This window comes from Bifidobacterium sp. UBA744, assembly GCA_002298605.1.
In the GTDB taxonomy this organism is placed as follows: Bacteria; Actinomycetota; Actinomycetes; order Actinomycetales; family Bifidobacteriaceae; genus Bifidobacterium.
This window is the reverse complement of record DBKS01000055.1, coordinates 57,672-111,250: the sequence shown is the minus strand read 5'-3', so window position 1 is coordinate 111,250 and position 53,579 is coordinate 57,672. Positions and strand designations below refer to the sequence as shown.

The window sequence follows — 53,579 nt, the reverse complement described above, 5'->3', positions numbered from 1 at the left end:
GCTCCTTCATCAGCGGGTTGCTGCGAAGGTAGATCTGACCGATGGACAGGTAGTTGGCGGCGCGCCAGTACTTGTCAACGCCTTCGAGGGCCTCCTCGGAAACCGGGGCGTCCAGCTTCTTCCAGGGGGTGCCAATAACAGGATTCGTCATGTATACTCCTGTACTCCTGCACGTTACGTGCGCTTGATTATTTCCATGTGGCCGAAAGACCCCCGCGGCCTTGTAGAACTCGCGAGATGCCTACGTCCAAACAACTCGTATGGTACGAAAACGCTTCGACTTTTGGACGGTATTGTTCATTAGTGTTAGAAAATGTGTGATTAAAATGGATCAAAAGTTTGCCAAGGTTTGCCTTGACGACAGGTGCCCGTTGAGGATGGCGAGGTGGAAAACGGCGGAAAATCAAGGGTTTCGAAATGTTAGCGCTCTCATAGGCGACGTTGGGCCGTTGCCGGGATCGCACCTACCGTTCTTCGGCGTGTTGTGCGTTTTGCGGCTTGTCTGATTCAGCGGTCATAATCGGTTTGTCCGATCGCAATGCCCCTGATTGCTCCTGATTACCGGCGTTGCGGCTGCCGTTTTCCAATGAATGTAAGGGAGATCATGCCACAGGGACCCGTTCTCGTCGTTGATTTCGGCGCACAGTATGCGCAGCTGATCGCACGCAGGGTGCGAGAGGCACATGTCTATTCGGAACTCGTTCCGCATTCCATGCCCGTGGACGAGATGCTCGCCAAGGACCCCAAGGCGATCATCCTTTCGGGCGGTCCCGCTTCGGTGTTCGAGCCCGGTGCCCCGCGCATCGACAAGAAGCTGTTCGAGGCCGGCGTGCCGGTGCTCGGCATCTGCTACGGCTTCCAGACCATGGCCTATGAACTTGGCGGACAGGTGGACAAGGCGGCTCTCGGCGAATACGGCAAAACCGACACGGTTATTGACGACGCCTCGGGCCTGCTGGCCGGTTCCCCCGCGGAGCAGACCACGTGGATGAGTCACGGCGTGGCCGTCCAGAAGGCGCCCGAGGGGTTCGCCGTGCTGGCGCACACCGAAGGCGCCCCGGTGGCCGCCATGGCCGATCCGGCCCGCAAGCTCTACGGCGTGCAGTGGCATCCCGAGGTCAAGCACACCCCGCTGGGCCAGCGGCTGATCGAAACCTTCCTGCATGACTGCGCCGGATTGGGCGACGACTGGAACGCCTCCAACATCATCGAGGACCAGATCGCCAGGATCCGCGCCCAGGTCGGCGACGCCCAGGTGATCTGCGGCCTGTCCGGCGGCGTGGACTCCGCCGTGGCGGCGGCCCTGGTGCACAAGGCCATCGGCGACCAGCTCACCTGCGTGTTCGTGGACCACGGCCTGCTGCGCAAGGGCGAGGCCCAGCAGGTCAAGCATGATTTCGTCAAGGCCACGGGCATCAAGCTCATCGCCGTCGACGCCTCCGAAGATTTCCTCACCGCGCTCAAAGGCGTGTCCGAACCGGAGAGGAAGCGCAAGATCATCGGCGAGAAGTTCATACGCACCTTCGAAAAGGCGCAGCGACAGGTGATCGAGGAGGCCGGCGCCTCCGGCAAGGAGGTCAAGTTCCTCGTGCAGGGCACGCTGTATCCGGACGTCGTCGAGTCCGGCGGCGGCGACGGCGCTGCGAACATCAAGTCCCACCACAACGTGGGCGGCCTGCCGAAGGACATCAAGTTCCAGCTCATCGAGCCGCTGCGCACCCTGTTCAAGGACGAGGTGCGAGCCATCGGCACCGAACTGGGCCTGCCGGACGAAATCGTGTGGCGCCAGCCCTTCCCGGGACCGGGCCTCGGCATCCGCATCATCGGCGAGATCACCAAGGAACGCCTGGATGTGCTGCGCGAAGCCGACGCGATCGCCCGCGAGGAGCTCACCAAAGCCGGTCTCGACCGAGACATCTGGCAGTGCCCGGTGGTGCTGCTTGCCGACGTGCATTCCGTGGGCGTTCAGGGCGATGAGCGTACCTACGGTTCCCCGATCGTGCTGCGCCCGGTTTCCTCCGAAGACGCCATGACCGCCGACTGGTCCCGCATCCCGTACGACGTGCTCGCCACGATCTCCACCCGCATCACCAACGAATGCCGTCAGATCAACCGCGTCGTGCTCGACTGCACCTCCAAGCCGCCGGCAACCATCGAGTGGGAGTGACGGTGTGAGAGGAAGCGTTGCCGCCGCGTGAGCGGTTCATCTGCTGAGGCCCGGTAGCCGCGGGAAATCCGTGGCCACCGGGCCGTTGCGTTGTCCCATGGCGGCCGTCATCGTCGGCTGTTCAGCCAGGTGATGGCGAGTTGCGTGCGATTGGACATGTGAAGCTTTGCCAGTATGTCGCTGACGCGGTTACGCACCGTGCCCTCGCTGAGAAACAGTTTCGCGGCGATCTCCCGGTTGTCCAACCCCTCGGCCACCAGGGCGGTGATGCCGCGCTCGCGGTCCGACAATGCCCCGAATGCGTCCTCGTTATCTGCCGGCGATCCCGCGGAACCGTCCTGCGGTTGCGAGCCGCGTCGGGCGGCGGTTTTGTCGCCTCCGGTGAGCTTGCTGAGCACCTGGGCGCCCAGCACCACCTGACCCGCCATGACCGACTGCACCGCGGGGGCCACCGAAGCGACGTCCTGCTTGATGAGATACCCTCTCGCCCCCAGGGCCATCGCCTGATCGATATACGACTTGTCGGCAAACGTGGTGAGGAACAGAATGCGAGCCGCCCCGTCGAAGTCCAGGATGCGCCTGGCCGCCTCAAGCCCGTCCATGCCGGGCATCTGGATGTCTATCAGCAATACGTCGGGCCGGTTGGCGGGCCCGGAGCAATATCGCTCCACGGCCTCGTCTCCGCTGGTTGCGGTCCAAGCCACGCGAGCCGTACGGGTTGTCTCGAGAATGGTCGTCAGCGACGAGCACACAATCGCATCGTCGTCCGCAATCGCCACTTTCATGCCTGCGCTCCTTGGTCACCGGGGTGTTCCGGCTCTGGGTCCTTGGCTTGCTTCGGTTTGGGAATCGAAACGAACACGCGCCAACCGGTATCGTTCATGCCGGTCGAACAGGTGCCGTCCAGCGCTCGCACGCGTGTCTCGATATCCGCCAGGCCCATGCCGCGCACGTCGTGTTCGGCGGCGGTATTCGGTGACGGTGTCCCATCCCGGTCCACGATACGTCCGTTATCCTGGACAACCAACTGCCAGAACGCGGGAAAATCCTGCAGCGACACGGCGACGGAGTCGGCTGCGCTGTGCCGCGCCGTGTTGGCAAGCGATTCGCGGATGATCGCGGCCAGGCAGCGGGCCACCGGAGCGGGGGCGGAATCAATGGCGTTATGCAGCGTCACGCGCAGTCGGGCCGTGGAACGGGCCGCATCGGCCATCCAGGCGTGGAAATCCACTCCGGCGTCATCGAGATCATGCACGCTGCGACGCACCATGGTCATCGCTTCGCTGATGGTGGTGTTCACGTCGGCGAACTGCTGCGCCGCAACCGTGTCCCGCCGCGCCTCGGCCACTACCCGGTCGGCTTCGGATTGCATGATCGCACGCGTCAGCAAGTGTCCCACATTGTCGTGAATGTCCCGGGCAATGCGGGTACGTTCGTTTAGGGTGGCCATGCGAGTGGCCGTGGACCGTTCCTCCTGGGCATCCGCAAGCCGTGCGCGCAGCATGCGCGTGTCGCCGCGCAGAGCGTCTTGGGTTGCACGAAGCCGATTGGTCAGTTCCGTCCGTCTGCGCACCGACCGTCCCCACAGATACGCGATGCAGGACAGGGCGGTCGCGGTCGCGGTCGCCGAATGCCGATGAGGACTTTCGAGCAACAGCGCGGTCGCCAACGGCAGCGCCCAGACGAAGCGAAAAGCATGCCGCATGGTTGCGCCCCATGCGTCCGCACGTGGGGCGTCGGCGGGGACCCTGGCCGCGTCATAGGCGGCCACCGGCAGTGAGAACACGAATGTCGGCGAGCACAACGCGGCGATCGAGACGGCCGATATCGGCACCCATGTCTGTTCGGGTCCGGCCGACAGCAGCCATTCGCCGAGTCCCGCGCAGCAGATCGCGGTCAATATGACGGCGATGGACAACGGCGTCACGCCACCGGAATCACGGGCCAGCAGCAGCGCGCACAGCACAGCCAGCATCAGTTTGTCCGCAATCCTATTCACGCCCACGAGTCTACTCGTCGCCGGGAGATGACAAATGTCACCGCCCATGGCATGCGTCGTGATCGGGGTCACCGTGTCGGCCGACGCGCATCGGCGATGATGGAATCAGATGAAAGGAGGCGCGTGATGACCGCCAATACCACCGTAACGCCGGCGATTGAAGTCGCCGGGCTCATCAAACGATACGGAGACGTGCTCGCACTCGACTCGTTTGACCTCACTGTGCAACAGGGGGAGATCTTCGGATTGCTGGGACCCAACGGATCTGGCAAATCCACGGCCATCAACTGCATACTCGCGCTGCTGTCGTATGACGCCGGGCGGATTCGCGTGTTTGGCGAACCCATCCATTCCACCAGCTACGCCCTGAAGCGGCGCATCGGCATCGTGCCGCAGAACGTCGCGGTGTTCAATGAGCTCACCGTCGTCGAGAACGTCGACTACTGCTGCTCGCTGTATGAGCCGAACAAAGCCCGGCGCAGGGAACTGGTGCGTGACGCCATTGACTTTGTGGGATTGGGGGAGTTCCGCAAGTTTCGGCCGGGCAAACTGTCGGGAGGTCTGCTGCGGCGGCTCAATATCGCATGCGGCATCGCGCACAGGCCCGATCTCATCTTCTTCGACGAGCCGACCGTCGCCGTTGACCCCCAGAGCCGCAATGCGATTCTCGAAGGCATTCAGCGGCTGAACCGCGAGGGCGCAACCATCGTGTACACCAGCCATTACATGGAGGAGGTCGAACAGATTTGCAACCGCATCCTCATCATGGATCATGGCCGCCATCTGGCGCTCGGCACTTCGGACGAGCTGAAATCCATGATCGGCATGGGCGAACGCATCACCGTCGAGACCTTCGACCTGCCTGAATCCACGCTTAACCGGGTCCAGGCCCTGCCCTTTGTGATCGAAGCGACGTATGACGGCGGCACGCTGTCCGTCCGATGCCAGCGGGGCGACCGCAACCTTGTGGATCTGCTTGATCTGCTGGAATCGGCCGACGTGAACATCGGACATCTCACCAGTCGGCCCCCGACGCTCAACGATGTGTTCCTGGAACTCACCGGAACGGGCCTGAGGGATTGAGAGGCCGTCATGTGGAGTACATTCAAGGCGATGCTGCTGATCAACCTGCGTGAAAAGTCGGGGTTGTTCTGGCTGGTCTGCTTTCCGGTTCTTCTGGCGTCCCTAGTGCAGGGGGTCTTCGGCAGCATCGACACATACAATGCGATTGAGCCGGTGCCGGTGGCTGTGGTTCGCGACGACCAGTGGAATCGCGCCTACGGCGTGCAGCAATTCACGGATTCGCTCTCCGGGACGGCGTCCGCGAGCGACGATGCAGGCGACGAGTCGATGGACGGTCAGGGGGCGACCACGCTGATCAGGGTCACCGAGACGACCGACCGGCCGGCCGCCGATACGCTGCTTCAAAACGGCGACGTGAAAGCGATACTGTCGACCGACGGCGAGGGGCGCATCATGATGACCGTTTCCGACACGGTTGCCGGCGCCATGTCCTCGGCCAACGCCGGTGGCGGCGACGCCGAGGCGATCACGATCAGCGCGTTGGGCAACGTCATCGATACCTTTAACGTCCACGGCGCCATCATCGACGATGCGATCACGCGGAAGCTGGCCGCGCAACCACAGCTGGCCACGGACCCCTCGTTCTGGCAGCAGATCACGCAGAACGCCAATGCGGGAACCAAAGGCGGGCAAACATACGTCAAGGACGTCGCGCTCACCCATTTCACTCCCGAGTCGATGGCCCGGTACCATTTCGCGCTGCTGGGCATGGCGTCCATGCTCAGCATGCTGTTCACCTGCGTTTCGCTGACGCTGCTGCAGCCGAATCAGACGGCAAGCGGCATTCGCGTCGCCGTCAGTCCGTTGCCGCAATCCCGTAAGGTCCTCGGGGTGTTTCTCTCCGGCTGGCTGATGTCGTTCCTGTCGCTGATCGTGGCGTTCCTCTTCATCAGATTCGCGCTTGGCATATCGGTGGGTGGCCGGGAGCCGCTGGCGATCGTCGGACTATTGGTCGCCACCTTCGCCTCCAGTGCGATGGGTCTGGCGCTGGGCGCGATTCCCGGATTGTCGTTGGGCGCCAAGAATGGCGTCGCCATCGCCCTGTCCACCGGATTGTCCATGCTCGCGGGGCTGATGGGGACATTCTCCATGCATCTCAACGACACGATACAGGCCCATGCTCCCGTAGTGCATCTCATCAGTCCGGTCAAGCAGGTTTCCAACCTGTTCTACGACCTGCTCTACTACGATTCGCTCGCCCCGTTCCTGCAAACCGTCGCCATACTGCTCATCATGAGCGCCATGGGACTGGCAGCGGCGGTGGCCATGCTTAGGAGGCAACGGTATGAACACCTGTAAAACGACGTTCCGTATCATGTGGGCGCATCGTGGCGCGCTGCTTGGCTACCTCATCGGGTGCGGCGTCCTGATGGTCTTCCTGGGATTCGGCGTCATAAGCACGATGACGAGCGACAAGACCGACGTCACCTTCGATCGAACCACCACCAGCATCGCCATCGTCGATCGCGACGAGGAATCCGGCCATGTGTTCCAGCATGGCCTGGAGCAGGCGCTGGGCGACACGGCGCAGATCGTCCACGTCCCCGATACCAGGCGGGACCTGCAGGATGCGCTGGCAAGCGACCAGGCAAAACTGATCGTCATCATCCCCGACGGCTATGCTGCCGATGTTGTCCAATCGATTCGGCAAGGCGGGGACATGACCGCTGTGGAATGCGCAAGCAGCTACGGTTCCGGCAGCATCGCCATGGCGAAGATGCAGGTTACCGGTTTTCTTGACGAGGTGCGCACCGCGCTCGCGAGCAATCCCGACTTCACGGTGAATGCCGCGATCGACCAGGTGGTCGACCAGCGAGGTGACCTGCCCCAGGTGACCGTGCAGGCCACCGGTGACAACAACACCATGGACACTTCGTCGATAGTGGTTGCGGGATACGGCATGACGCTGTCGACGATGATCTATCCGGCGATGGCCGTGATGACGTTGGCCGTGGGGCTGGTCGTTTCCAAATTCAATGCGGATTATGTCCGGGAACGGCTGAGCGCATCGGCCTGCTCGTCGCTGCGCATCAACGGTCAGGTGATGCTCGCGTGTCTGGTGCTGGCCCTGACGACCTGGCTGTACTATTCCGCGCTGTCATTGGCGGTTGTCATTCCGCTGCGTGGCGGGTTGGCCGCGCTGGGAGCCGTCGGCATCACACTGTCTTTGACCGCGGCGTTGGCGTTGACCTTCATGGCATTGGCGTTTGGGTTTATGATCGGGCAGTTCGTCTCGTCCGTCAACGCCACCAATGGCATAGCCAACGCCGTAAGCATGGTCCTGCTCTTTTTGTCCGGCATATGGACTCCTGCCTCGATGATGCCTGAAGCCGTCGTGACCATCGCCAAATTCACACCGGGATGGTGGTACGTGCAGGCCGTGTATCAGTCATTCGGCGGGCGGGACATCAATGCCGTGAATCCGCCGGACTGGTCCGGCTGGGGGGCGTCCATGGCGATTCTCCTGCTGTTCGCCGCCGCCTTCGTCTGTATCGGGCTGGCGGTTGGCCGGATACGACAGAACAGCCCCGCGTTGCGTTCCGCGGTTGTTACCAATATGAAATAACGGAGGGGAGGAAACAAAGGAGGGTAGGTATGGCATCCCGCACCGGTTGGGATGCCATACCTACCCTCCTTTGGCTCGGTCTGCCCGCTACTGTTCCTTTGCCGCCGGCGTGCCCAGGAAATGCTCCTCACTCGGCAGAATGAGGTTGAGGACCAGGGCGACGACGAAGGCGACGGCGATGCAGTTCGAAGCGAAGATCTGCTGGAACAGGGCGGGGAAATTCACGAAGATGTCGCTCACCTGCGTGAACCCGATGCCAATGGTCAGCGACAGGGCCGCAATCGTGATGTTGCGCTGCGAGAAGCCCGCCTCGGAGATCATCTGGAAGCCGGAGAGAATGATGTTGCCGAACATCATGATCGTGCAGCCGCCGAGCACGGCCTGCGGTAGCGAATTGAACACTTCCGCGATGGCCGGCACGAACGACGCCAGAATCAGAATCACGCCGCCCGAGAGAATGACCTTGCGGTTGACGACCTTGGTGATGGCCACCAAGCCGATATTCTGCGCGAAGGACGTCAGTGGCAGGCAGCCGAACAGACCGGAAACCGAGGAGATCAGGCCGTCGCCGGCGATGGCGCCGGCGGTTTCCCGCTCGGTGGGGAGGCGGTCGAGACCGACCTTGGTCAACGCCGCGGTGTCGCCCAGCACCTCCACCGAGGACACCACGTACAGCAGACCGAGCGAAATGATCGCGCCCCAATCGAACTCGGGCTTGAAGGGCATGAGCTGCGGAACGGACACAATCGACAGATTCGCAAATCCTGAGAAGTCGACCTTGCCCATGCAGATGGCCGCCACATAGCCGACCACTAGGCCGAACAGCACCGACAGCTGCTTGGCGGTGCCTTTCATCAGCAGTTGGAAGGCAAGGCATGCGACCAGCGAAATCAGGCCGAGTATCAGATTCTGCCACGAGCCGAAATCCTTGGCGCCGGAGCCGCCACCGAATGACGTGGCGCCCACGTTCAGCAGCGAGAATCCGATCGACGTGACCACAATCGCCGAAACGATCGGAGGCACGAAGCGCCGCCAGTATTGCGCGGTGAGGCCCAGCACCAATTCCAGCAGGCCGCCCACCATCACGGCGCCGACGACGGCGCCATAGCCCTTGTCGGCGCAAATCGCCACGGCGGCCGCGACATAGGTGAACGAGATGCCCGTCACCATCGGCAGCTTGGAGCCGATGCGCCAAGCTCCGTACAGCTGCAGGCATGTGCCCAAACCGGCCACCAGCAGGCCGGCCTGAATGATCGTGGCCGATTGCTCGGGCGTCATCTTGGCTGCCGACGTCACGATGAAAATGGGGGCGAGGTTCGCCACGAACATGGCCATCACATGCTGCAGGCCGAAGGGGATGCCCCTCCAGAAGCTCACCGGGGCGTCAAGCGAACTGAGCGCCTCGAATGAAACGCCGCTGTTGGTGGCGTTGTTCGTCGGATTACTGTTCTTCTTTTCCATATATGATTCTCTCGATGTGATTGTTGCGGGTTTTCGGCTTCTGCCGTCTCCTCGCGGACCGAGCCCGTCGTCCTTTGCATGTGGCGGGTTCGGGGAGGTTCAGTGACGGAACGTAATGCTGCCGGTATCCGCGTCCATTGAATCGACGATGGCCAGGGAGTCGACGTCGTACCCCTCGGCTCTCAGCGTCTCGCCGCCGTCCTGAAAGCCTTTTTCCACGGCGATGCCAATGCCCTCGATAACTGCGCCCGCCGCCTTGCACAGGGCGATCAGACCCTGCATGGCCTTGCCGTTGGCGAGGAAGTCGTCGATCAGCAGCACGTGCTCGCCGGCGGAAAGATACTTCTTCGAGACGATGACGGGGAATTCCTTCTGCTTGGTGAAGGAATACACAATGGTGGAATACTGGTCGCCGTCGAGGTTGATGGACTGCGCCTTCTTCGCGAACACCACGGGAACATCGCCGAAATGACGCGCGGCCAGGCAAGCGATGCCGATGCCGGAGGCCTCGATGGTCAGGATCTTGTCGACCCGTTTGCCGGCGAAATGCTCGGCCCAGGCGGCTCCCATATGGTCGAAGAGTCCGACGTCGCATTGATGATTCAAAAAAGCATCGACTTTCAGGACATTGCCAGGTTTGACAGTGCCTTCGCGCACGATGCGTTCCTCGAGTTCCTGCATAGCACTTCCTTTGAGGATCGGTGAGGTTTTTATGTCAGAAACATATCACCGTGCCTACCTTGATGTAGTCTCGTAACGCCGCATTGCATCGCAATCTCGTCCAACGCGCCCATGCGCGCCTGACGATGAGCACCCGCACAGCAAAGGAGAGCCAAGTGAGCGATTACGCAGCCGCGCCGGAAGTGGTTATGCGCTCGGAACAGGAACTGATCGGGGACCTCAACCCCCAGCAGGCTCAGGCGGTGCAATACCAGGGGCCGGCGCTGCTCATCGGCGCGGGCGCCGGATCCGGCAAAACACGCGTGCTGACGCGTCGAATCGCATGGATCCTGAGCCAATTCGGCGCATGGCCCAGCCAGATCATGGCCATCACCTTCACCAACAAGGCCGCCGCGGAAATGCGCGAGCGTCTTGCCGGACTCATCGGCCCCGTCGCCGACCGCATGTGGGTGTCGACCTTCCATTCGGCCTGCGTGCGCATTCTGCGCCGCGACGGCAAGGCCATCGGTCTGAACTCGGGATTCTCCATCTACGACACGGCCGACTGCGAACGCCTGATCAAGCTCATAGGCGCCGACCTCAACATTGATCTCAAGCGATACACCCCGCGCGTGATCCTTGGGAAGATCTCCGACTGCAAAAACAACCTTCAGGACTGGCGAACCCAAGTCAACACGTATGCGGCCGGCTTCCAGCCCGGCCATAAGGGGTATCAGCTCGGTCGATTCGGCAACGCCGAGGAGATCTATGCGGTGATGTACGCCGAATACCAGCATCGGCTTGCGCTTGCCAATGCGGTGGATTTCGACGATCTGATCATGCGGACGGTGGAGTTGCTGAAAACGCAGCCGGCGGTGGCCGATTATTACCATCACAAATTCCACTACATTCTGGTCGACGAGTATCAGGACACGAACCATGCCCAGTATGTGCTGGTGCGCGAGCTCGCCGGGGTGGACAGCGTGGAGCGTCCGGCCTGGGTGACCGTGGTGGGTGATTCCGATCAGTCGATTTATGCGTTCCGTGGCGCGGACATCCGCAATATTCAGGACTTTGAAAAGGATTTTCCGCATGCGCGCACCATTATGCTTGAGCAGAACTACCGGTCGACGCAAACCATTCTTGACGCGGCCAATGCGGTGATCGCGAAGAACGAGGGGCGCAAGCCCAAGAAACTGTGGACGGCGCTGGGCAAGGGCGCGCCGATTGTGGGGTATGCCGCGGACAACGCCCAACAGGAAGCGCAGTGGGTGGCCACCGAAATCGCCCGGCTGCGCGCCGAGGAGGGCGTCGCCTATTCCGATATGGCGGTGATGTACCGGGCCAACGCCCAATCGCGTGCTTTGGAGGAGGCCCTGATCAACGCCGGACTACCGTATCAGTTGGTCGGTGGCACCAAGTTCTACGAGCGCCGCGAGGTGAAGGACGCGATGGCGTATCTGCAGGCCATCGTGAATCCTCTTGACAGCGTGAATGTGCGCCGTATTCTCAATGTGCCCAAGCGCGGTCTCGGCCCTCGCGCCGAGGCGTTGGTCGCCGGCTACGCCGATGCGCACGGCACCGCCTTCTGGGACGGCCTCATGCACTTCGACCAGATCGAAGGCGTGCCGACGAGAACCGCCAGGCAGCTGGGCGTGTTCCGCGATTTGATGGTGTCGCTGACGTCCTTTGCCGCCGAGCATGCCGACAAGCCCAGCGAAATCGTGGCCGAGACGCTATCGAAATCCGGGCTTCTCGAGGAGTTGCAGCGCAGCGAGGATCCTCAGGACGCCTCTCGTCTGGAGAATCTGTCCCAGTTGCAGTCCGTGGCCGCGGAATTCGAGCAGAAAACGCCTGACGCCACATTGGCGAGCTTCCTCGAAACCACCGCCCTGGTTGCCGATTCCGATCAATTGCCCGATGAAGGCGAGGATTCCGGCAAGGTGACGCTGATGACCTTGCACACCGCCAAGGGACTGGAGTACCCGGTGGTGTTCCTCACCGGCATGGAGCAGGGCACGTTCCCGCATTCCCGCTCGCTTGAGGACACGTCAGAGCTGGCGGAGGAACGCCGTCTGGCCTATGTGGGCATCACGCGCGCCAAGCGGCGCCTGTACGTCACGCGGGCGGCCGTCAGGGCGCAATGGGGACAGGCGGCCGAAATGATGCCGAGCCAATTCCTCGACGAGATCCCCGACGAATTGATCGACTGGAAGCGCAGGGAAGCCGGCGTGGAGCGTATGCGCGGCGGCTGGGGCGCGGATTCACGCGATGAATTCGGCGGGTTCGAGGACGACGACAACGATTTCGGCGGCTTTTCTTTCGGTGGCGGTTCGTCTTGGGGCGGCCATGCCAGGTCGGGCCGGACGAGCGGTCGATCATCCCGCTCGTATGGTGGTTCGTCGTCCTCCCCGTATGGGGCGTCGCGGGGCTACGGGTCGTCCCGCAACGGCGGCGGCGCACGTGGCGGCAAAGTGACGACGCGTCGCGTCGCGCCCTCGTCGTCGGCCAAGCCTGCCTCCGCCCTGCATAACGACAATCAGCTGAATATCGCCGATTTTCATGTGGGGGACAAGGTGATCCACGATCAGTATGGCCTGGGCACGGTGCAGGACACGCAGGACAAGGGCCGCAACTCGGTGTTGACCGTGGATTTCGGTTCCAGCGGAGTCAAACGTCTGATGCTTCGCCTCGCGCCTATAGAAAAACTCTGATGGAAGCTGCCGGGACGCGACTGAGGGGCAAGGCATGGTTGCAGGACAAGCTTGTGGTTCACCGGCCGTTGACGGGCGGATACGGCGGGTTGATCGCGAGCTGGCCGCTCGTGGCAGACGCTCGGTCGCGGCCATCCTGGCTTTGCTTGCGTTCGGAAGCTTGGCGTTGCTGCAGGTGGCGAGGAACAGATTCGGATTTCCGGACGATCGGTTGTTCGTGTGTCTCTGCGCACTGCCCTTCGTGCTCCTGATCCTGTGGGCGGTCAGGGAGCATGGACGGGATGAGCGTTTCGCGGCAAGGTTCTACGGCGCGGAGCTGCCTGCCGTGCTGGAGGAGGCGTATGCGCGGTACGTTCCCCGAAGCGGAGGCCTTGATCCGGCGCTGTTCGGGCCAGAGGAGACCTGGCGTCTTTCGACCACCGTCACCTTCCTGGTGCTGTCCATGGGTGGGGACTCCTTCCGCGCGCAGGGAATCTATCGCCTTCAGCGGGAGTTCTTCAAGGCCGATGGCCATGGGGATCCGGACAATGACGAAACGGGCTCGTATCGCGTCTCCCAGCATCTGATTTGGAAGGCGCGCCTGATGGGATCCGTCCCGTTCCATATGTCCGTGCGATCCGAATCCGGCAACGTGCGCGACGCCGTGTCCGATCTGTCGGCGTCGATCCTCGACCGGCTGGCGAACAACGGCATGCGCACGGTGAAAACCGGCGATGCGGCATTCGATCGTGTTGTTCGCGTATGCGCGAACGATAAGGTGCTGGCGGGGCGGTTCCTGGAGACGCATTCGCGGAGGCTGGTGGAGCTGCGCGACGCCTTCGGGCCTTTCTTGATGGAATGCGGCAATGTGCTGACCCTTTCGTTTGCCGATTTTGCGCCGATCGACACGCATAACGTCCGCAGCACCGGGCTGCCGGACCGGCTGTCCGCCGATCGTGTCGCGGAGAGCGCACGGCGACTGGATTTTCTCCGCGACTGGCTGGAGGGTTTCTCCGCTTCGATCGTCCGCGGGTCGGGTGTACAATAAGCGATTGGTGTCTGCCAAAAGGCAGTACTATCTGGAGTCTTAGCCCATCAACGGGTCGGAGGTTTGGAATTTCAATGATTCCGGGCCGCTCGTGATTGTCACGATGAAGCGTTGGAGAGGCCGACTCAGCGTCGAAACCGTAAGGTTCACGACGTTCCGTTCAGATAACGACAGAAAAGAAAAGGTTCAAGAACATGACCAATGTTCAGCGTTCTCGCCGTCAGGTGCGTCTTTCTCGCGCCCTCGGCATCGCCCTGACCCCCAAGGCCCAGCGCATCTTCGAGAAGCGCCCGTACGCTCCTGGCGAGCATGGCCGCGACCGTCGCCGCACCGAATCCGATTACGCGGTGCGTCTGCGCGAGAAGCAGCGTCTGCGCGCCCAGTACGGCATTTCCGAGAAGCAGCTGCGCGCCGCCTACGAGAAGGGCACCCACGAGGCAGGCCAGACCGGCAACGCCATGCTGCAGGATCTTGAGGTCCGTCTCGACAACCTGGTGCTGCGCGCGGGTTTTGCCCGTACCACCGCCCAGGCTCGTCAGTTCGTGGTGCACCGCCACATTCTCGTTGATGGCAACATCGTGGATCGTCCGTCCTACCGCGTCAAGCCCGGCCAGACCATCCAGGTGAAGGCGAAGAGCCAGACCATGGTGCCGTTCCAGATCGCCGCCGAAGGCGTCCATCGCGACGTTCTTCCCGCGGTCCCCGGCTACCTTGACGTGAACCTGGCCTCGCTGAAGGCCACCCTCACCCGCAAGCCGGAACCCGAGCAGATTCCGGTGCAGGTCAACATCCAGTACGTCGTCGAGTTCTACGCTCGCTGATCTGGATCACTTTCTAGGACATACCGCTTGGACCCCGCTCCCCGCAAAGGGACGCGGGGTCCTCGCGTTCCCGGGCGGCGGGCGGCATGCGCCTGAACACGACGTCGGGCGAGGTGCGATAATCGAACCATGAGGCTTCATTTGCATTTGGTCCGCCATGGCCAGACATATTTCAACCGATACAACCGTTTGCAGGGCTGGTCGAACTCCCCGCTGACCGAAGCCGGTCTCGCCGATGCCGACAAGGCGGGGGAGAAGCTGAGGGGCATCTCCTTCGCGGCGGCCTACTGCTCCGATACCACCCGTGCGCAGCAGACCGCGGTGCGCATTCTCGACATCAACGAAGCCGCCGGCCATACCCGACCGCCGTTGGTGGATGATATGCATTTCCGCGAGCAGTTCTACGGCTATTTCGAAGGGCTTGACATGGGTGCCTCCTGGTATGCCGCGGGTGCTCCCCATGGCGTCAAAACCTACAACCAGATTGTGGAGCGGTTCGGATTGGCCGCCAGCCGCGATTTTCTCAAGGAGGCCGACCCCTTCCACGACGCCGAATCCGATGCGGAATACTGGAATCGCGTGGAGGGCGCGTTTGACCTGATCGCCTCCAACCCCGCGTTGCGGGACGGGGATGACATATTGCAAATCAGCCATGGCAACACCCTGCTGTCATTGGCGCACCGATTTGGCGGACCGGATCTCGACCTGAGCGAGCGTCCTGCGAACGGTTCCGTAACGGTTCTTGACTTCGACACCGACAAGCCGTTCGTCGATGCGATCACCATCGCCTCGTACAACCGGTAGCGGGCGACGACGAGCATAAAAATAGGGGCTCGGTGATAGCCTTGGGCAAGTTACTGTGTGAACAGGGAGGAAGTATGGATGTAGGACAGATTGCCGGCCTGATCGCGGCGATCGCGTTCGTGGTGCTCGCCGGGTTCATGATCTATCCGCTGATTCGCTTGGGCAAACTGTTCGATCAGATCGCCGAAACCGTCAAACAGACCGGCGATCATGCACTTCCCGCGCTCGACGAGTCGGTGACCACGGTCAGGCAGGTCAACAAGTCCCTCGACGACGTCAACAGGATTTCCGCCGCGGCATCCACCACCGCGAACAATGTCGGCGCCTTGACGGATTTGTACGGGTCATTCCTGGGCAAGCCGGTTATCAAGGCCCAGTCCGCCATCTACGCGGCGAAGACCACGGTCCAGGCGTTTTTCAACAAGCGTGCCCGGGGGAACGACCAGGATGCCGGACAGCCCCGCGACAACGGTTCAAACGCAAAGGAGGCCTGATGCTCAAACGACTCTTCTGGATCGGCGTCGGCATGGCCGCCGGCGTCGTGATGGTCGCCAAGGCACAGGCCTATGTCAGGGCGCACACGCCTGACGCCGCCCGCCAGTTTGTTCTTGGGCCCGATCAGGACAACGTGACCATTCGCACTCTGCAGGGGCTGTGGGAGGACTTCAACGCGGCTCGGATCCAGAGGGAGGAAGAACTGGCCGGGAAATACCTCACCAACAACCGCTGAACTTATATCAATCAACAATCAATCAAGGAGTTTCCACCTTGCGCACGTCCGAAATCGCCAAGCGCTACCTCGATTATTTTGCGAAGCACGGCCATCTCGTGGTTCCGTCTGCCTCGCTGATTTCGCCGAACCCCACCACGCTGTTCACCATCGCGGGCATGGTTCCGTTCATTCCGTATCTGATGGGCGAGCAGACCCCGCCCAAGCACCGCGTGACGTCCAATCAGAAGTGCGTGCGTACGCTCGACATCGACGAGGTCGGCAAAACCACCCGTCACGGCACCTTCTTCCAGATGCTCGGCAACTTCTCCTTCGGAGATTATTTCAAGGAGGAGGCCATCCATTTCGCCTGGGAGCTGCTGACGACCCCGCAGAGCAAAGGCGGCTACGGCTTCGACCCGGAGAAGCTGTGGATGACCACCTTCACCGATGACGAGGAAGCCCGCTCGATGTGGCGCAACGAAGGCGTCGACCCCGACCATATCCAGATCATGGGCATGGAGGACAACTTCTGGACAACCGGCGGCCCCGGCCCCGGCGGCCCGTGCTCCGAGATCTACGTGGACCGCGGCCCGGCCTATGGCGTTGAGGGCGGCCCGATCGCCGACGAGAACCGGTACATCGAGATCTGGGATCTCGTGTTCGAGAACTATGAAGTCGACAACGTCAAGTCGAAGACGGATCTGCATATCGTCGGCGAGCTGGAGAACAAGAACATCGATACGGGCGCCGGCCTTGAGCGTTTGGCCTATCTGATGCAGGGCAAGCAGAACATCTACGAAACCGACGAGGTGTTCCCGGTCATTGAGGCCGCCGAGAAGCTGTCGGGCCTCAAGTACGGCGACGACAACGCGATGGACGTCAAGTTCCGCGTCGTGGCTGACCATGTGCGTTCCGCCCTGATGATCATGTCCGACGGCGTGCGTCCGTCCAACAACGGCCGCGGATATGTGCTGCGCCGTCTGCTGCGTCGGACCATCGAGGCCATGCGCGTGCTCGGGGTCGAGGATGCCGTGCTGCCCACGCTGTTCCCGGTGTCCAAGACCGCCATGGAGGCCAGCTATCCGGAGCTGAACGACACCTTCCATGATGTGTCCGAATCCGCCTACGGCGAGGAGGACGCTTTCCGGCGCACGCTGAGCGCCGGCATCGACATTCTCGACGTCGCCGTGAAGAAGGCCAAGGATTCCGGTGCCGATGCCATCGTATCCGGTGCCGACGCCTTCAAGCTGCACGACACCTATGGCTTCCCGATCGAATTGACACTGGAAATGGCCGAGGAACAGGGTGTCAAGGTCGATGAGGCCAAGTTCCGCGAGCTGATGGCCGAGCAGAAGTCCCGTGCCCGCGCCGATGCGCTGAAGAAGCGCCACAATGTTGATCTGTCGGTGTATGACGACTTCAAGAAGACACTGGTCAGGCCGATCGACTTCCTCGGATACACCGACATGTCGGCCCGCGCCAAGGTTCTCGGCATCATGGTCGAAGGCAAGGGCTCGGTGCCGGCGGTTACCGGACCGGCGAATGTCGAGGTCATCCTCGATCGCACCCCGTTCTACGCCCAGGCCGGTGGTCAGCTCGCCGACCAGGGTGAGATCCTGTCCGATGACGGCGCCGTGCTCGAAGTCGACGATGTGCAGAAGCCGATCAAGGATCTCATTGTGCATCAGTGCCGGTTGACTGAGGGAACGCTGGTCGTGGGCGCTGAAGTGAACGCCAGCATCGACCTTGAGCGCCGTGGCGCCATCGCCCGCTCGCACACCGCAACCCATATGGTGCACAAGGCGCTGCGCGAGGAGCTTGGCCCGCAGGCCACCCAGCGTGGTTCCGAAGACGCCCCGAACCGTCTCCGCTTCGATTTCCAGTGGTCCTCCGCGCCGAGCAAGAGCGCGATGAACGCCGTCGAAGCCCGCGTGAACGAGAAGCTGCGCGACAACCTGGCCGTCACCACCCGGGAGATGAAGTTCGATGAAGCCATCGCCCTTGGCGCCATGCACCTGTTCGGCGAGAAGTACGGTGACATCGTGCGCGTGGTTTCCATCGGCGAAGACGGTTGGAGTCGTGAGCTGTGCGGCGGTACCCATGTGGACCACGTCGGCAAGATCGGTTCCATCAACATCATGTCGGAAGCCTCCATCGGCTCCGGCGTTCGCCGCGTTGACGCCGTGGTCGGCCAGGGGGCCTATGAGTTCAACGCTCGTGAACATGCCCTGGTGTCCCAGCTGTCCGACATGGTGAACGCCCGTCCCGATGAGCTCGCCGAACGCGTCACCACGCTGCTCGCCAAGCTCAAGGAATCGGATCAGAAGCTCAACGCCATGTACGCCGCCCAGCTCAATGCCGTGGTGCCGCAGCTGGTCGCCGAAGCCAAGACGTCGGCCGCCTCCGTGAAGGCGGTTGCGAAGAACGTGGGCAATTTCGGCTCCTTCGATGCGCTGAAGAAGGCCGTGACCGATGTGCGAGCACAGCTCGGCGAAGCTGATCCGGTGGTGGTCGCCATGGCTGGCGTGACCGAAGAGAACAAGCCGCTCGTGGTGGTGGCCACGAACGACGCGGCTCGCAAGCTTGGCATCAAGGCCGGCGATCTGGTGCGCGGCGCATCCAAGATGCTCGGCGGTGGCGGCGGCGGCAGGCCCGACTTCGCCCAGGGCGGCGGTCAGGACGCCGCCAAGATCAACCAGGCGCTCGACGCGCTGGTTGACGAGGCGCAGAAGGCCTGACACAGCTGTGACAGCAGTATGGCTCGGGGTGGACCTCGGTGATGCAAGGGTCGGACTTGCCTTGTCCGACCCCGAACTCACCCTTGCCCACCCCGCCGGTAATATTCAGGTCTTCGGTGATTCCTTTTATGCCATCGATGAGGTGATTGACCTTATCGAAGACGAGCGGGTGAGTCATGTAGTGATCGGGTTGCCATTGCAGCTTGACGGGACCGAGGGGAAAAGCGCCAAAAAAGCCCGCCGCTGGGCCTCCAATCTGGTCAAGCGCATGGAACGGGACGGGGCGGGACGGCAATTCGTCGGAAGGCGTCCACCGACGGTGTCGCTGGAGGACGAACGGTTGACCACGGTGAGCGCGCACCGTCAATTGTTCGAGGCCAACATTTCAAGTCGTGGGCATCGCCCGAAGGTCGATCAGCAGTCCGCGGTCAATATTCTGCAATCGGCTTTGGATCGACGGACCGCTGATAAAGGAGTGCTTGGTGGCTGACGATTTCCAAGATTTTTTTGCCGAGAACACCCAGTGGGTGGCTCGCGGCGAGGAACCGACGCCAAGCGCCATGCCGCCTATTCCGCCCAAGTCGCGCAAGGAAATGCGCCGTAAGCGGAAAAGGGCGCAATACCGGGGAGCGGTCAAAATCCTGCTGGTGGTTCTCGCACTTGCCCTGGTCGCCACCTGCGGATGGTTTGCGTATGGCGAGCTGAAGAGCATCCGGCATGCCAATGCGGCGCGAACCAGTCAAATCGTCGATTACGACAGCGACGAGGCGACCGGCAGCGTCGAATTCTCCATCGAAGAAGGTGAGGGCGTCGCCCAGATCGCCCAGAAGCTTGCCGAGGTGGATATCGTCAAGTCCTCGACGGCGTTCACCCAGGCGGTGGCGAACGCGGGCAATCCCGTTCTCTATCCGGGAACATTCCAGCTGCAGCAGAAGATGTCGGCGAGGAACGTACTGGCGATTCTTTCCGATTCGTCCAAAGCGGGTGGATTCGTCGAGGTCAAGGCCGGCGAACGTGTGTCCGACGTCATCGCGAATATCGTGCAGATGTCCGGCATCGACCAGAGCGAATTCGACTCGATCGTGAATTCTGGAGGCTCGGGAATCCTGCCGAGCGAGGCCAACGGCCATTTTGAGGGATGGCTGGAGCCTGGCTCCTATGGCGTTAAGAACAAGTCGGCCTCCGACATCCTCAAGGCGATGGTCGACAAGCGCGTCGCCAAGCTCGATGGACTGGGCGTCCCCTCCGGAGCCGATCGAGAACGCATCATGATCATCGCCTCCATCGCCGAAGCCGAGGTAAATCGTCCGGAATACTACGGCAAGGTGTCTCGGGTAATCGAGAACCGCCTGCAGGCCGGCATGCCGCTCGGCATGGATTCCACCGTCGCCTACGGCGCCAACACATCGCCGAGCAAGCTCACCGATGCGATGCTTAACGACGCGTCGAACGCATACAACACGCGTATCAACAAGGGGCTGCCGCCAAGCCCGATCAGCAATCCGGGCGATAATGCCATCCAGACGGCGATGAATCCGGAAGAAGGCAATTGGCTGTATTTCGTCACGACGAATCTGCAGACCGGCGAAACGAAATTCGTTGCCACCGAAGCCGAATTCTGGAAGATCCGAGACGAATATAAGAGCGCCAACGCCAACGCCAACTGATTGCCGTCGTCGGCTCGCGTGGGGACTTGCCGTGAAGGCCCCACGCCATCTGTTCGTGGTCAGGCGAATGAGGCCAGCAGCACCCCCAGCACGCTTGAGGCCACGATCACCGGGGCGAACGGGACGTCATGCCGTCCGCGCATCCGTGCATTGATCCCAATGGCCGCCAGTCCGATGACGCCCATGGCGATCCACCAGTACAGCACGGCGGTCCATCCCACCGCGCCGACCGCAAGCCCCATCACCAAAGTGATCGTCACGTCGCCAAACCCGAGGGATCCCGGCTTGATGAGCCCCAACAGCAGTTGCAGCACCGCCGCGGCGAGGGAGATCACCACGGCGAGCATAAGCGTGAACAGCTGGTTGCTTGAAACGCACCACAGGAGCAGCGCGAGGAACTGCGTCGCATATCCGAGCGCGATCCATCGCCTCGGCACGCGGCGTTCGCGGATGTCGGTGTACGACACGGCCGCTCCACATAGCAGACTCGGCAGCAAAACTAGGTAGGGCATGACGGTAGGATATACCGAAGTGTTCCAAGGATGACGAGAGGAGTTCGGATGTTGCGCTGGCAGACGGCAGGAGAGTCCCATGGCGAGGCGCTGGTCGCCATGATCGAGGGGCTGCCCGCGGGCCTGAACATCACCACGCAGGAAATCGTCGATGCACTGGCGCGACGCCGACTGGGTTATGGGCGCGGTGCCCGCATGAAGTTTGAACAGGACAAGGTTCGTCTGCTCACCGGTGTGCGTCACGGCGTCACGTTGGGCTCGCCGATCGCCATCGAAATAGCCAATACCGAATGGCCCAAGTGGACCGAGGTCATGAGCGCCGATCCGCTGGACCATGAGCTGCCGGCCGAGGGGCGCAATGCCCCGCTGAGCCGTCCCCGTCCCGGCCATGCCGACCTGACTGGCATGCGCAAGTACGGTTTTACCGATGCCCGTCCGATTCTCGAACGTTCGAGCGCCAGGGAAACCGCGTCGCGTGTGGCATTGGGTGCCGTGGCGAAGAATTTCCTCGAGCAGGCTCTGGGCGTTTGCACGGTTTCCCATGTGATTTCCATAGGGGGAGTAGGTGTGGACGAGGACGCCGCGCTGCCTACCCCGGATGACCTTGCAGCCCTGGACGCCTCGCCTGTGCGCACTTTGGACAAGGCCGCCGAGCGACGCATGATGGCTCGCATCGACGAGGCCAAGGCCGCCGGCGACACGTTGGGCGGCGTCATTGAGGTCATCGCCTACGGCGTGCCCGCTGGCCTCGGTACCTATGTGGAGTCTGACCGACGTCTTGACGCCGCCCTCGCCGCCGCGTTCATGTCGATCCAGGCCATCAAGGGCGTGGAGATCGGAGACGGATTCCAGGAGGCCATGCGCCCCGGCTCCCAGGCCCATGACGAGATCGTGGTGAATGCCGATGGCAGGATTTCCCGTTTGTCGAATCGCGCCGGCGGTCTCGAGGGATCCATGTCGAATGGGCAGCCGATTCGCGTGCGTGCGGCGATGAAGCCCATCTCGTCATTGCCCAAGGCGCTGAAGACCGTTGACGTGCTCACGGGCGAGGTGGCGACGGCCATCAACCAGCGTTCGGACGCCACAGCAGTTCCCGCGGCCGCCGTGGTGGGTGAGGCCATGATGCGCTTGGTGCTTGCGCAGTTTGCGCTGGAGAAGTTTGGTGGAGACTCCCTTCAGGAGACCCGTCGTAACTTCGAATCCTATGTGGCCTCGTGGCCGGAGCATCTGAGGTGAGCGGCATGGCATCGCCCATTCGGCCCAGGGCCGTGATTATCGGCATGATGGGTGCCGGCAAAACCCGCGTCGGCAAAGAGGCGGCCTCCCTACTCGACCTGCCGTTCGCCGATTCCGACGTCGAGATCGAGCATGAGTCCGGCATGAGGATCGCGCAGTATTTCGACGAATACGGCGAGCCGGCGTTCCGCAAGCTCGAGCACAGGGTGATCGCCGATATGCTGACGTCATTTACCGGCGTGCTGTCGCTCGGCGGAGGGGCCCCGATGAATCCGGCGACGCACAAGGCTCTCGAACGGTATATCGAACAGGGCGGCACGGTGATCTATCTCGAGGCCGATCCCCGGGAGGCCATGGAACGCGCACGCAAATCCGGTGGCCGTCCCATGCTGGCCGGCGATTCGGACGCCCGGTGGAGGGAGTTGTACGAGCTTCGGCACCCGGTGTACAGCAAATTGGCGAACGAACGTGTGCAAACACATGGATTCACGCCGATGGGCGCCGCACGAAAGTTGGTGGATATGATGAGAGAGCATCGGGTCCATGTAGGTGGCGTCGACCCGTATGATGTTGTAATCGGCGAGGGAAGCACGAATCATGTGGCCGAAATGCTGGGGGACAAGCCCGTGCGTGTGGCCCTGATCCACACGGCCAGCGTGCAGCGTCACTCGGATCGGGCGCGCACCCTGCTGCGCAAGGCCGGGTACGAGGTGCTCGACCTGCGGATTCCCGATGCCGAGCATGGCAAAACCATCGAAGTGGCCAATGGCATATGGCAGCGTCTGGGCGATGAGGGCTTCACCCGCTCCGATGCGGTGGTCGGTCTCGGAGGTGGCGCCGCTACGGACCTCGCGGGCTTTGTCGCCGCCACATGGATGCGCGGCGTGCGCTACGTCAACTGTCCGACGTCGTTGCTGGCCATGGTCGACGCCTCGACTGGCGGTAAAACCGGCATCAACACCCCGCAAGGCAAGAATCTCGTCGGATCGTTTTATACGCCGGCGGGCGTACTGGCCGATCTCACCACGCTTCGCACGCTGCCGAACGATATCTTCGTCGAGGGACTGGGCGAGGTGGCGAAGTCCGGCTTCATCAGGGACCAGGCGATTCTGTCGATTCTCGAGGCTCATGCGGGCGAGCTGAGATCCTTCGACGGGAACGCCTTCGACGGTGATCTCGAAGACATCGTCGCACAGCTGATCGAGCGCACGGTGTCCGTCAAGGCCTACCATGTCTCTTCGGATCTCAAAGAGTCCGGGTTGCGCGAATTCCTCAACTATGGCCACACCATGGGGCATGCCATAGAAAAGCTCGAGCATTTCCGTTGGCGTCACGGCAACGCCGTTGCGGTGGGTATGGTCTATGCCGCTGAATTGGCGCATCTGGTCGGACTGATCGATCAGAATCTGGTCGATTACCATCGTTCGCTGCTGACGTCACTGGGACTGCCGACTTCGTGGGCCAACGGATCCTTTGACGATGTGCTCGCCCTGATGCACCGCGACAAGAAGGCCCGCGGCAATACCCTCCGTTTTGTGGTGCTGGATCGCATCGGGCATCCGGTGCATCTTGACAATCCGCCGGCCGATGCCGTACGCGAGGCTTTCGAAAGGATTCAGAAATGACCAAGGTCATCGTGGTGAACGGACCGAATCTGGGGCGTCTTGGTGTACGCCAGCCCGACGTGTACGGCAAGCAGGATCTCGAGACCCTGCGCCGGGAATGCGTCGCATGGGGTCAGGAACTCGGTCTGGAGGTCGAGGTGCGTCAGACCGACGACGAGGCCGAAATGGTCCGCTGGATGCATCAGGCTGCCGACGAGAAGACCCCGGTGGTGATGAACCCCGCCGCGTTCACGCATTATTCATATGCGTTGGCGGATGCCGCCCATATGGTGATCGACGAGGGGCTGCCCCTCATGGAGGTGCATATCTCCAATCCTTCGGCGCGGGATGAATTCCGCAAGCGTTCGGTGATCAGCCCCGTCGCCACGGGCACCATCACCGGCATGGGCTTCTACGGGTACAGGCTTGCGCTCGACGCCGTGGCGCATCTGTTGGATATCCCAAGGTCGGGACGCTAATCTGCTTTTTGCGGCCCAAATCCGGGGGCGTAATCGCATTCTTCTCAATTTTGACCCGCTGAGGGGACGAGAAGCGTCCCAGGCTTGGGGAGAACGCCATCAGCCTCGCAGCTTCGGGACAGAAAACCAGATGCGCTAGTCGAATGGACGTCCTACCCAAGGCACTCCAGCTGATGTGAGCTTTTCAAACAATTGTGTGGATACTTCATCAATGAAGCAGTGCACAATCGTGGTTACTCCAGCTTGCCGCAGTTCGCGATCGCGTTGAATCTGCCGCTCGACAACCTGTCTGATTGTTCGTCCATTGGTCATGTCGGGATCCACATACTTGCGTGTGCCATCAAATTCCAGAACGATGATGCGCCCGTCATATAAGCGCCATAGGAAATCGACGCGGTATCGTTGGCGATGATTGCGCGGGCTGACGAATTCAACCTGTAATTCCGGCTTGGCGAATCCCATGGCAAGGATTTTCGCCCTGACCCATGATTCGCCTCCATTCTCGCTCGCCCCATCCGCATATCGCAGCAGTCGACTGAGGTGTTCGTTTCTTGGGGCGGTTGACGACAGACGCTCCGTCAATGATTCTTTGGACATTCCTTTACGCAACGCCGCATCCACTATGGGCAGCGATTGCTCGAAGGAAAGTCTCAGGCAGCAGTCGATGACTGTGCTTGTCATATCGGTGACTTGTATGCCGCCAACCGATTGCATGGTGACTGTCGCTTTGTATATGCGCTCGATGCGCTGATTCGAAATCTTTCCCGATCGTTTGGCGTCGACGATTTGCACGCTGCCGTCGTGCAGACGCCAGCTATGGTCCAGCCCATGAACGTCGGCCGCGGTAAGACCGGCGAACACCCAGCGTTCATGCAGTATCGAAAGTGTGCGTGCGATATAAAGCGTTTGCTCGCAGCGGCTCAACTGATTCCAGTGTTCATGTTCGATGAAGACGTTGCGAAATGGTGTCAGCAAGACGCCTTCTCGAACACGTCTGGAGAACGCTTTGCGCATCGTGGCGTTTGCGCCGTACGCGCATCGTTGCTGAAGACGGGCCATCGTGAGCGCTTCTGTGATCCCCGGATGCTCTCTCATGAGGCCACGCTAGACGACCGCTCCCCGCAGCGCAATCTCAATCGGACACTGTGGGGGAACGTTCTGGTCTTGGCATGAATTGTGGATAACGTGAAACCTGCATGTGCAGCAATTCGCCCCAAGGATTCAAGTGCCGGTGAACGCCGTCGCGCGTCGCGAGTCTTGTACGGATGATAGGCTGAAGTTCCATGGCAAGAACACATGGCAATTCGCAAGAACACGTCACCAAGCACATTTTCGTCACTGGCGGCGTCGTGTCGTCCCTCGGTAAGGGACTCACCGCATCATCCCTCGGACGCCTGCTGCGCAGCCGCGGTATCAGGGTGCTTCAGCAGAAACTCGATCCGTATATCAATGTCGATCCCGGTACTATGAACCCCTTCCAGCATGGTGAGGTGTATGTGACCGAGGACGGCGCCGAAACCGATCTCGACATCGGCCACTACGAGCGTTTCCTGGACGTTTTTCTGTCCCAGAAGGCCAATGTCACCACCGGTCAGATCTACCAGTCCGTGCTGCGCAAGGAGCGCGCGGGCGAATATCTCGGTCAGTGCGTGCAGGTGATCCCGCACATCACCAACGAGATCAAGTCCCGTATGCGTGCTCAGGCTTCCGACGACGTCGACGTGATCATCACCGAAATCGGCGGTACGGTGGGCGACATCGAATCGCAGCCCTTCCTTGAGGCCGCGCGTGAGGTCCGCCGTGATCTGGGCAGTGAGAACTGCATGTTCGTGCACGTCTCGCTGGTTCCGTATATCTCCGCGGCTCACGAGCTCAAGACGAAGCCCACCCAGCATTCCGTCATGATGCTGCGCCAGCTGGGCATCGCCCCCGACGCGCTGGTGCTGCGCTCTGACCGCCCGCTGAATCAGGCCATCAAGGACAAGATCTCCCTGATGTGCGACGTGGACGCCGAAGGCGTGGTCAACTGCGTGGACGCGCCCAGCATCTACGATGTGCCGAAGATCCTCTTCGAAGAGGGGCTTGACGCCTATGTGGTGCGCGAGCTTGGCCTGCCGTTCCACGACGTGGACTGGGATGAATGGGCTGATCTGTTGGAGCGCGTGCATCATCCGAAGCACGAGGTCAACATCGCCATCGTCGGCAAGTACATCGACCTGCCCGATGCATACCTGTCTGTGACCGAGGCCATCAAGGCCGGCGGCTTCGCCAACTGGGCCAAGGTGAATGTCAAGTGGGTTGCCGCCGACAAGTGTGAAACGGAGGAGGGTGCCGCCGCGGCGCTCGACCAGGTCGACGGCATCGTGGTGCCCGGTGGATTCGGCATCCGCGGCATTGAAGGCAAGATCGGCGCGCTGAAATTCGCTCGTGAGCACAAGCTTCCGGCTCTGGGCCTGTGCCTTGGCCTGCAGTCCATGGTGATCGAGTATTCCCGCCACGTACTCGGCCTGACCGACGCCAATTCCTCCGAATTCGAGCCGGATTGCGCCAATCCCGTGATCGCCACGATGGAGGAGCAGAAGGATATCGTGGCGGGCAAGGGCGATATGGGACACACCATGCGTCTCGGCTCCTACCCGGCCGAGTTGGAAGAGGACTCCCTCGTCGCGCAGCTCTACGGCACCACGCATGTCACCGAGCGTCATCGTCACCGCTACGAAGTCAACGTGGCCTACAAGGATCGTCTGCGTGAGGCCGGCCTGCGCATCTCCGGCCAGAGTCCTGACGGCGAACTGACCGAGTTCGTTGAGCTGCCGCAGGACGTCCACCCGTTCTATGTGGGTACTCAGGCACATCCGGAGTTCAAGTCCCGTCCCACCAAGCCGCATCCGCTGTTTGCCGGTCTGGTCAGGGCGGCGTTGGATCACCAGGCGCAGCGCTGAAGGGGCTGACGACCAATCCCACATATGGTTGAGCCGCCATTCGCATGTCGGGTGGCGGCTCGATCTGTGCCAACAGGCCTGCGCAACAGTGAGATACCTCACGCAATCCCACGGTCGGAGTGCGGGGTGGGTACTGGCGTGCCTGGATTGTATCTGTTAGGTTTACGTAGGATTGTTCTCAAGGAATAGGAGGCAGCGCACGGTGAGTGACGAGAAAGCGCCAAACGCCGCGGCCGACGTGGAGATGAGCCAGTACGTGGCTGATCGCACCCGTGTCAACGAGGAGAAGATCAAGCAGGACGATGAGATTATCTCGCAGTTCGGCGACTACACCTATGGCTGGCATGACGAGGACTTCGCCGGCGAGGCGGCCAAGAAGGGCATTGACGAGAACGTCGTACGAGCCATCAGCGCCGACAAGCACGAGCCTGAATGGATGCTGGAAAACCGTCTGAAGGGCTATCGCGACTTCATTTCCAAGCCGATGCCGGAATGGGGAGTGGACCTGCATGGTTTCGATGCCGATGACTTCAAATACTACGTCAAGCCGATCGACAAGCAGGCCGCCACGTGGGAGGAGCTGCCCGAGTCCATTCGCAGCACCTATGACAAGCTCGGCATTCCCGAGGCTGAAAAGAGCCGGCTGGTGTCGGGAGTTGCCGCGCAATATGAGTCCGAGGTGATTTACAATTCCATTCAGGAGGATCTCGCCAAGCAGGGCGTGATTTTCGTGGATACCGACACCGCGGTGCAGAAGTACCCGGACCTGGTGCGCAAGTACTTCGGCAAGTGCATTCCCTCTGAGGACAACAAGTTTTCGGCGCTGAACACCGCCGCATGGTCGGGCGGATCCTTCGTATACGTGCCGAAGGGCGTTCACGTCGACATTCCGCTGCAGGCGTATTTCCGCATCAATACGCCGAATATGGGTCAGTTCGAGCGCACGCTGATCATCGCCGACGAAGGCAGCTACGTGCATTACGTCGAAGGCTGCACGGCACCCATCTATTCCACGGATTCGCTGCATTCCGGCGTCGTGGAGATCTTCGTCGAAAAGCATGCGCGCGTACGCTACACCACGGTGCAGAATTGGTCGAACAACGTCTACAATCTGGTGACGCAGCGCGCCTACGTGCGCGAGGGCGGCACCATGGAATGGGTCGACGGCAACATCGGTTCCAAGGCCACCATGAAGTACCCGGCATGCATTCTGGCCGAGCCATACGCCAAGGCCAGTACCATGAGCCTCGGTTTCGCCTCCACCGGCCAGTATCAGGACACGGGCGCGAAGATGATCCATCTGGCGCCGCACACCAGCTCCACCATCGTCGCCAAATCCATTTCCCGCAATGGCGGACGTTCGGCGTACCGAGGCTTGGTCAAAATCGTCAAGGGCGCCTACGGGTCCAGCAACTCCACCGTTTGCGACGCGCTGCTGGTGGACGATTACAGCCGCTCCGACACCTACCCGCATGTGGATGTGCGTGAGGACGACGTGTCGATGGCCCATGAGGCCACGGTATCCAAGGTGAGCGAGGACCAGCTGTTCTACCTGATGAGCCGCGGGCTGTCGGAGGACGAAGCCATGGGCATGATCGTGCGCGGTTTCGTGGAACCCATCAGCCGCGAGCTGCCGATGGAATACGCGCTTGAGCTCAACAGACTTGTAGAACTGCAGATGGAAGGATCGGTGGGCTGATCCCATGGCAGATACCACGGCAATCAAAGAAGCGAACATTCCGGTGGCGGATCCGAACGATCCGTACGCCAATCCGGCGGCCATGCCGTCCAGCGTCGACAACGCCATCCGCTCATTCAATGCGGACGACTATGCGCAGCCGAACCGCAAGCAGGACGAATGGCGGTACACGCCGATCGAGCGTATTGAGGAATTTTTCAATGTATTCGTTCCGTCCGGTGACACCACGGTAACCGTCAGCGCGATCGACGGCACCGCGATCGACGACCTGCCCGGTGTGACCGTGCGGACGGTGACCATGGGGGAGACCCCCTCGGGCACCGTGTCGAAGCCGAACGATCGCGTGTCGGCCGTCGAATGGAACTCGAATAGTCGGGCGACGGTTATCGAGCTGAATGGCGAGATCGCACAGCCGGTGCTGGTGCGCGTTCACGGCAACAGCCATGATCTGGACGCATTGCATCTGGTGATTTCCGCCGCCGATCGGACGCATGCCGACGTGGTGGTGGAGCATGACGGCGACGTTCGACTGGCCGAAGGCGTGGAGATCGTCACCGGCAGGGATTCCCACGTATCCACCACGTTCATCCAGGAATGGGACAGAAGTGCCAAGCATGTGGGCAACCACCGCATCCACGTGGGCGAGGGCTCCAGCCTGAGGCATTCGATGGTCACACTCGGTGGCGACGTGGTCCGCATCCGCATGGATCAGGACTTCGGCGGCGAGCAGGGCGACCTCAATATGCTCGGCATCTATTTCGTGGATCCCGGTGAGCATATCGAGCACCGTACGATGGTGGTGCACAACCATCCCGACTGCAAGTCCCGCGTGGTCTACAAGGGTGCACTGGAAGGCAAGGGCGCGCATTCCACGTGGGTGGGCAACGCCCTCATCCAGCCGACCGCCCCCGGCACCGACTCCTACGAGCTCAACCGCAATCTGGTGCTCACTCCCGGCGCCATCGCCGATTCCGAACCGAATCTGGAAATCGAGAACGGCAACATCATCGGAGCCGGCCATGCGTCGTCCGTCGGCCGCTTCGACGACGAGGAGCTGTTCTACCTCGAATCCAGGGGCATTCCGGAGGTTGAGGCCCGCAAACTGGTGGTTCGCGGCTTCTTCGGCGAGCTGGTGGGGGAGATCGGCATCCAGGCCATTTCCGAGCATCTCATGGATGTGATCGATCGCAGGCTGGCGCGCGGCGAAACCGATGCCATGGCGCAGGTGCTGGAAGACAAGTAGAAAACCAAGAACGTAGCGCAGGCAGATGACAGGGCCTGCAATCAGGTTGAGGAGCAAGTAACACCATGTCAACTCTCGAAATCAAGGATCTTCGCGTCCATGTCGAAACCAAAGACGGCATCAAGCCGATTCTGAAGGGCGTCAACCTCACCGTGCATTCCGGCGAGACCCATGCCATCATGGGGCCCAACGGCTCCGGCAAATCCACTTTGGCCTATACGCTGGCCGGGCATCCCAAGTATGTGGTGGATTCCGGCGAGGCGTTGCTGGACGGTCGGGATATTCTCAAAATGACCCCGGATGAGCGCGCCAAGGCCGGTCTGTTTCTGGCCATGCAGTATCCGGTGGAGGTGCCCGGCGTGTCCATGACCAACTTCCTGCGCACCGCCAAAACCGAAGTCGACGGCAAGGCACCGGCGATCCGCACGTGGACCAGGGAACTCACCGATGCCATGAAGCGCCTGAAGATGGATCCGAAATTCGCCACCCGCTCGGTGAACGAAGGCTTCTCCGGCGGTGAGAAGAAGCGCGCGGAAGTGCTGCAGCTCGAACTGCTCAGGCCCAAGTTCGCCATTCTCGACGAAACCGACTCCGGTTTGGATGTCGACGCCTTGCGCATTGTGTCGGAGGGCGTCAACCGCGCCAAGGAAGCCAACAACTTCGGCATTCTGATGGTGACCCACTACACCCGCATCCTCAAGTACATCAAGCCGGATATCGTGCATGTGTTCGCCGACGGCCACTTTGTGAAGACCGGTGGCCCCGAACTGGCCGACGAGCTTGAGGAGAACGGTTATGATGCGTACCTGCCCGAAGGCTCCGACTCCGAGTCCGCTTTGGCCTGAATTTCGCAGCATCATCGAGACAGACAGGGAAGGCGATAGCAATGGTGGATTTTGCAACGATACGCGGTGAATTTCCCATTCTGGATCAGCAGATCCATGGGCATCCGTTGGTGTATCTCGATTCGGCGGCCACATCGCAAAAGCCCCGGTGCGTGATTGATGCGGAAGCCGACTTCTACCGCACCATCAACGCGGGCGTTCACCGCGGTGCCCACGAACTTGCGGCGCTCAGCACCGAAGCGTTCGAACAGGCCCGGGCCAAGGTGGCTCGGCTGGTCGGCGCCAACGCGGCCGAAGGTGAGGAGGAGATCGTCGTCACGGGCGGGGCGACCGCCGGATTGAATCTTCTCGCCACGGCCTTCGGCAATGCCAGCCTTGGGCGGGGAGGGGAGGCGGCTCGCCGTTTCAGCCTGAAGCCCGGTGACGAAATCGTCGTCTCCAAGGCCGAGCATCATTCGGTGCTTTTGCCGTTCCAGGAGCTTGCGATGCGTACGGGGGCGACCCTGAAGTGGCTCGACTTGGACGAGGAGGGCCGTATTCGCTCCGACACCGCCGATGAGGTGATCACCGAGCGCACCAAGGTGGTGGCGGTCTGCCATGTCGCCAATGTCACCGGTGCCATCACCGACATCGCCCCGATTGTTCGCTGCGCCCATGAGGTCGGCGCCGTGGTCGTGCTCGACGCCTGCCAGTCGGTGCCGCATCTCGCCGTGGATTTCCACGCCCTGGATGTGGATTTCGCCGCATGGAGCGGACACAAGATGTACGGTCCCACCGGCGTGGGATTCCTCTATGGCAAGCGTGAGCTGCTCGAGGCGCTGCCGCCCGCCAATTTCGGCGGTTCCATGGTGGAACTGGCGTGGATGGACCAGGAAGCTCAGTATATGGCGCCGCCGGCGCGCTTCGAGGCCGGCACGCAGCCGGTGGCCCAGGTGGTCGCCGCCGGAGCGGCCGCCGACTGGATGATGCGCATCGGCATGGCCAATGTCGAGGAGCATGAGAAAACCATTGCCGCCGAGTTGCTGAAGCTGGCGGATCTGGATGGGTTCCGCATTCTCGGGCCTCGTGAGAACGTGCGCCGCATTGGCACGGTGGCGTTTGACGTGGCCGGGGTGCATCCCCATGATGTCGGCCAGTATCTTGACGCGCAGGGCATCGCCGTTCGTGTCGGGCATCACTGCGCACAGCCCGTGCATCGTCATTTCGGCCTGTATGCCTCCAACCGTGCCTCCACGGGTGTGTATAACAGCGTCGATGACGCGCGTGCCCTGATTGAGGCATGCAAGGGCATTCGTCGTTTTTTCGGCGCTGAGTGATACGCTCTGGCGCGTTTTCCCTAGCATCACTACAAAGAGAGCTATGAACGATTTTGGTATGAGCGGCGACGGCCTCGAACAGATGTATCAAGAGGTCATCCTCGAGGCCGCACGCAATCCGCATGGCCGGGAGCATTTCGCTGCCGACGCGGCCGTGGAGGGGAGCAGTGCGGGCGACACGACGATTCGTGCTTCGCATGAGTATTGCACGCCTGGCGAATCCCATCAGTTCAATCCCACCTGCGGTGATGAGGCCACCGTGCATGTGGAGATTTCCGACGATGAGCCCCATGTCATCAAACGTCTGGTATGGGATGGCCACGGTTGTTCGATCTGCCAGGCCAGTCTGTCGATTATGGTGGATCTGGTTGAGGGGACCACTGTTGACGAGGCCATGGGCCTGGAACGCCTGTTCCACCGCCTTATGCAATCTCGTGGCGCCGGTCTGGACGACGAAGCGGCTGAGGATCGCCTTGGCGACGCAGTGGTGTTCCAGGGCGTGTCCAAATATCCCATGCGCATCAAGTGCGCGCTGTTGGGTTGGGAAGGCCTGAAGGATTCGGTCGCCAAAGCTTTGGCTGCGAAATAATGCGGAATTACCAGGAGGAAGAAACAATGAGCGACAATCTGGTCCCCGAACCCACCGCTTCCGTATTCGACGCCGTGAACGGTGTGTTGAAAGACGAGGAGGCTTCCCGGCGCGTCATGGCCAATCCGAATCTTGCCAAGGGCTTCCCGGAGGGCCATCCCCAGGAGTCGAAGCACGATGGCGCCTGCGGTCACGGCGAGCATCAGGGGTCGTGCGGATGCCAGGAGGAGAACGATCCGTCGGATCCCGACATTCCGATCAAGGCCGTGGATGATATCGGTCGCGCCACCGCGCAGGATGTCAAGGAGGCGTTGCATCAGGTCATTGATCCTGAACTTGGCATCGATGTGATTGATCTCGGCTTGGTGTACGGCATCGAGATTGACGAGCTTGGCCGCGCGATCATCACCATGACGCTTACCACACCGGCATGTCCGCTTACCGATCTGATCGAGGATGAATGCGCGAGCGTGCTGGCCGGACTGGTTGAGGAATTCCGCATCGACTGGACCTGGCAGCCCCGGTGGACTATGGAGAAGATCACGCCGGAAGGCCGCGAGCAGCTGGCCGCCATCGGATTCAACTTCGACAATATGCCACAATACTGATCGCCGTGGTCCACTGCGGCCGTTGACGTGTGCGGATACATTGCGGATATGCATACAATCGGCGCAGATATGAATTGAGGGACATCATCACGATGTCCCTCAATTCATATGCTCATATGCGATGCGACGGGTTTCAGTCGTCGACGATGGTGCCCTTCGGAACCACGGTGATGCCTTCGGGGGTGACCGTGAAGCCGCGTTCGATGTCATGCTCCGTATCGATGCCAACGGTGGAATTTTCCGTCAACACCACATTCTTGTCGAGAATCGCCTTGTAGACGCGTGCGCGACGGTTGATCGTCACATTGTCGAAGAGGATCGAATCGACGACCTGGCTCCAGGAGTGAATGCGGACATTCGGGGAGAGCACCGAATGATGCACCTCGCCGCCGGAGACGATGACGCCGGGGGAGACGATCGAATCGGTGGCGTGTCCCAGACGGTCACGGCCCGCATGCACGAACTTCGCCGGCGGCAGATTGCCCGACATGGTGTAGATCGGCCAGTCGGAGTTGTACAAATTGAATTCCGGCACATAGGCGATCAGGTCCATATGCGCATCGTAGAACTGCTTGATGGTGCCTACGTCGCGCCAATACGCATGGTCCTTGTCGGTGGCGCCGGGAATCTCGTTGGTGGTGAAATCGTAGACGCCGGCGGCGTTGCGCGCGGCGAAATACGGGGCGATGTCGCCTCCCATGTCGTGCTTGGTGTCCTGCGCCTTCTCATCCTTCGCCAACGCGTCGAACAGCGCATCGGTATTGGCCACATAGTTGCCCATGGAGGCCAGAATCTGATCGGGCGCATCGGGAAGGCCGGTGGTGTGCTCGGGCTTTTCGCGGAAGTTCCTGATCATGTTCGGATGGTTCGGATCCACCTCGATGACGCCGAAGGACTTCGACGCCTCGATCGGCTGGCGAATGCCCGCCACGGTGAACTCGGCGCCGGATTCGATGTGGGACTGGACCATCTGCTCGAAGTCCATACGGTAGACGTGGTCGGCGCCGACGATCACCACGATATCGGGCCGGACGTCCTCGATGATGTTGATGGTCTGGTAGATGGCGTCGGCGGATCCGAGATACCAGTGCTTGCCGAGACGCTGCTGCGCCGGCACGGGGGAGACGTAGTTGCCCAGCAACGGGGAGAATCGCCAAACCTGCGAGATGTGGCGGTCAAGCGAATGCGACTTGTATTGGGTGAGCACAATGATGTGCTGGTACCCGGAGTTCACCAGATTGCTCAGTGGGAAATCCACAAGGCGGAACACGCCGCCAAACGGCACGGCGGGCTTGGCTCGGTCGCGGGTCAACGGCATCAGACGAGTGCCTTCGCCACCCGCGAGTACGATGGACAGGACTTTCGGATTCTTAGCCATCTTTTCCTTCCTTCATCTGTAGTTATGCGTCGTTGTTCGCCACCTCCGCGCATCATTGCGCACTTCGGTGTTCCTGCCTCACATCATTGCATGGATTACAGACTCAGGGCATCGTTGTGTGTCGTACCGGTTCGACGCGTCGCCCAGAAAGCAACCGCGCTGGAGGCGGCCACGTTGAGGCTGTCGACGTCATGGCCCATGGGGATCTTGACCGTGAGGTCCGCCTGGGCGATGGTGCGGCGGGACAGGCCGTCGCCCTCGGTGCCGAAAATCAACGCCAACCTGTCCACGTGATTCGGGTCGCTGTTTCCGCTATTGAGGCGGCGTGCCAAATCGTCCATGGAAATCGAGTCGTCGGTCAGCGCCATGGCCACCGTGGTGAATCCGAGTGACGAGAGCTCCTCCAGTCCCCTCCGCGGCCAATAGTGGGTGTCGTCGCCGCCGATGCGGGTCCACGGGATCTGGAACACCGTGCCCATCGAAACGCGCGCGGCGCGACGATACAGGGGGTCTCCGCACGACGGGGTGACCAGTACGGCGTCAACGTCCAAGGCGGCCGCGGATCGCATCAGGGCGCCCACATTCGTGGGATCCACGATGTTCTCCATCACCGCAATCCGGCTGGCTTCCCGGCAGACCTCGGCGACTGACGGCAACGGCCACCGGCGCATGGCGGACAGGGCGCCGCGGTGCAGCCGGTACCCGGTCAGCTGCCTGAGCAACTCGGCGTTCGCCACATACACGGGAACGTCAGTCCCCCAATGGGCGTCGATGAATTCGAATTCATCGGCCATGCCCGTGATCCATTGCTCCTCGACCAGCAGGGACAGTGGCTCGCGCCCGGCGGCCAGCGCCCGATCAATCACTTTGGGGGATTCGGCGATGAAGATGCCCTTGGCGGGTTCCAGACGATTGCGCAGCTGCACCTCGGTGAGATTGACATAGGCGTCGACGCGGCTGTCTTCGAAGGAATCAATGGCGATGAATTGCACGGCGTGTCCTCTCGCTGCCCGGCAGCCATGCGCGCCGAATTGCCGACATGGCCGGTGATATGGAAAAACCCCTCGTTTCCGAGGGGTCTGTCTGGTGCCCGAGACGGGACTTGAACCCGTACGCCCGTTAAAAAATAGGCACTAGCACCTCAAGCTAGCGCGTCTACCATTCCGCCACCCGGGCAGGTGTCGTTGAGACAACGATTGAATAGTCTAGCATTGAATCACAATCATGCAATTTGCGGAGTGTCGCATGTAATAGCAAGGGTTTCGGGTAGCATGGCTGGATGTGACCGACGCATTGTTTCTTTTTGATCCCGCAGCCGAAGGCGTGCCAGTCAACGCCGATGAGCTGCATACTGGCTGGACCATCCAGCTTCCCGTCGCGGTGCGGCGGCATGCCCTGCAATCAATGCGCATTGGTGTGGGGGAGACGCTGCAGCTTTCCGATGGCCATGGTCTGCGTATCCGGGCTGTGGTGGATGACGTGGAGCAGGGTGTGGTTCACGTGCAGGCCGTGGGGCGCGAACCCCGGCCGGTTACCAGACTGGCGCTCATCCAGGCACTTGCCAAGCAGGGGCGTGACGAGGAGGCCATTGACGCGGCCACGCAGATAGGCGTGGACGAGGTGATCCCCTGGCAGGCCGATCGCTCCATTGTCAAATGGAAAGACGGCAAGACGAATCGCAAATGGGGAGCGGTGCTCGACGCCGCCACCGAGCAGTCCCGCAGGGCGTGGCGGCCGGAGCTCGCCGACCATGTGAGCTCCAAGGGGGTGCTGGCGATATGCCGGCGCGCCTGCGTGCATGGCGGCCTGGTCGTGGTGCTGCATCAGGACGCCGACAACGATTGGAACGGCGTCGAACAAGCGGTGTGCGAACTCGCCGACGCCAGCCTGACGGACGGCAGGTCCCGCACCGTGTACGTGGTCGTGGGGCCGGAAGGCGGCATCAGCGACAACGAGGCGGCTGCCTTCAAATCGACCGGAGCGCATGTCTGTGTGCTGGGACGCAACATTTTGCGTGCCGCGACCGCCGGTCCCGTGGCATTGTCGCTGCTGTCGCGGGTCCTGGGCAGGTTTTAGAGGAATTCTTCGAAACGTAACCTTGTCAAAGAACGATCATGGCCGGCGGAAGTCCTAGCATAGGAGAACGGAAACGATCTCGATTCGAAGGAGCGCTATGAGCGATACCGAAGACTGCCTGTTCTGCAAGATCATCGCGGGGGGCATCCCGAGCAGCAAGGTGTATGAGGACGACACCACCTATGCCTTCAAGGACATCAATCCCAAGGCCAAGGTTCATGTGCTGGTGGTGCCGAAGCGGCATTATGCGAATGTGGCCGAGCTGGCCAGGGAGGATGCCGGGCAGCTGGCCCATATGGTCGAGGTTGCGCAGTCCATTGCGGACAAGACCTATAACGGCGCGTTCCGACTGGTGTTCAACACAGGGCTTGACGCGGGCCAGACGGTGTTCCATGTGCATGCGCATGTGATGACCGGCGAAAAACTCGACGAGTAGTCATCGGAGGAATCGTTGGCGACGACGACACGCACCATCACGCTTCCGCCGGAGCTGAATCCGGTAACCGTCCTCGGGCCCGCGGATCAGGTGATCCGTGAGGTGGAACGGGCCTTTCCGGATCTGACGATCATCGTGCGGGGCAATCGGGTGGCCATTCTCAACCGTTCCAAATCTTCGGAGATGCAGGCCAGCCGGGCGGAGGACGTGATCAATACGATCATCCAGGCTGCATACAGCGCGCCCATGGACGCGGATACCGTCCGCAGATTCCTGGACAAGCAGGTGCTGCCCAACAGCCAGCACCATAAGGCGACCGGCAGGGCGCATGAGCGCGGTACGGAGCGTATGGGAGACCCCGGACGCCGCGCCCAGCATGTCCGGGACGCGGACGCGGGCCGCCGCGATCAGGGGCGCCGTCGCGTGCAGATCCCCGGAGTCGTTACGTATGCGCTTGGCGTGCCGGTCCGTGCGAAGACGGCGGGCCAGATCGCCTATCTCAATGCGATCGAAACGCACACCATCACCTTTGCCATCGGACCTGCGGGAACCGGAAAAACCTATCTGGCCGTGGCCAAGGCCGTGCAGGCCTTCCAGGATCGCCGGATCCGGCGCATCATCCTGACCCGTCCGGCCGTGGAGGCGGGCGAGAACCTGGGATTCCTCCCGGGCACGTTGAGCGACAAGGTCGACCCGTATCTGCGTCCGCTGTATGACGCCCTGTCCGATATGCTGGGAGCGGATCAGCTGCGGTACTACATGGACGACGGAACCATCGAGGTGGCCCCGCTGGCCTACATGCGTGGCCGCACGCTGAACGACGCCTTTGTGATCCTCGACGAGGCCCAGAACACCACCGAGCAGCAGATGAAAATGTTCCTCACGCGACTGGGATTCAACACCAAGATGGTGATCACCGGTGACGTGTCGCAAGTTGATTTGACGGTGCCGCGTTCCGGGCTCGCCACCATCGAGGGCATTCTGGGCGATATCGACGACATCGCCTTCGCCCATTTGGACGCAGACGACGTGGTGCGGCATCGGCTCGTCGGCAGGATCGTGGAGGCGTACGATAGACACGCGGCGATTGAGGGAGACCATAGTCGTCTGTCCCGTCATCGCGCCGGGCGCATGACGACTCGTGCACCGCGTACCGATACGAGTGGCGACCAGCAAGGACGGGATTCGGATGAGCGTTGAAGTGACCAATGAAACCTCGTGGAACATTGATCCCAAAATCTTCTCCGATTTGGGTGTATGGGTCATGGACCAGATGCGGGTGAGCACGCAATCCGATCTCTCCGTCATTTTCTCCGACCCCGAGCCGATTGCTCAGCTGCATATGCGCTGGATGAGTCTGGAGGGCCCCACCGACGTCATGAGCTTTCCGATGGACGAACTGCGCCCGGGCGACGGCAAGACCCCGGTCGAGGGTGTGCTCGGCGATATCGTGATCTGCCCGTACGTGGCGGCTCAGCAGGCCGCCGCCGCCGGGCATTCCACCATGGAGGAGATGCTGCTGCTCACCATTCACGGCATCCTGCACCTGCTGGGATACGACCATGTCAATGCCGAACAGGAGCGTCAGATGTTCGGTCTCCAGCGCCAGCTGCTGCTCACGTTCCTCGCATTGCGTCCGGGCGCCATGCCCATGGCGGTTCTGCCGGAGGGGTCGCCGGATCTGCTGGCTCAATATGACGCTTCGAACAAGTCTCGGCGGCATTGAAAGCGGCTTTGCCGCGACGGCCCGCGAAGCTTATAATCAATCAACGCATGGATCTTGGATTGTTGGGAGTTGACGAATACTCGATGATAGACCCCTCCATATTGGCCATTATTGTCGTACTGATTGTCGTTGCCCTGCTGCTGGTTTGGCTGTCGCTTTCCATGGCCTCCGCGGAGGGGGCCGTGGCCAGGGTCACGCGGGCCAGCCTCAATAATCTGATTCTTGAGATTCAGACCGACAATGAACTGTCGCCGTTCAATCGCATGAAGCGCGTCGATGCGATTCACAAGGTGCAGCGCTACATTATCGACCGTTCCGCCACTTCCGGATCATGTGCCTTCTTCCGCATTGTGTGCAATATTCTGGATGGCGCCCTGGTGGCCGCCGTGGCGCAGCTGCTGGGGGCCCCGATCTGGGCGGAGAGCCTTGCGGGTTTCGTCTTCGCACTGCTGGTCGGCGTGGTTTCGGTGCTGATGCGTCCGCGGATGGCCGGTTCGTTGAAGCCGACCGATGTGATGCTGAAGCATCAGCGCGTCGTGGGCGTTGCCGTGGCACTGACCCCGTTCGCCCGCATAGGCTCGGATTCGATGAGCAAGCGCATCGCTCGCGAAGCGGAGCTGTCCGACGAGGAAGAGCTCGAGAAGATGCAGCTTGAGCAGGGGCGGGCCATGATCGACCGCTTGGTGGAATCAAGCGACATCGATCCGGAGGTGTCGGAGATGCTGCGCAACGTGCTCACGCTATCGGAGACCCTGACGCGGGAGATCATGGTGCCGCGCACTGATATGATCTGCATCGAGAAACAGCGGACGCTGTCGTCCATGCTGAAATTATGCTCGCGCTCGGGATTTTCGCGCATACCGGTTATCGGCGAGGACGTGGACGATCTTATTGGCGTCGCCTATCTCAAGGACGCTGTGCGCGCCACCTCGTTCAATCCCTCGGCGATGTCGCGACCTGTGGAATCCATCGTGCGCGACCCGTTGCTGGTGCCCGAATCCAAACCCGTGGACGACCTGTTCCATCAGATGCAGAAGCAGCGTCAGCATGTGGCGGTTGTCGTGGACGAATATGGCGGTATCGCTGGTTTGGTCACCATCGAGGACACGATCGAGCAGATCGTCGGCGAGTTGGAGGACGAGCACGACCACACGCAGCACAGCGAACCGGAGCAGGTTGGCGATCGGGTATGGAAGCTGCCCGCCAGAACCCCGATCGCGGATCTTGAGGAATTGTTCGAAATCGATATGGACGAGGATGATGTGGACACCGTCTATGGTCTGTTGACCAAGGCTTTGGGGCGCGTCCCGATCGTGGGCGCCTCAGCCGTCACGCGTGGGTTGAAACTCACCGCCATCGACTCCGCCGGCCGCCGCAAGAAGGTTTCGACGATTCTCGTCGAGCCCGCGGGATTGAATGATACTTCCCCCATATCCAGTGAGGATGATGGCGATACCGCCGATCAGCATAACGACAAGGACAGTGATGAACGATAGCGAAAACCTAACCGAACAGCCATACCGATCCGGATTCGTGGCGGTGGTGGGACGCCCCAATGTAGGCAAATCCACGTTGATCAATGCGCTGATTGGTTCGCATATAGCCATCGCCTCGTCACGGCCGGAAACGACTCGCAAGGCGATTCGCGGTATTCTCACCACTGACCACGCCCAGCTGGTGCTGGTCGACACCCCCGGCATCCATCGTCCCCGGACCCTGCTTGGCCAGCGACTCAACGATGTCGTCGAGGAATCGCTGTCCGACGTCGATATGGTCGCCTTCCTGCTGCCCGGCGATCAGAAAATCGGTCCGGGGGACAGGCGCATTCTGTCTCGTCTGCGCTCCGATTTCGCCACCAGGCGCGATGACGGAACCTGGAAGTGGAAGATCCCGCTGATCGCCATCCTCACCAAAATCGACATGCTGTCCCGCGAGGAGCTCGTGTCGAAACTCATCGAACTCAACGAGTTCGCCGATTTCGCGGATATCGTGCCGGTGAGCGCGCTGAAGGACGACAATCTCGCGGAAGTGCGGAACGTCCTGATCGAGCACACCCCGGAAGGCCCGCAGATGTACCCGGAGGACCAGATCAGCGAGGAGCGGCCCGAGGACACCATTGCCGAATTGGTCCGCGGTGCGCTCCTCGAGCGTCTTGACGACGAGCTGCCCCACTCGCTGGCGGTGGTCGTCGATTCCATCGACTACCCCTCCGACAACGAGACCGGAGAGGCATACGACGGCAAGGCGCAGGTGAACGTGTCCATTTATGTGGAGCGTGATTCGCAGAAGCCGATCATTATCGGCAAGGGTGCGCAGAATCTTGTGTACGTCAAGAAGAAGCTGAGAACCCCCGTCAACCGCATCGTCGGACAGAAGGCCAGGCTTGATCTCCACGTGAAGGTGGCCAAGGGATGGCAGTCGGATCCGAAACAACTTGAGAGGCTCGGTTTCTGACCGAAACCGTTCGCCGTCCCAAGCTGCTTCGGGATCCGTCGCGATCTCGCGTCATTTCCTCTTGGTGTACATCCGGGTGTTGAGCAGCTGCGTGTAGCGGGCGATGACCTTCGGGCGGATCACCTTCATCGACGCGGTCATCAAACCGTTCTCCTGGGTGAATTCCTCCGGCAGAATAATGAACTTTCGGACGGATTCAGCCCGGGAGACCCCTTCGTTGGCCAGATCGACGTATTTCTGCACTTCGGCCCTCACCGCGGCGTTTTGCGCGGCCTGCTCCATGGGCATGTCCCGGTCCAGCCCCTTGGAATCCAGCCATGGGCGCAATGTCTGCTCGTCAAGGGTGATCAGGGCCGAAATGAACGGTCGCTTGTCGCCCAGCACCAAGGCCTGCGATACGATTTCGCAACGCTGGATCACTTCCTCGATGGGCCCGGGGGAGACGTTTTTGCCGCCTGCGGTAATGATGAGATCCTTCTTGCGACCGGTGATGTAGAGAAAACCATCGTCGTCGATCCTACCGAGATCGCCCGTGGCGTACCAGCCGTCTTTGGTGAAGGCGTCTTCGGTGGCCTCCTCGTTCTTGTGGTATCGGTGGAATACCGCGCGGCCTTTGACCTGAATCTCGCCCTCTTCGGAAATGCGCAATTGGAAACCGGGGAAGGCGACGCCCACTGAACCCTGGTGGAATGGAACCCCAAGCGGGCTGAACGCGCAGGGAGCGGTGGTTTCGGTAAGGCCATAGCCCTCGTATACAGGCACTTTGGCGCCGCGGAAAAACGACATGAGCTCCGGATCCAGCGGGGCGCCGCCGCAGACGATCCATTCGGCGCGACCGCCCAGCGCCTGGCGCAGCGACTGGTACACCGCGGGGTCGAAGGCCGCGCGCTTGGCCTTGGTGACGACACTGGCCCTGCCTCGGTCGCTGACCTCGGCCATGTAGTTCTGCGCGGCCACCACGGCGGCTGCGAACGCCATGCCCTTGGCGCCGTGACCGGCCTTTTGCGAGGCGGCGTTATACACCTTTTCCAGTACGCGGGGAACCACGATCATCACGGACGGCCGTGCCACCTGCATGTCCGCGATCAGCGTGGAAATGCCCTGGGCGATATAGATGCGCAGGTTGGATGCGGCGACAATGTAGTTGATGGCCCGCGCGAAGGAGTGGGCCTGCGGCAGGAACAGCAGGATGGACTTGTTCTTGTCGTGCAGCAGTTCGGGCATGTAGTCGGGCAGGTTCAGGGCGGTCTGGCAGTAATGCTCATGCGTCATTTCCACGCCCTTGGGCGCGGCGGTGGAGCCGGAGGTGTAGACGATGGAGCACAGGTCGGTCTTCTTCACCGAATCGATGCGGGCGTCCAGTTCGGTGTCGCTGACGGATTCCCCGTAGGCCTTCAGCTCGTCCAGGCCGCCGGTTTCCAAACAGATGATGTGCTCGAGCGAGACGCATTCCTCAACGGCGCCGTCGGCCTTGTCCCGCATGCCGGTGGTCTGAACGATCAGCAGCCGCGCGTCGGAATTGTTGACGATGTTGCGGATCTGCTCGGCCGAATCGGTGTCGTAGATGGTCGCGAGCACGCCGCCACAGGCCATGACCGCGGCGTCGGCCACATCCCATTCGTATGAGGTCTTGCACATGAAGGCCACGCCGTCGCCTTTGGCAAGGCCATAGTGGATCAGGCCCTTGGCCACGGCCCTCACCTCGGCGAGGAATTCGTTCGCGGTTTTCGTGGTCCATGAATCGCCTGATTTATAGGTGTACAACGGGTCGTCGCCCATACGCCGCGCGCGGTCGGCGTAGATGTCGTAAATGGACGTGCCTTCGTCCAGCGGGGCGTTGCCGATGGTTTCGGTGGTCAGCAGCCCGGTTGCGGGATCGATGAAGGTGTTGGTCGGGTGGTCCGGGCCCCATTCGTCGGTATGAGGCAGCGTGATCTCCTCATTGTGGGCCTCGATCTGTTCGTCGGATACATAGTCGGGAAGGTTGGAGTTGTCGTCGCTGATGGGGTGCGCGAAATCGCCTCCGAGCCTGAGGGCCTTCCTGGTGAGGCTGGCCGTCCGTTCCTTGAGCGAATTCATAATTGACACGACATTCTCCTTGAATAACTGCGTTTGACGCCTTCTTCTTGGAAGCAGTGTAGCCTCTTCGATTCGACTCGTCACCTTACGCAACCGTAGGAAACGCAGTGTGTGGCACAGCTGAATGGACAGTTTGGGGAGCCGCTGTTTATGGACCATCGCGCATCAAGCTCGCGTCGATCCATTACACTGTCGAGCGGAATTGAAATCCACACGAAAGGAATGGCTCGATTATGGCTCAGCCCACGACAGCCACCGTGGTCTATGGCGTCTTCAATGAGACGAATGACCGCGAATCCCGCGTGGCTTTGACTCCGGAACTGGTTACCAGGCTCGCCAGGAGCGGCGTGTCTTGTCTTATCGAATCCGGTGCCGGTGCAGCCGCGCAATTTGCTGACGATGATTACGCGAAGGCCGGCGCGACCGTTGCGTCGAGAGATGAGATTCTCGCCCAGGCCCAGGTGTTCGGTTTCCTCGGACGGCCCGCAGACGAAATGCTTGACCGCATTCCTGCCGGCTCGTGGGTGATCGGCATGCTCGGGTCGTTCACCGACGCCGACTACGTTGCCGCGTTGGAATCCAAAGGCGTTACCGCGGTTGCCATGGAGAAGCTGCCGCGTCAGCTGTCCAGCGCCCAGTCGATGGATGAGATGACTTCCCAAAACTCGGTGATGGGCTACAAGGCGGCCTTGCTGGCTGCCAACGCCTATGGTTCGTTCTTCCCGATGATGACCACCGCCGCCGGGACCATCCGTCCGGCGAAGGTGCTGATCCTCGGCGCCGGCATCGCCGGTTTGCAGGCCATCGGCACCGCCAAGCGCCTGGGGGCCGTGGTGACCGCGTACGATGTTCGCCCGGCTTCGAAGGGCGAGGTCGAGTCGCTGGGCGCCAAGTTCCTTGATCTGGGCCTTGATTTCTCCAAGGGCCAGGGAGAGGGCGGCTACGCGCGCGCGCTGACCCCGGAGGAGCAGGCGGCCCAGCAGGCTGCCGTCGACGAGAAGGCCGCGGGCTTCGACGTGGTCATCACCACGGCAAAGGTTCCCGGCCGCAAGCCGCCGGTGCTGCTCACCAAGACCGGCGTCGACGGTTTGAAGCGCGGCGCCGTGATCGTCGATTGCGCCGCCAGTGATCTGGGCGGCAATGTGGATGGGTCCAAGCCGAATGAAACCGTGGTCACCGAACATGGCGTCACGCTGATCGGCGCGCCCGATCTGGCGAGCGGCGTGGCGACCACCGCGTCCAACCTGGCGGCCCGCAACCTTGCCGACACGCTGACGCATTTCATTGTCGACGGCAAGCTAGCCATGCGCGGCGACGAGGAGATCGACCGAGCCATGGTCGTGGCCGGCGCCCCGTCCGCCAACGAGAAGAAGGAGTCACAGGCATGAATACCCTCGTGGTGGCGATCACGCTATTCGTTCTCGCGCTGCTGATCGGCGTCGAGGTGATCGGCAAGGTCCCCGCGACCCTGCACACCCCGCTGATGTCGGGTGCCAATTCGATTCACGGCATCGTCATCGTCGGCGTGGTCATCGTGGCCGCGCACGCCAATACGCCGCTTGCCTATGCGTTCATCTTCCTGGCCGCCGTGCTGGGCACGATGAACGTGGTGGGAGGCTATGTGGTGACCGATCGCATGCTTGAAATGTTCAAGTCGTCGAAGCCCGCAAAAAATGACGACAAGGAGGGCGTCAAGTGAATTCCGTCATTGACATCGTCGCCTGGTTCGCATATCTGCTGGCCGCCGTGCTGTTCGTCGTTGGCCTGCACTTTATGAACTCGCCGAAAACCGCCCGACGGGGCAATCAGATTTCCGCAGTCGGCATGGTCATCGCCGTGGTGATGGCCTTCGTGCACCTGTTCGTGCAGGGTTTTGTGTCCTCGACCTCCGTGATCGTGCTGGTCGTCGGCATCGCGATCGGTGCGGTCGCCGGCGTGGTTTCGGCCAAGAAGGTCAAGATGACCGATATGCCGCAGCTGGTTTCCGTGTTCAACACCGTCGGCGGCGGCGCCGCCGCGCTGGTCGCCCTCAACGATATCCTGACTTCGGAAAACGTCCCGAGCTTGGTGGTGCTGATCACCGCCGGCCTGGGCGTGCTGATCGGCTCGGTCACCTTCACCGGCTCCCTCATCGCGGCGGGCAAACTGCAGGGGGTTGCGTTCCTTCGCAAGGTGGCCCTTCCCGGCAAGGCCGTGTGGAATGTGCTGTTCATCGTGCTGACGCTTGTCAGCTTCGTCATGCTGTGCGTGCAGCCCGGCCAGCGTCTGCTGTGGAGCATCGCGACGACTGTGTTTGCGCTCTGCTACGGCTTGGTGTTTGTGATTCCGATCGGCGGCGCCGACATGCCCGTGGTGATCTCCGTCCTCAACGCCTGCACCGGCACGGCCGTCGCCATGTCCGGCCTTGCCATCGACAACGTCGCCCTGATCGTCGCCGGTGCCTTGGTGGGCGCCGCCGGTGTCACGCTGTCCATTCTGATGGCCCAGGCCATGAACCGTCCGCTGGTGAGTGTGCTGGCCGGTGGCTTTGGCGGCGATAACGGAGTCGCCGGTGCCGGCGAAGGTCCCGAAGGCACCATGAAGGAGACCACGCCTGACGATCTGGCTGTGCAGCTGGTGTACGCCGACAAGGTCATTTTCGTGCCCGGCTTCGGTCTCGCCCAGGCCCAGGCCCAGCGTGAGCTCGCCGATCTCGGTGAGCTGCTGAAAGGTCATGGCGTCGAGGTCGCGTATGCCATTCATCCCGTGGCCGGCCGTATGCCCGGCCATATGAACGTGCTGCTCGCGGAGGCCAATGTGCCGTATGAGGAGCTGGTGGATCTCGACGACATCAACCCGCAGTTCCCGTCCGCCAACGTCGCGCTGGTCGTCGGCGCCAATGACGTGACCAACCCGGCCGCCCGCCGTCCGGGCACCCCGGTTTCCGGCATGCCGATCCTGGACGTCGACAAGGCCCAGAACGTCGTGGTGATGAAGCGCGGCCGCGGCAAGGGCTATGCCGGTATTCAGAACGAGTTGTATTTCAACGACAACACGCAGATGCTCTTCGGCGATGCCAAGGCTTCGCTGCAGGCGGTGATTGCTGCGGTCAAGGAATTGCTCGCCTGATGGTTGCGCGGTGCGATGGGGCCGGTTCCGAATGATGTTCGGAACCGGCCCTTTTGCCTGCCCGCGGCGTGCGTCTGCCGTCGCCGGTGTGTTTGTCCGTTTGTCCGATATACTGGTGAACGTTGTCTTGATGGGCGTGTGGCATATGGCCGCGTCGATCGGGACGCCAGTCTTGGCGAGGGAGGCCGCACGGCACTCCGTAATCGACTCGACGTGATCGCACTCCTTGTGGGATGCGTTCTGCGGCGCGTCGTGGCGCCTTATGGCAGAACGACTAGAAAATATTGACTCAAGGAGAATCACTATGGCAAACACCATCGTGCTTGAAGGTGAAGTTCGTAACGAATTCGGCAAGGGTGCGGCCCGTCGCATGCGCGTCGCCAACCTGATCCCGGCCACCATTTACGCCGGCGGCGCGGAGCCCGCGTTCATCAAGCTCCCGTTGAAGGAGACCACCAACGCCCTGCGCCAGCGCAACGCCCTGTTCAACATCAAGTTCGGCGACGACAGCAAGATGGCCATCGTCAAGGACGTTCAGCGCAACCCGGTGAAGCGCATCATCGAGCATGTGGACTTCTATGAGGTCCGCGCCGGCGAGAAGGTCGTCGTCGAGGTGCCGGTGTTCGTCGAGGGCGTCACCAAGGGCGCCGCCGTCGCGTTCGTCGATATGCAGAACCTCGAGGTCCGCGCCGACGTGGCCAACCTGCCCGAGAAGATCGTCATCGACGTGAACGGCCTCGCCGACGGCGCCAAGGTTCTCGCCAAGGACGTCAAGCTGCCCGAAGGCGCCGAGCTCGTCATCGACGATCTTGAGGATTCCGTCGTCAGCGTCGAGGTCCCGGATGACGTCTCCGCCGAGGCCCCGGCTGCCGCTCCGGCCGCCGACGCTGCCGCTCCGGCCGCCGACGCCGCCGCTGCCAAGGCCTGATTGCTCCGGTAGAGCGATACTGCAGCCCCTCGTGGAGAGGGGGCTTATGGGGAGGATGCGAGATTCGCGTCCTCCCCATACGCGTTTTTGACTGTCCGCACGGGCCGGACGGGCGGCGCATCCCGTCCGCGCCTTATAGCCGGTTCAAAGTTTTCATAATGTGAACCGCGGCACCAATGCATGACAAAGTTGTGCAATATTACGAGCTAGGCCAAGCGCCACAAGCGCATAGGCATCATAGCAGGACGTTCTTCCGCCGAGGCGGGGAACATATGAAAAGAAGTACAAGGTTATGACTGAATCTCATCACGATCCCGCGGCGCTCGATAAGCTCACCGAAGCGTTCACGGTTCTGCCCAACGAGAACCCGGCATCCGACGCGAAGCGTCAGGAGCTCATCGACAAGCCGGCGTTCGGTCAGATTTTCTCCGACAACATGACCCATATGACGTGGACCAAGGGCGAAGGCTGGGGCGACCGCCGCGTCGAACCGTATGCGCCGCTGAAGATGGATCCGGGCGCTTCGGTGCTGCATTACGCTCAGGAGTGTTTCGAGGGGCTCAAGGCCTATCGGCATGCCGATGGATCCACGTGGCTGTTCCGTCCGGACGCCAACGCCGAACGCTTCCAGAACTCCGCCAAGCGTCTGTACCTGCCGGAGCTGCCCGTTGAGGACTTCCTGGGTTCCGTCGCCGCGCTGGTCAAGCGTGATGCCAACTGGGTTCCCTCCCGTCGCGAGTACACGCTGTACATGCGTCCGTTCATGTTCGCTTCCGAGCCGTTCCTGGGCGTTCGCGCCCCCCAGGAGGTCGACTACTGCGTCATCGCCTCCCCTTCCGGCCCGTACTTCACCGGTGGCGTCAAGCCGGTGAGCATCTGGGTTGAGGACAAGTGGTTCCGTACCGGCCCCGGCGGCACCGGCTTCGCCAAGTGCGGCGGCAACTACGCCGCTTCGCTGCTCGGCGAGTACAAGGGCATTGAGAACGGCTGCGAGCAGGTGTGCTTCGTGGACGCCGCGACCAAGACCTACCTCGAGGAGCTTGGTGGCATGAACATGATGGTGGTTCATAAGGACGGCCATGTTGAGACCCCGTCTCTGACCGGCAACATTCTGCCCGGCGTGACCCGTCGCTCCCTGATCCAGCTGATGCAGGACCGCGGCATCGACGTGGTCGAGACCATGATCGCGCTCGACCAGCTGCTGGAGGACATCAAGTCCGGCGAGGTTACCGAGGTGTTCGCCTGTGGCACCGCCGCCATCATCACCCCGATCGGCCGTTTCAAGTCCGAGAAGTTCGACGTCACCGTAGGCAACGGCGAGTCCGGCAAGCTGACCGTCGACCTGCGCAACGAGCTGCTTGGCATCCAGCTTGGCGAGGTTGAGGATCCGCATAACTGGATGTGGAAGGTCTGCTGAGCTCCTCGGCGGATATTCGCGCGATATTCGCGTACGTGATCGCGCAATGGAATGGGCGGGATTTCCCGGGCCTGGCGACAGGCGGGAATCCCGCCTTTTCGCCGTTCAAGTCGAATATCGCGAACCATGGTCGGCTTCCTGGGTGGCGTGTGCAGCCACCGCGGCTGGTATCGTAGGTGCGGCTTGGCGAGAGGAGGCTGATGCATGGGACCTCAATTGGCGTTGGAGAGCAATACGTTCTTCCTGATCATTGAATACGTGGCGGTTTTCTGCTGCGGTATGGTTGGGGGTCTGTCCGCCGTGCGCAAGAAGTATGACATCACCGCGATCCTGATCACCTCATGGCTGACCGCGCTGGGCGGCGGCATCATCCGCGACGTGATGCTCGACGTGACGCCCATCGGCATCTCCGACAAGGGCTCCGTGCTGACGGCACTGGCCTCCGGCGTGGCCGTCGCCGTACTCCATCCGGAAGTCGACAAGCTGAAATGGTCCATGCTGACGCTTGACGCCCTGGCGGTGGCGCTGTTCGCCGTCAACGGCACGTCGAAGGCGATGATGCTGGGCACTTCCGGAATGACGGCGGCGTTCATGGGCATGGTCACTGCGCTCGGCGGAGGGCTGGTCCGCGACATGCTGATCAACGAGGTGCCGATGATCATTCGTGACAGGCACTGGTATTTTGTTCCGGCTGCCGTTGGCAGTGTGCTGACCGTTCCGGTGTGCAAGGCGCTGCAGTTCCAGCTGATTGGCGAGCGGGAGGAAATAGGCCTGGACCTTGCCATTGTGGCGCTGGTTATTGTGATGAGGCTGCTGTCGGTGAAATTCGATATCACCGTGCCCGGGGCGGTGCGGCGGCGCACCGTCTATTTGCCGAGCGAGTCGAAGCGCGCGCATCGCGGCGGCGGTCGTCGCTGACCGCCTGCGGCTATGAAATTGGGGCTTGCAGACCGATGGTCTGCAAGCCCCAAACAGGTAGGTCCTGCTAATGATCAGCGCCTATGACCAGGACGATATCGACGATATCTCCGGATCACAGAGCGTTGATGGCAACGGCAAGTCCGGACTTGCGGTTGGCGGCCTGGTTCTTGTGCAGGACGCCGGCGCTTGCGGCCTTGTCGAGCTTCTGGGCGGCGACCTTGTAGGCGGCCTCGGCGGCAGCCTTATCACCGGAGGCGATGGCCTCGCGGGTCTTGCGGATCGCGGTCTTCACGGAAGACTTCACCGAGACGTTGCGCAGGTGGGCCTTCTCATTGGTCAGCACGCGCTTCTTCTGCGACTTAATGTTTGCCACTGTTTCTCCAAACGACGTGAACGTGTATTACAAGGACATACAAAGCACTGATGATAGCACGGAATCCACGACAACGTGCGACAACGACACAGAAATCACCAATGCTGACATGGGAACCGGCTAGCATGGAACGAGTTTGAAGTAGGGTATGTCACCCAAGGAGGAATGTTCGGTGGCCGCACAGCACAATCAACCCGGATACACCGATCAGTCGCTGATCCGAAATTTCTGCATCATCGCCCATATCGACCACGGCAAGTCGACTGTGGCGGACCGCATTCTGCAACTGTCCGGCATCGTTCCGGAGCGGGAGATGCGCGACCGTTTCCTTGACCGCATGGATATCGAGCAGGAACGCGGCATCACGATCAAATCGCAGGCGGTGCGCGTGCCGTGGACGTTTGACGGCACCGAATACACCCTGGGCATGATCGACACCCCCGGGCACGTGGATTTCACATACGAGGTGTCCCGGGCCCTGGCGGCCTGCGAGGGGGCGGTGCTGCTGGTCGACGCGACGCAGGGCATCGAGGCGCAGACGCTGTCGAACCTGTACATGGCGATCGACCATGACCTGACCATCATTCCCGTGCTGAACAAAATCGACCTGCCAAGCGCCGAGCCGGACAAGCACGCCGAGGAGATAGCCGGCCTGATCGGCTGCGACCCCGGCGACGTGCTGCGGGTCTCCGGCAAAACCGGCGAGGGAGTGGCGGAACTGCTCGACCGCATTGTGCTCGAGGTTCCCGAGCCGAAGGGCGATCCGAAGGCGCCGGCACGGGCGCTGATCTTCGACTCGGTATATGACTCGTACCGCGGCATCGTCACCTATATCCGCATGGTCGACGGCGAGCTGAAAAGCCGCGAGAAGCTTCATATGATGGGCATCGGCATGACGCACGATCCGATAGAGATCGGCGTGGTCAGCCCGGATATGACGCCGACCAAGGCGCTGGGCGCCGGCGAAGTGGGGTATGTGATCACCGGAGCCAAAGACGTGAGCCAGTCGAAAGTCGGCGATACGATCACATCCGCCGCGGCCCCCGCCAGCGAGCCGCTGCCCGGTTACCGCGACCCCAAGCCGATGGTGTATGCAGGTCTCTTCCCGATCGACAACGCGCAGTTCCCCGAATTGCGCGAGGCGCTCGATAAGTTGAAGCTCAACGACGCCGCGCTGGTGTACGAGCCGGAGACATCCGTCGCGCTGGGCTTCGGGTTCCGCTGCGGCTTCCTCGGCCTGCTGCACATGGAAATCGTGTCCGAGCGGTTGAGCCGCGAATTCAATCTTGATCTGATTTCCACCGCTCCCAACGTCACGTACGACGTGACTGGAGAAGACAACCAGGTGCATCACGTCACCAATCCGAGCGAGTTTCCCGAGGGCAAGATCAAGCAGATCGTCGAACCGATGGTCGCAGCCGACATCATCACTCCGAAGGAATTCATCGGCTCCGTGATGGAGCTGTGCCAGGAGCATCGCGGCATCATGGGCACGATGGAATATATCGGGACCGAACGTGTCGAGATGCATTACCGCATTCCGCTGGCCGAGATCGTCTTCGATTTCTTCGACCAGCTGAAGTCCCGCACCAAGGGGTATGCCTCGCTCGACTACCACGAGGACGGCGAGCAGAGCGCCGACCTCGTGAAGGTGGATATTCTCATTCAGGGCGAGAAAGTCGATGCGTTCAGCGCCATCGTCCATCGCGACAAGGCGTACAGCTATGGCGTGATGATGACGAAGAAACTGCGCGAATTGATTCCCCGACAGCAGTTCGAGATCCCGATCCAGGCGGCCATCGGTTCGCGCATCATCGCTCGCGAGAACATCCGCGCCCTGCGCAAGGACGTGCTGGCCAAATGCTATGGCGGCGACATCACGCGCAAGCGCAAGCTGCTGGAGAAGCAAAAGGCCGGCAAGAAGCGCATGAAGATGCTGGGGCGCGTCGAAGTGCCCCAGGAGGCGTTCATCGCCGCCTTGTCGACCGGCGAGGACAAATCCCAGGATCGCGACACCAAGGACAAGATCCGCGCCGCCCAGAAGAGCGAAGGCTGAGCCTTGACCTTCGAGGTTTACGTCCATGTGCCGTTCTGCCTGCGGCGCTGCGGGTATTGTGATTTCAACACCTACACCGCCGTCGATCTGGGCGGGGGGGCGAGCCGGGGCAACTACGCCGCCATGGTGATCCGCGAGATGGAACTCGTCAGGCGCTGGCAGACGGATCACGGCATCGTCGAGCCCGCCGCCGACACGGTGTTTTTCGGGGGCGGCACGCCGACGATTCTTCCCGCCGCCGACCTGGTGGCGACGCTGGATGCGATTCGGCGCGTGTGGGGTGTTGCGCCCAATGCCGAGATCACCACCGAGGCGAATCCGGATACGGTGGATGCCGACTACCTTCGCGAGCTTGCGGACGGAGGTTTCACGCGCGTCTCGTTCGGCATGCAATCCGCCGTGCCCCATGTGCTGCGCACGCTTGACCGCACGCATACGCCCGCCAATGTCACGGCCGGAATACGGGCCGCCGGGGCTGCCGGGCTGCGCTCCAGCGTGGATCTGATTTACGGAGCGCCGGGGGAGAGCCTGGATGATTGGCGCGCTTCGGTGCGCACGGCCATCGACCTTGGCGTCAACCATATTTCAGCCTATGCGCTAACCGTTGAGCCCACGACGAAAATGGGCCGTCGGATCGCCGCGGGCACGTTGCCGAAACCCGACGACGATGACGAGGCGGCCAAATACGAAATCGCCGACGAGCTCTTCGAACAGGCCGGGTTGCAGTGGTACGAGGTGTCCAACTGGGCCCGTCCCGGCTATGAGTCGCGACACAACCTCGGGTATTGGAACAACGTTGATTGGGCCGGTCTGGGTCCAGGAGCCCATTCGCATTACAATGGCTTCGCCGAGCAGAGTCGTGACGGCGCGCATGCCGGCGGTTCCGCCATCGGCCTGCGTTCCTGGGGCATCGCGCATCCCCGGCTCTGGGGGCTCGCCATCGCGGACGGTCGCGTTCCCTGGGCCGGGCGCGAAAGCATATCCTCCAGGGAGAGTCTCGAGGAACGCGTCATGCTCGCCATGCGCATCCGGGACGGGTTGGATCTCAATGCGCTTCCCATGCCGGTGGACGTCACCGGGCTGGAACGGGAGGGGCTGGTGACGCGTTCCGGCCCACATATCGTCGCCACGCGTC

Annotated in this window: 48 protein-coding genes and 1 tRNA gene (1 of these 49 only partly in view); 37 read left to right on the top strand and 12 right to left on the bottom strand. The window is 61.6% G+C overall.

Annotated elements, in window-relative coordinates:
• Window positions 1-151, bottom strand: a 151-nt coding sequence (locus tag B2994_RS06160) for a hypothetical protein (protein ID WP_291527493.1), incomplete at its 3' end; no start/stop codon positions are given.
• Window positions 152-604: 453 nt separating this feature from the next.
• Here B2994_RS06160 and guaA point away from each other — a divergent pair.
• Window positions 605-2,167, top strand: a complete 1,563-nt coding sequence (guaA, locus tag B2994_RS06155; protein ID WP_291527486.1) for a glutamine-hydrolyzing GMP synthase — start codon at window positions 605-607, stop codon at window positions 2,165-2,167.
• A 107-nt stretch (window positions 2,168-2,274) separates the two neighbouring features.
• On the opposite strand, the gene B2994_RS06150 is transcribed toward guaA, so the two are convergent.
• Together B2994_RS06150 and B2994_RS06145 are read right to left on the bottom strand one after the other, a co-directional pair.
• Window positions 2,275-2,952: a response regulator gene (locus B2994_RS06150; RefSeq protein WP_291527485.1), complete on the bottom strand. Its 678-nt coding sequence runs from the start codon at window positions 2,950-2,952 to the stop codon at window positions 2,275-2,277.
• A complete protein-coding gene (locus B2994_RS06145) occupies window positions 2,949-4,166 on the bottom strand; it encodes a sensor histidine kinase (protein ID WP_291527484.1) in 1,218 nt (405 codons plus the stop codon). The genes B2994_RS06150 and B2994_RS06145 overlap by 4 nt, the downstream gene beginning before the upstream one ends.
• 126 nt (window positions 4,167-4,292) lie before the next feature.
• Between B2994_RS06145 and B2994_RS06140 the strand changes: the two genes are divergently transcribed.
• From B2994_RS06140 to B2994_RS06130, 3 genes are read left to right on the top strand one after another with little or no spacing between them, the layout of a single operon-like run.
• Entirely contained in the window at window positions 4,293-5,249 is a 957-nt protein-coding gene (locus B2994_RS06140; RefSeq protein ID WP_291527483.1) for an ABC transporter ATP-binding protein, read from the top strand.
• Window positions 5,250-5,279: 30 nt separating this feature from the next.
• Window positions 5,280-6,548, top strand: coding sequence for an ABC transporter permease (locus tag B2994_RS06135; protein WP_291527482.1), 1,269 nt, complete (start codon window positions 5,280-5,282; stop codon window positions 6,546-6,548).
• Window positions 6,535-7,815 carry an ABC transporter permease gene (locus B2994_RS06130; protein WP_291527481.1) on the top strand — a complete coding sequence of 427 codons (1,281 nt, stop codon included), beginning with the start codon at window positions 6,535-6,537 and terminating at the stop codon, window positions 7,813-7,815. Before B2994_RS06135 ends, B2994_RS06130 begins: the two co-directional genes overlap by 14 nt.
• An 87-nt stretch (window positions 7,816-7,902) precedes the next feature.
• On the opposite strand, the gene B2994_RS06125 is transcribed toward B2994_RS06130, so the two are convergent.
• Both B2994_RS06125 and B2994_RS06120 read right to left on the bottom strand, forming a co-directional pair.
• Window positions 7,903-9,276 (bottom strand): nucleobase:cation symporter-2 family protein, encoded by a 1,374-nt coding sequence (locus tag B2994_RS06125; RefSeq protein WP_291527480.1) that lies wholly within the window; start codon window positions 9,274-9,276, stop codon window positions 7,903-7,905.
• Window positions 9,277-9,375: 99 nt separating this feature from the next.
• A complete protein-coding gene (locus tag B2994_RS06120; protein WP_291527479.1) occupies window positions 9,376-9,957 on the bottom strand; it encodes a xanthine phosphoribosyltransferase in 582 nt (193 codons plus the stop codon).
• Between the two features lie 125 nt (window positions 9,958-10,082).
• Between B2994_RS06120 and B2994_RS06115 the strand changes: the two genes are divergently transcribed.
• The 9 genes from B2994_RS06115 to mltG all read left to right on the top strand — a co-directional run bounded on the left by B2994_RS06115 (window position 10,083) and on the right by mltG (window position 20,419).
• A complete protein-coding gene (locus tag B2994_RS06115; protein ID WP_414630653.1) occupies window positions 10,083-12,650 on the top strand; it encodes a UvrD-helicase domain-containing protein in 2,568 nt (855 codons plus the stop codon).
• A 217-nt stretch (window positions 12,651-12,867) separates the two neighbouring features.
• Window positions 12,868-13,677 (top strand): hypothetical protein, encoded by an 810-nt coding sequence (locus B2994_RS06110; protein ID WP_291527478.1) that lies wholly within the window; start codon window positions 12,868-12,870, stop codon window positions 13,675-13,677.
• Between the two features lie 194 nt (window positions 13,678-13,871).
• Window positions 13,872-14,498: a 30S ribosomal protein S4 gene (gene rpsD, locus B2994_RS06105; protein WP_291527477.1), complete on the top strand. Its 627-nt coding sequence runs from the start codon at window positions 13,872-13,874 to the stop codon at window positions 14,496-14,498.
• A gap of 129 nt (window positions 14,499-14,627) precedes the next feature.
• On the top strand, window positions 14,628-15,302 hold the full coding sequence (locus B2994_RS06100) for a histidine phosphatase family protein (RefSeq protein WP_291527476.1): 675 nt from the start codon (window positions 14,628-14,630) through the stop codon (window positions 15,300-15,302).
• Window positions 15,303-15,376: 74 nt separating this feature from the next.
• Window positions 15,377-15,796 carry a DUF948 domain-containing protein gene (locus B2994_RS06095; protein WP_291527475.1) on the top strand — a complete coding sequence of 140 codons (420 nt, stop codon included), beginning with the start codon at window positions 15,377-15,379 and terminating at the stop codon, window positions 15,794-15,796.
• The gene (locus B2994_RS06090) at window positions 15,796-16,032 is read left to right on the top strand and encodes a hypothetical protein (protein ID WP_291527474.1); all 237 of its coding nucleotides are present in this window, start codon (window positions 15,796-15,798) and stop codon (window positions 16,030-16,032) included. Before B2994_RS06095 ends, B2994_RS06090 begins: the two co-directional genes overlap by 1 nt.
• Before the next feature lie 38 nt (window positions 16,033-16,070).
• Window positions 16,071-18,752 carry an alanine--tRNA ligase gene (gene alaS, locus B2994_RS06085; protein WP_291527473.1) on the top strand — a complete coding sequence of 894 codons (2,682 nt, stop codon included), beginning with the start codon at window positions 16,071-16,073 and terminating at the stop codon, window positions 18,750-18,752.
• Window positions 18,753-18,759: 7 nt separating this feature from the next.
• Window positions 18,760-19,242, top strand: a complete 483-nt coding sequence (ruvX, locus tag B2994_RS06080; RefSeq protein ID WP_291527472.1) for a Holliday junction resolvase RuvX — start codon at window positions 18,760-18,762, stop codon at window positions 19,240-19,242.
• Window positions 19,235-20,419, top strand: a complete 1,185-nt coding sequence (gene mltG, locus B2994_RS06075) for an endolytic transglycosylase MltG (RefSeq protein ID WP_291527471.1) — start codon at window positions 19,235-19,237, stop codon at window positions 20,417-20,419. The genes ruvX and mltG overlap by 8 nt, the downstream gene beginning before the upstream one ends.
• A 59-nt stretch (window positions 20,420-20,478) precedes the next feature.
• Here the strand turns inward: mltG and B2994_RS06070 are convergent, their stop codons facing one another.
• Window positions 20,479-20,931: a prepilin peptidase gene (locus tag B2994_RS06070; protein ID WP_291527470.1), complete on the bottom strand. Its 453-nt coding sequence runs from the start codon at window positions 20,929-20,931 to the stop codon at window positions 20,479-20,481.
• A 48-nt stretch (window positions 20,932-20,979) separates the two neighbouring features.
• Between B2994_RS06070 and aroC the strand changes: the two genes are divergently transcribed.
• Genes aroC through B2994_RS06055 form a run of 3 tightly spaced genes read left to right on the top strand, consistent with a single transcriptional unit; the run spans window position 20,980 to window position 24,250 of the window.
• The gene (gene aroC, locus B2994_RS06065) at window positions 20,980-22,167 is read left to right on the top strand and encodes a chorismate synthase (RefSeq protein WP_291527469.1); all 1,188 of its coding nucleotides are present in this window, start codon (window positions 20,980-20,982) and stop codon (window positions 22,165-22,167) included.
• A 5-nt stretch (window positions 22,168-22,172) separates the two neighbouring features.
• Window positions 22,173-23,792 carry a bifunctional shikimate kinase/3-dehydroquinate synthase gene (locus B2994_RS06060; RefSeq protein WP_291527468.1) on the top strand — a complete coding sequence of 540 codons (1,620 nt, stop codon included), beginning with the start codon at window positions 22,173-22,175 and terminating at the stop codon, window positions 23,790-23,792.
• Window positions 23,789-24,250, top strand: coding sequence for a type II 3-dehydroquinate dehydratase (locus B2994_RS06055; RefSeq protein WP_291527467.1), 462 nt, complete (start codon window positions 23,789-23,791; stop codon window positions 24,248-24,250). The genes B2994_RS06060 and B2994_RS06055 overlap by 4 nt, the downstream gene beginning before the upstream one ends.
• A 135-nt stretch (window positions 24,251-24,385) precedes the next feature.
• Here B2994_RS06055 and B2994_RS06050 read toward each other — a convergent pair whose 3' ends face one another.
• The gene (locus tag B2994_RS06050; protein ID WP_291527466.1) at window positions 24,386-25,345 is read right to left on the bottom strand and encodes a hypothetical protein; all 960 of its coding nucleotides are present in this window, start codon (window positions 25,343-25,345) and stop codon (window positions 24,386-24,388) included.
• A gap of 188 nt (window positions 25,346-25,533) precedes the next feature.
• On the opposite strand from B2994_RS06050, the gene B2994_RS06045 reads away from it, so the two are divergent.
• From B2994_RS06045 to B2994_RS06015, 7 genes are all read left to right on the top strand, one after another.
• A complete protein-coding gene (locus tag B2994_RS06045) occupies window positions 25,534-27,192 on the top strand; it encodes a CTP synthase (protein ID WP_291527465.1) in 1,659 nt (552 codons plus the stop codon).
• 244 nt (window positions 27,193-27,436) lie between these two features.
• A complete protein-coding gene (sufB, locus tag B2994_RS06040) occupies window positions 27,437-28,891 on the top strand; it encodes a Fe-S cluster assembly protein SufB (protein WP_414630656.1) in 1,455 nt (484 codons plus the stop codon).
• A 4-nt stretch (window positions 28,892-28,895) separates the two neighbouring features.
• On the top strand, window positions 28,896-30,134 hold the full coding sequence (gene sufD, locus B2994_RS06035; protein WP_291527463.1) for a Fe-S cluster assembly protein SufD: 1,239 nt from the start codon (window positions 28,896-28,898) through the stop codon (window positions 30,132-30,134).
• A 65-nt stretch (window positions 30,135-30,199) separates the two neighbouring features.
• Window positions 30,200-30,979, top strand: a complete 780-nt coding sequence (sufC, locus tag B2994_RS06030; protein WP_291527462.1) for a Fe-S cluster assembly ATPase SufC — start codon at window positions 30,200-30,202, stop codon at window positions 30,977-30,979.
• A gap of 41 nt (window positions 30,980-31,020) precedes the next feature.
• Entirely contained in the window at window positions 31,021-32,295 is a 1,275-nt protein-coding gene (locus B2994_RS06025; RefSeq protein WP_291527461.1) for a SufS family cysteine desulfurase, read from the top strand.
• Window positions 32,296-32,338: 43 nt separating this feature from the next.
• Complete coding sequence (gene sufU, locus B2994_RS06020; RefSeq protein WP_291527460.1) at window positions 32,339-32,884, top strand: Fe-S cluster assembly sulfur transfer protein SufU; 546 nt, start codon at window positions 32,339-32,341, stop codon at window positions 32,882-32,884.
• Between the two features lie 26 nt (window positions 32,885-32,910).
• Window positions 32,911-33,492 (top strand): metal-sulfur cluster assembly factor, encoded by a 582-nt coding sequence (locus B2994_RS06015; protein ID WP_291527459.1) that lies wholly within the window; start codon window positions 32,911-32,913, stop codon window positions 33,490-33,492.
• Window positions 33,493-33,625: 133 nt separating this feature from the next.
• Here the strand turns inward: B2994_RS06015 and glgC are convergent, their stop codons facing one another.
• From glgC to B2994_RS06000, 3 genes are all read right to left on the bottom strand, one after another.
• A complete protein-coding gene (gene glgC / locus B2994_RS06010; RefSeq protein WP_291527458.1) occupies window positions 33,626-34,870 on the bottom strand; it encodes a glucose-1-phosphate adenylyltransferase in 1,245 nt (414 codons plus the stop codon).
• A gap of 95 nt (window positions 34,871-34,965) precedes the next feature.
• Entirely contained in the window at window positions 34,966-35,862 is an 897-nt protein-coding gene (locus B2994_RS06005; RefSeq protein ID WP_291527457.1) for a TrmH family RNA methyltransferase, read from the bottom strand.
• 92 nt (window positions 35,863-35,954) lie between these two features.
• Window positions 35,955-36,046: transfer RNA gene (locus B2994_RS06000), tRNA-Leu, on the bottom strand.
• A gap of 105 nt (window positions 36,047-36,151) precedes the next feature.
• Here B2994_RS06000 and B2994_RS05995 point away from each other — a divergent pair.
• The 6 genes from B2994_RS05995 to era all read left to right on the top strand — a co-directional run bounded on the left by B2994_RS05995 (window position 36,152) and on the right by era (window position 41,562).
• The gene (locus B2994_RS05995; RefSeq protein WP_291527456.1) at window positions 36,152-36,946 is read left to right on the top strand and encodes a 16S rRNA (uracil(1498)-N(3))-methyltransferase; all 795 of its coding nucleotides are present in this window, start codon (window positions 36,152-36,154) and stop codon (window positions 36,944-36,946) included.
• A gap of 97 nt (window positions 36,947-37,043) precedes the next feature.
• A complete protein-coding gene (locus tag B2994_RS05990) occupies window positions 37,044-37,382 on the top strand; it encodes a histidine triad nucleotide-binding protein (RefSeq protein ID WP_291527455.1) in 339 nt (112 codons plus the stop codon).
• 15 nt (window positions 37,383-37,397) lie between these two features.
• Window positions 37,398-38,582 carry a PhoH family protein gene (locus B2994_RS05985; RefSeq protein WP_291527454.1) on the top strand — a complete coding sequence of 395 codons (1,185 nt, stop codon included), beginning with the start codon at window positions 37,398-37,400 and terminating at the stop codon, window positions 38,580-38,582.
• Window positions 38,572-39,108: an rRNA maturation RNase YbeY gene (ybeY, locus tag B2994_RS05980; protein WP_291527453.1), complete on the top strand. Its 537-nt coding sequence runs from the start codon at window positions 38,572-38,574 to the stop codon at window positions 39,106-39,108. Before B2994_RS05985 ends, ybeY begins: the two co-directional genes overlap by 11 nt.
• 47 nt (window positions 39,109-39,155) lie before the next feature.
• Window positions 39,156-40,604 (top strand): hemolysin family protein, encoded by a 1,449-nt coding sequence (locus B2994_RS05975; protein WP_414630652.1) that lies wholly within the window; start codon window positions 39,156-39,158, stop codon window positions 40,602-40,604.
• Complete coding sequence (gene era / locus B2994_RS05970; protein WP_291527452.1) at window positions 40,594-41,562, top strand: GTPase Era; 969 nt, start codon at window positions 40,594-40,596, stop codon at window positions 41,560-41,562. Before B2994_RS05975 ends, era begins: the two co-directional genes overlap by 11 nt.
• Before the next feature lie 51 nt (window positions 41,563-41,613).
• Here era and B2994_RS05965 read toward each other — a convergent pair whose 3' ends face one another.
• The gene (locus B2994_RS05965; protein WP_414630655.1) at window positions 41,614-43,641 is read right to left on the bottom strand and encodes an AMP-dependent synthetase/ligase; all 2,028 of its coding nucleotides are present in this window, start codon (window positions 43,639-43,641) and stop codon (window positions 41,614-41,616) included.
• 233 nt (window positions 43,642-43,874) lie between these two features.
• On the opposite strand from B2994_RS05965, the gene B2994_RS05960 reads away from it, so the two are divergent.
• From B2994_RS05960 to B2994_RS05935, 6 genes are all read left to right on the top strand, one after another.
• The gene (locus B2994_RS05960; protein ID WP_291527450.1) at window positions 43,875-45,029 is read left to right on the top strand and encodes an NAD(P) transhydrogenase subunit alpha; all 1,155 of its coding nucleotides are present in this window, start codon (window positions 43,875-43,877) and stop codon (window positions 45,027-45,029) included.
• Complete coding sequence (locus B2994_RS05955; protein ID WP_291527449.1) at window positions 45,026-45,340, top strand: NAD(P) transhydrogenase subunit alpha; 315 nt, start codon at window positions 45,026-45,028, stop codon at window positions 45,338-45,340. The genes B2994_RS05960 and B2994_RS05955 overlap by 4 nt, the downstream gene beginning before the upstream one ends.
• Window positions 45,337-46,749 (top strand): NAD(P)(+) transhydrogenase (Re/Si-specific) subunit beta, encoded by a 1,413-nt coding sequence (locus tag B2994_RS05950; RefSeq protein ID WP_291527448.1) that lies wholly within the window; start codon window positions 45,337-45,339, stop codon window positions 46,747-46,749. Before B2994_RS05955 ends, B2994_RS05950 begins: the two co-directional genes overlap by 4 nt.
• Window positions 46,750-47,053: 304 nt before the next feature.
• A complete protein-coding gene (locus B2994_RS05945; RefSeq protein WP_291527447.1) occupies window positions 47,054-47,677 on the top strand; it encodes a 50S ribosomal protein L25/general stress protein Ctc in 624 nt (207 codons plus the stop codon).
• A 292-nt stretch (window positions 47,678-47,969) separates the two neighbouring features.
• Complete coding sequence (locus B2994_RS05940) at window positions 47,970-49,094, top strand: branched-chain amino acid aminotransferase (RefSeq protein ID WP_291527446.1); 1,125 nt, start codon at window positions 47,970-47,972, stop codon at window positions 49,092-49,094.
• A gap of 204 nt (window positions 49,095-49,298) precedes the next feature.
• Window positions 49,299-50,012, top strand: coding sequence for a trimeric intracellular cation channel family protein (locus B2994_RS05935; protein WP_291527445.1), 714 nt, complete (start codon window positions 49,299-49,301; stop codon window positions 50,010-50,012).
• A 115-nt stretch (window positions 50,013-50,127) separates the two neighbouring features.
• Here B2994_RS05935 and rpsT read toward each other — a convergent pair whose 3' ends face one another.
• Window positions 50,128-50,388 carry a 30S ribosomal protein S20 gene (gene rpsT / locus B2994_RS05930; RefSeq protein ID WP_291527444.1) on the bottom strand — a complete coding sequence of 87 codons (261 nt, stop codon included), beginning with the start codon at window positions 50,386-50,388 and terminating at the stop codon, window positions 50,128-50,130.
• Window positions 50,389-50,560: 172 nt separating this feature from the next.
• Here rpsT and lepA point away from each other — a divergent pair, with 172 nt between their 5' ends.
• Both lepA and hemW read left to right on the top strand, forming a co-directional pair.
• Window positions 50,561-52,444, top strand: coding sequence for a translation elongation factor 4 (gene lepA, locus B2994_RS05925; RefSeq protein ID WP_291527443.1), 1,884 nt, complete (start codon window positions 50,561-50,563; stop codon window positions 52,442-52,444).
• Window positions 52,445-52,447: 3 nt separating this feature from the next.
• Window positions 52,448-53,579, top strand: partial view of a radical SAM family heme chaperone HemW gene (gene hemW, locus B2994_RS05920; RefSeq protein WP_291527442.1) — the 5' portion only. It continues 59 nt past the right edge of the window; 1,132 of the gene's 1,191 nt are visible here — the first part of the coding sequence; the start codon lies at window positions 52,448-52,450; the stop codon falls past the right edge of the window.

Coding starts and splice junctions, on each gene's coding strand:
- B2994_RS06090 (WP_291527474.1), top strand. CDS start 15,796: ATGCTCAAACGACTCTTCTGGATCGGCGTCGGCATGGCCGCCGGCGTC.
- B2994_RS06135 (WP_291527482.1), top strand. CDS start 5,280: ATGCTGCTGATCAACCTGCGTGAAAAGTCGGGGTTGTTCTGGCTGGTC.
- guaA (WP_291527486.1), top strand. CDS start 605: ATGCCACAGGGACCCGTTCTCGTCGTTGATTTCGGCGCACAGTATGCG.
- sufC (WP_291527462.1), top strand. CDS start 30,200: ATGTCAACTCTCGAAATCAAGGATCTTCGCGTCCATGTCGAAACCAAA.
- B2994_RS05935 (WP_291527445.1), top strand. CDS start 49,299: ATGGGACCTCAATTGGCGTTGGAGAGCAATACGTTCTTCCTGATCATT.
- B2994_RS05955 (WP_291527449.1), top strand. CDS start 45,026: ATGAATACCCTCGTGGTGGCGATCACGCTATTCGTTCTCGCGCTGCTG.
- B2994_RS05965 (WP_414630655.1), bottom strand. CDS start 43,641: ATGAATTCGCTCAAGGAACGGACGGCCAGCCTCACCAGGAAGGCCCTC.
- B2994_RS06100 (WP_291527476.1), top strand. CDS start 14,628: ATGAGGCTTCATTTGCATTTGGTCCGCCATGGCCAGACATATTTCAAC.
- B2994_RS06025 (WP_291527461.1), top strand. CDS start 31,021: ATGGTGGATTTTGCAACGATACGCGGTGAATTTCCCATTCTGGATCAG.
- glgC (WP_291527458.1), bottom strand. CDS start 34,870: ATGGCTAAGAATCCGAAAGTCCTGTCCATCGTACTCGCGGGTGGCGAA.
- B2994_RS06070 (WP_291527470.1), bottom strand. CDS start 20,931: ATGCCCTACCTAGTTTTGCTGCCGAGTCTGCTATGTGGAGCGGCCGTG.
- B2994_RS06130 (WP_291527481.1), top strand. CDS start 6,535: ATGAACACCTGTAAAACGACGTTCCGTATCATGTGGGCGCATCGTGGC.
- aroC (WP_291527469.1), top strand. CDS start 20,980: ATGTTGCGCTGGCAGACGGCAGGAGAGTCCCATGGCGAGGCGCTGGTC.
- B2994_RS06060 (WP_291527468.1), top strand. CDS start 22,173: ATGGCATCGCCCATTCGGCCCAGGGCCGTGATTATCGGCATGATGGGT.
- B2994_RS06015 (WP_291527459.1), top strand. CDS start 32,911: ATGAGCGACAATCTGGTCCCCGAACCCACCGCTTCCGTATTCGACGCC.
- rpsD (WP_291527477.1), top strand. CDS start 13,872: ATGACCAATGTTCAGCGTTCTCGCCGTCAGGTGCGTCTTTCTCGCGCC.
- B2994_RS05945 (WP_291527447.1), top strand. CDS start 47,054: ATGGCAAACACCATCGTGCTTGAAGGTGAAGTTCGTAACGAATTCGGC.
- B2994_RS06095 (WP_291527475.1), top strand. CDS start 15,377: ATGGATGTAGGACAGATTGCCGGCCTGATCGCGGCGATCGCGTTCGTG.
- sufB (WP_414630656.1), top strand. CDS start 27,437: ATGAGCCAGTACGTGGCTGATCGCACCCGTGTCAACGAGGAGAAGATC.
- B2994_RS06045 (WP_291527465.1), top strand. CDS start 25,534: ATGGCAAGAACACATGGCAATTCGCAAGAACACGTCACCAAGCACATT.
- B2994_RS06120 (WP_291527479.1), bottom strand. CDS start 9,957: ATGCAGGAACTCGAGGAACGCATCGTGCGCGAAGGCACTGTCAAACCT.
- B2994_RS06115 (WP_414630653.1), top strand. CDS start 10,083: ATGAGCACCCGCACAGCAAAGGAGAGCCAAGTGAGCGATTACGCAGCC.
- era (WP_291527452.1), top strand. CDS start 40,594: ATGAACGATAGCGAAAACCTAACCGAACAGCCATACCGATCCGGATTC.
- B2994_RS06050 (WP_291527466.1), bottom strand. CDS start 25,345: ATGAGAGAGCATCCGGGGATCACAGAAGCGCTCACGATGGCCCGTCTT.
- B2994_RS05975 (WP_414630652.1), top strand. CDS start 39,156: ATGGATCTTGGATTGTTGGGAGTTGACGAATACTCGATGATAGACCCC.
- B2994_RS06125 (WP_291527480.1), bottom strand. CDS start 9,276: ATGGAAAAGAAGAACAGTAATCCGACGAACAACGCCACCAACAGCGGC.
- B2994_RS05990 (WP_291527455.1), top strand. CDS start 37,044: ATGAGCGATACCGAAGACTGCCTGTTCTGCAAGATCATCGCGGGGGGC.
- ybeY (WP_291527453.1), top strand. CDS start 38,572: ATGAGCGTTGAAGTGACCAATGAAACCTCGTGGAACATTGATCCCAAA.
- B2994_RS05940 (WP_291527446.1), top strand. CDS start 47,970: ATGACTGAATCTCATCACGATCCCGCGGCGCTCGATAAGCTCACCGAA.
- sufD (WP_291527463.1), top strand. CDS start 28,896: ATGGCAGATACCACGGCAATCAAAGAAGCGAACATTCCGGTGGCGGAT.
- sufU (WP_291527460.1), top strand. CDS start 32,339: ATGAACGATTTTGGTATGAGCGGCGACGGCCTCGAACAGATGTATCAA.
- B2994_RS05960 (WP_291527450.1), top strand. CDS start 43,875: ATGGCTCAGCCCACGACAGCCACCGTGGTCTATGGCGTCTTCAATGAG.
- B2994_RS06055 (WP_291527467.1), top strand. CDS start 23,789: ATGACCAAGGTCATCGTGGTGAACGGACCGAATCTGGGGCGTCTTGGT.
- B2994_RS06140 (WP_291527483.1), top strand. CDS start 4,293: ATGACCGCCAATACCACCGTAACGCCGGCGATTGAAGTCGCCGGGCTC.
- B2994_RS06150 (WP_291527485.1), bottom strand. CDS start 2,952: ATGAAAGTGGCGATTGCGGACGACGATGCGATTGTGTGCTCGTCGCTG.